The sequence below is a fragment of the Capnocytophaga sp. H2931 genome (genome assembly GCF_002302535.1).
GTDB lineage: Bacteria > Bacteroidota > Bacteroidia > Flavobacteriales > Flavobacteriaceae > Capnocytophaga > Capnocytophaga canis.
In genome coordinates this window covers 1,447,229-1,504,899 of the sequence record NZ_CP022381.1, presented here as the reverse complement: position 1 = coordinate 1,504,899, position 57,671 = coordinate 1,447,229, and the positions used below count along the sequence as shown (strand labels likewise).

General features: G+C 36.6%; 42 protein-coding genes (2 of these 42 running past the window's edge). 25 read left to right on the top strand and 17 right to left on the bottom strand.

Features of this window, described 5'->3' with window-relative positions; all coding sequences use genetic code 11:
• Together CGC52_RS06355 and CGC52_RS06350 are read left to right on the top strand one after the other, a co-directional pair.
• On the top strand, window positions 1-1,353 hold the 3' portion of the coding sequence (locus CGC52_RS06355) for a polysaccharide biosynthesis tyrosine autokinase (protein ID WP_095893788.1). 999 nt of this gene lie to the left of the window's left edge; only the last 1,353 of its 2,352 coding nucleotides appear in the window; its start codon lies beyond the left edge, outside the window; the stop codon is at window positions 1,351-1,353.
• Between the two features lie 205 nt (window positions 1,354-1,558).
• Window positions 1,559-2,241, top strand: a protein-coding gene (locus CGC52_RS06350) for an IS1 family transposase (protein ID WP_369800711.1) whose coding sequence is annotated in 2 segments (ribosomal slippage) — window positions 1,559-1,916 and window positions 1,916-2,241 — 684 coding nt in all. Because the reading frame shifts where the segments join, the coding sequence is not laid out codon by codon here.
• 9 nt (window positions 2,242-2,250) lie between these two features.
• On the opposite strand, the gene CGC52_RS06345 is transcribed toward CGC52_RS06350, so the two are convergent.
• From CGC52_RS06345 to CGC52_RS06325, 5 genes are all read right to left on the bottom strand, one after another.
• Window positions 2,251-2,847, bottom strand: a complete 597-nt coding sequence (locus CGC52_RS06345; RefSeq protein WP_095893786.1) for an NAD(P)H-dependent oxidoreductase — start codon at window positions 2,845-2,847, stop codon at window positions 2,251-2,253.
• Window positions 2,848-2,898: 51 nt separating this feature from the next.
• The gene (locus CGC52_RS06340) at window positions 2,899-4,203 is read right to left on the bottom strand and encodes a Na+/H+ antiporter NhaC family protein (RefSeq protein WP_095893785.1); all 1,305 of its coding nucleotides are present in this window, start codon (window positions 4,201-4,203) and stop codon (window positions 2,899-2,901) included.
• 266 nt (window positions 4,204-4,469) lie between these two features.
• Window positions 4,470-5,225, bottom strand: coding sequence for a TIGR03915 family putative DNA repair protein (locus tag CGC52_RS06335; RefSeq protein ID WP_095893784.1), 756 nt, complete (start codon window positions 5,223-5,225; stop codon window positions 4,470-4,472).
• Entirely contained in the window at window positions 5,225-6,484 is a 1,260-nt protein-coding gene (locus CGC52_RS06330) for a putative DNA modification/repair radical SAM protein (protein WP_095893783.1), read from the bottom strand. Before CGC52_RS06330 ends, CGC52_RS06335 begins: the two co-directional genes overlap by 1 nt.
• Window positions 6,485-6,933: 449 nt before the next feature.
• On the bottom strand, window positions 6,934-7,404 hold the full coding sequence (locus CGC52_RS06325) for a hypothetical protein (protein WP_198540555.1): 471 nt from the start codon (window positions 7,402-7,404) through the stop codon (window positions 6,934-6,936).
• Window positions 7,405-7,538: 134 nt separating this feature from the next.
• On the opposite strand from CGC52_RS06325, the gene CGC52_RS06320 reads away from it, so the two are divergent.
• The 12 genes from CGC52_RS06320 to CGC52_RS06260 all read left to right on the top strand — a co-directional run bounded on the left by CGC52_RS06320 (window position 7,539) and on the right by CGC52_RS06260 (window position 23,005).
• Window positions 7,539-7,859 (top strand): type II toxin-antitoxin system RelE/ParE family toxin, encoded by a 321-nt coding sequence (locus CGC52_RS06320; RefSeq protein ID WP_095893782.1) that lies wholly within the window; start codon window positions 7,539-7,541, stop codon window positions 7,857-7,859.
• Window positions 7,860-7,871: 12 nt separating this feature from the next.
• Window positions 7,872-8,984, top strand: coding sequence for a HigA family addiction module antitoxin (locus CGC52_RS06315; RefSeq protein ID WP_095893781.1), 1,113 nt, complete (start codon window positions 7,872-7,874; stop codon window positions 8,982-8,984).
• Between the two features lie 610 nt (window positions 8,985-9,594).
• Window positions 9,595-10,836 (top strand): ornithine--oxo-acid transaminase, encoded by a 1,242-nt coding sequence (rocD, locus tag CGC52_RS06305; protein WP_095894480.1) that lies wholly within the window; start codon window positions 9,595-9,597, stop codon window positions 10,834-10,836.
• Window positions 10,837-10,899: 63 nt separating this feature from the next.
• Entirely contained in the window at window positions 10,900-11,355 is a 456-nt protein-coding gene (locus tag CGC52_RS06300) for a hypothetical protein (RefSeq protein ID WP_042343802.1), read from the top strand.
• Between the two features lie 24 nt (window positions 11,356-11,379).
• Window positions 11,380-11,946, top strand: a complete 567-nt coding sequence (pth, locus tag CGC52_RS06295) for an aminoacyl-tRNA hydrolase (RefSeq protein WP_095893779.1) — start codon at window positions 11,380-11,382, stop codon at window positions 11,944-11,946.
• Window positions 11,947-11,969: 23 nt separating this feature from the next.
• Complete coding sequence (locus tag CGC52_RS06290; RefSeq protein WP_095893778.1) at window positions 11,970-13,463, top strand: YfcC family protein; 1,494 nt, start codon at window positions 11,970-11,972, stop codon at window positions 13,461-13,463.
• A 283-nt stretch (window positions 13,464-13,746) separates the two neighbouring features.
• Window positions 13,747-16,740, top strand: coding sequence for a tetratricopeptide repeat protein (locus CGC52_RS06285; RefSeq protein ID WP_095893777.1), 2,994 nt, complete (start codon window positions 13,747-13,749; stop codon window positions 16,738-16,740).
• Between the two features lie 79 nt (window positions 16,741-16,819).
• Window positions 16,820-18,553, top strand: a complete 1,734-nt coding sequence (locus CGC52_RS06280; RefSeq protein ID WP_095893776.1) for a TonB-dependent receptor — start codon at window positions 16,820-16,822, stop codon at window positions 18,551-18,553.
• A gap of 55 nt (window positions 18,554-18,608) precedes the next feature.
• The gene (locus CGC52_RS06275; RefSeq protein ID WP_042006344.1) at window positions 18,609-19,535 is read left to right on the top strand and encodes a PfkB family carbohydrate kinase; all 927 of its coding nucleotides are present in this window, start codon (window positions 18,609-18,611) and stop codon (window positions 19,533-19,535) included.
• Window positions 19,536-19,647: 112 nt separating this feature from the next.
• Entirely contained in the window at window positions 19,648-21,543 is a 1,896-nt protein-coding gene (locus CGC52_RS06270; protein ID WP_042006346.1) for an amidophosphoribosyltransferase, read from the top strand.
• An 11-nt stretch (window positions 21,544-21,554) separates the two neighbouring features.
• A complete protein-coding gene (locus CGC52_RS06265; RefSeq protein ID WP_041990812.1) occupies window positions 21,555-22,070 on the top strand; it encodes an AAA family ATPase in 516 nt (171 codons plus the stop codon).
• Window positions 22,071-22,195: 125 nt separating this feature from the next.
• Window positions 22,196-23,005 (top strand): SUMF1/EgtB/PvdO family nonheme iron enzyme, encoded by an 810-nt coding sequence (locus CGC52_RS06260; RefSeq protein ID WP_095893775.1) that lies wholly within the window; start codon window positions 22,196-22,198, stop codon window positions 23,003-23,005.
• A gap of 223 nt (window positions 23,006-23,228) precedes the next feature.
• On the opposite strand, the gene purD is transcribed toward CGC52_RS06260, so the two are convergent.
• The 3 genes from purD to nadE all read right to left on the bottom strand — a co-directional run bounded on the left by purD (window position 23,229) and on the right by nadE (window position 26,271).
• Window positions 23,229-24,500: a phosphoribosylamine--glycine ligase gene (purD, locus tag CGC52_RS06255; protein ID WP_095893774.1), complete on the bottom strand. Its 1,272-nt coding sequence runs from the start codon at window positions 24,498-24,500 to the stop codon at window positions 23,229-23,231.
• A gap of 43 nt (window positions 24,501-24,543) precedes the next feature.
• Window positions 24,544-25,398: a carboxypeptidase-like regulatory domain-containing protein gene (locus tag CGC52_RS06250; protein WP_198540554.1), complete on the bottom strand. Its 855-nt coding sequence runs from the start codon at window positions 25,396-25,398 to the stop codon at window positions 24,544-24,546.
• A gap of 81 nt (window positions 25,399-25,479) precedes the next feature.
• Entirely contained in the window at window positions 25,480-26,271 is a 792-nt protein-coding gene (nadE, locus tag CGC52_RS06245) for an NAD(+) synthase (protein WP_095893772.1), read from the bottom strand.
• 144 nt (window positions 26,272-26,415) lie between these two features.
• Between nadE and CGC52_RS06240 the strand changes: the two genes are divergently transcribed.
• The gene (locus CGC52_RS06240; RefSeq protein WP_095894479.1) at window positions 26,416-27,333 is read left to right on the top strand and encodes a GYDIA family GHMP kinase; all 918 of its coding nucleotides are present in this window, start codon (window positions 26,416-26,418) and stop codon (window positions 27,331-27,333) included.
• A gap of 208 nt (window positions 27,334-27,541) precedes the next feature.
• Window positions 27,542-30,613: a glycoside hydrolase family 2 TIM barrel-domain containing protein gene (locus tag CGC52_RS06235; protein WP_095894478.1), complete on the top strand. Its 3,072-nt coding sequence runs from the start codon at window positions 27,542-27,544 to the stop codon at window positions 30,611-30,613.
• A 117-nt stretch (window positions 30,614-30,730) separates the two neighbouring features.
• Here the strand turns inward: CGC52_RS06235 and CGC52_RS06230 are convergent, their stop codons facing one another.
• The 3 genes from CGC52_RS06230 to CGC52_RS06215 form a co-directional block, all read right to left on the bottom strand.
• Window positions 30,731-32,317: an NADP-dependent glyceraldehyde-3-phosphate dehydrogenase gene (locus CGC52_RS06230; RefSeq protein ID WP_042346839.1), complete on the bottom strand. Its 1,587-nt coding sequence runs from the start codon at window positions 32,315-32,317 to the stop codon at window positions 30,731-30,733.
• 31 nt (window positions 32,318-32,348) lie between these two features.
• A complete protein-coding gene (locus tag CGC52_RS06225; protein WP_182859263.1) occupies window positions 32,349-32,525 on the bottom strand; it encodes a CAL67264 family membrane protein in 177 nt (58 codons plus the stop codon).
• Window positions 32,526-33,240: 715 nt separating this feature from the next.
• Entirely contained in the window at window positions 33,241-33,840 is a 600-nt protein-coding gene (locus CGC52_RS06215) for a hypothetical protein (RefSeq protein WP_156129752.1), read from the bottom strand.
• A gap of 1,417 nt (window positions 33,841-35,257) precedes the next feature.
• On the opposite strand from CGC52_RS06215, the gene brnQ reads away from it, so the two are divergent.
• The gene (gene brnQ, locus CGC52_RS06205) at window positions 35,258-36,556 is read left to right on the top strand and encodes a branched-chain amino acid transport system II carrier protein (protein ID WP_042006367.1); all 1,299 of its coding nucleotides are present in this window, start codon (window positions 35,258-35,260) and stop codon (window positions 36,554-36,556) included.
• A 75-nt stretch (window positions 36,557-36,631) separates the two neighbouring features.
• On the opposite strand, the gene CGC52_RS06200 is transcribed toward brnQ, so the two are convergent.
• Complete coding sequence (locus CGC52_RS06200; protein ID WP_095893770.1) at window positions 36,632-38,131, bottom strand: GH3 auxin-responsive promoter family protein; 1,500 nt, start codon at window positions 38,129-38,131, stop codon at window positions 36,632-36,634.
• Between the two features lie 164 nt (window positions 38,132-38,295).
• Window positions 38,296-39,687 carry an aspartate ammonia-lyase gene (aspA, locus tag CGC52_RS06195; RefSeq protein ID WP_095893769.1) on the bottom strand — a complete coding sequence of 464 codons (1,392 nt, stop codon included), beginning with the start codon at window positions 39,685-39,687 and terminating at the stop codon, window positions 38,296-38,298.
• Window positions 39,688-40,033: 346 nt separating this feature from the next.
• Here aspA and CGC52_RS06190 point away from each other — a divergent pair, with 346 nt between their 5' ends.
• Window positions 40,034-41,200: a dicarboxylate/amino acid:cation symporter gene (locus CGC52_RS06190; protein ID WP_095893768.1), complete on the top strand. Its 1,167-nt coding sequence runs from the start codon at window positions 40,034-40,036 to the stop codon at window positions 41,198-41,200.
• A gap of 40 nt (window positions 41,201-41,240) precedes the next feature.
• On the opposite strand, the gene CGC52_RS06185 is transcribed toward CGC52_RS06190, so the two are convergent.
• Both CGC52_RS06185 and CGC52_RS06180 read right to left on the bottom strand, forming a co-directional pair.
• On the bottom strand, window positions 41,241-42,695 hold the full coding sequence (locus CGC52_RS06185; protein WP_042009626.1) for a sodium:alanine symporter family protein: 1,455 nt from the start codon (window positions 42,693-42,695) through the stop codon (window positions 41,241-41,243).
• An 88-nt stretch (window positions 42,696-42,783) separates the two neighbouring features.
• The gene (locus CGC52_RS06180) at window positions 42,784-43,347 is read right to left on the bottom strand and encodes a hypothetical protein (RefSeq protein WP_095893767.1); all 564 of its coding nucleotides are present in this window, start codon (window positions 43,345-43,347) and stop codon (window positions 42,784-42,786) included.
• Between the two features lie 182 nt (window positions 43,348-43,529).
• On the opposite strand from CGC52_RS06180, the gene CGC52_RS06175 reads away from it, so the two are divergent.
• The 6 genes from CGC52_RS06175 (at window position 43,530) to CGC52_RS06150 (ending at window position 53,206) form a co-directional block, all read left to right on the top strand.
• Window positions 43,530-43,997, top strand: a complete 468-nt coding sequence (locus CGC52_RS06175; protein WP_052458098.1) for a GbsR/MarR family transcriptional regulator — start codon at window positions 43,530-43,532, stop codon at window positions 43,995-43,997.
• Window positions 43,994-45,091 (top strand): efflux RND transporter periplasmic adaptor subunit, encoded by a 1,098-nt coding sequence (locus tag CGC52_RS06170; protein WP_095893766.1) that lies wholly within the window; start codon window positions 43,994-43,996, stop codon window positions 45,089-45,091. The genes CGC52_RS06175 and CGC52_RS06170 overlap by 4 nt, the downstream gene beginning before the upstream one ends.
• A 505-nt stretch (window positions 45,092-45,596) precedes the next feature.
• The gene (locus tag CGC52_RS06165; protein WP_095893765.1) at window positions 45,597-48,746 is read left to right on the top strand and encodes an efflux RND transporter permease subunit; all 3,150 of its coding nucleotides are present in this window, start codon (window positions 45,597-45,599) and stop codon (window positions 48,744-48,746) included.
• 330 nt (window positions 48,747-49,076) lie between these two features.
• Complete coding sequence (locus CGC52_RS06160) at window positions 49,077-49,823, top strand: DUF6261 family protein (protein WP_013997040.1); 747 nt, start codon at window positions 49,077-49,079, stop codon at window positions 49,821-49,823.
• 485 nt (window positions 49,824-50,308) lie between these two features.
• The gene (locus tag CGC52_RS06155; protein WP_095893764.1) at window positions 50,309-51,712 is read left to right on the top strand and encodes an efflux transporter outer membrane subunit; all 1,404 of its coding nucleotides are present in this window, start codon (window positions 50,309-50,311) and stop codon (window positions 51,710-51,712) included.
• A gap of 120 nt (window positions 51,713-51,832) precedes the next feature.
• Window positions 51,833-53,206, top strand: a complete 1,374-nt coding sequence (locus tag CGC52_RS06150; RefSeq protein ID WP_095893763.1) for a TlpA disulfide reductase family protein — start codon at window positions 51,833-51,835, stop codon at window positions 53,204-53,206.
• Window positions 53,207-53,389: 183 nt separating this feature from the next.
• On the opposite strand, the gene CGC52_RS06145 is transcribed toward CGC52_RS06150, so the two are convergent.
• Both CGC52_RS06145 and CGC52_RS06140 read right to left on the bottom strand, forming a co-directional pair.
• Complete coding sequence (locus CGC52_RS06145) at window positions 53,390-56,248, bottom strand: Ig-like domain-containing protein (RefSeq protein ID WP_095893762.1); 2,859 nt, start codon at window positions 56,246-56,248, stop codon at window positions 53,390-53,392.
• A gap of 439 nt (window positions 56,249-56,687) precedes the next feature.
• The gene (locus CGC52_RS06140; RefSeq protein WP_095893761.1) at window positions 56,688-57,143 is read right to left on the bottom strand and encodes a GAF domain-containing protein; all 456 of its coding nucleotides are present in this window, start codon (window positions 57,141-57,143) and stop codon (window positions 56,688-56,690) included.
• Window positions 57,144-57,371: 228 nt separating this feature from the next.
• Here CGC52_RS06140 and CGC52_RS06135 point away from each other — a divergent pair, with 228 nt between their 5' ends.
• Window positions 57,372-57,671, top strand: the 5' portion of a protein-coding gene (locus CGC52_RS06135) for a TIGR02117 family protein (protein WP_095893760.1). The gene runs 381 nt beyond the window's last position; 300 of the gene's 681 nt are visible here — the first part of the coding sequence; it begins with the start codon at window positions 57,372-57,374; its stop codon lies beyond the right edge, outside the window.

Genomic DNA, 57,671 nt, shown 5'->3' with positions numbered 1-57,671 from the left:
GTGAAAAGCACGGGAAAAACCTTTCCTCTTTTGGATGTTTTTACATCAAATCAAGTGCTATCTGCAGCTATTGAGGAACATAACAAAAAGACGATTCATCGAAATCAAATAGCTCTCAATGCAGGAGAAGGAAACATTATGCTTGAGCAAATAGAAGAAGAAATCGAAGCTCTTAAAATAACCATTAAAGAGAATCTATTGCTTATGAAATCGAATTTGTTGATTCAGAAAAATGAGATCAGCAAAAAACAAGCTTCTTTGAGTGGACGTGTACGCACCATTCCTACTTTAGAAAAAGAATTGCGAGAAATAACTCGGCAACAAAGCGTAAAAGAATCCTTATTTCTGTATCTATTAGAAAAACGAGAGGAAGCAGAGATTTCTATGGCGGCTTTAGCTCCCAAAGCTAAAGTTATAGATAGAGCTTTAGGAGGGGCTACCCCCATCTCGCCCCGCCCGATGATCATACTCTTGGGAGCAATTGTTCTAGGTTGTATAATTCCGTTTTTGGTTATCTACATAATGGAATTATTTAACATAAAAGTGCGAAGTAAATCAGATGTCGAAGAGCGATTGTCAGTACCTTTTGTTGGGCAAATTCCACATACGGATGATACTCAGCAAATAGTAACATTAGATACTCTTTCTCCTTTGGCAGAGGGGTTCCAAATGGTTTGTACTAATATGGATTTTGTTTTGAACGACACCCCTCAAGGACAAAGCAAAACGATTCTTGTTACCTCCTCATTTCCAGAAGAAGGTAAAACATTCGTATCAGTCAATTTGGCGGCTACATTTGCTGTTTCTGGAAAAAAAACACTACTTATAGGAATGGATATCCGAAATCCAAAAATAGGGGAGCAATTAAATTTACGCTCGGTTGGTCTTACTAACTATTTGGCTTCGGATATCGATCTGTCGTCGGTGATAGTGAAAATCCCTAATTTCAGGGAGTTTTATGTGTTGCCAACCAAGGTAGTACCTCCAAATCCAGCAGAATTGCTAACCAGTTCAAAAATAACAAAAATGTTTGAACAACTTAAGCAAGAATTTGATTACATTATCGTTGATACAGCTCCTGTTAATGTGGTTGCCGACACTCTATTGATAGCTAAACATGCGGACGCTTGTGTTTATGTAATTCGTGAGAATTTTTCTGATAAGCGAATGCTTGAGTCCGTTCAAAGATTGTACGATGACAAGAGGCTGCCTAATATGGCAGTGGTTCTCAACGATGTTTCTTTAGGAAATATGACACCCTATTATGGTTATAACTATGGTTATGGTTACGGGGCTAAGAATCAAAAGAATAAATCACCATTCAAGAAAATTTTACGTAAATTCAGGTGGTAGTCTGATAGCGTAGAACAACACTCCTCAGTCAAGGTGTATTGTTTTGCTAGATTAATCACCATCCATCACAAGAATACACCTCTCGAAATCAAGAGATAGGTGCTATTTGGACTCGAGGTTGCTTCAACTACAAGCGTAGATTTATACAACTGAAATATTTCTATATGGTATTGTTATTCTGATATATTTTATATAATTTAGCGTTATGAAATGTACCAGATGTGAATCGTTAAATAAGATTAAAGCAGGTTTTGTTGGAGGCAGACAGCGATATAAATGTAAAGATTGTGATTATTTTTTCAGTGTTGAGAAGAAATCGGATGTGAAAACGCCAGAACAAAAGCGTCTTGCTTTGCAAATGTATTTGGAAGGATTAGGATTTCGAGCTATTGGAAGGATATTGAATATTAGCTACGGAACGGTTTATCGGTGGGTGAAGAAATGGGGAGAATCTGTGGAATTTCCGCAGAATGAAGAGCCTATTGAAATAGTGGAATTGGACGAGATTCACAGTTATGTACAGTCAAAAAAAACTACTGTTGGAGTTGGATTGCTATTGATAGACTTGGGAAAAAGTTCATCGGTTTTGTTTGTGGCAAACGAGACACAGAAACTTTCTTGAAACTTTGGAAGAAATTGAAAAACAGAGATATCAATGGTTTTTGTAGTGATTATTGGAAGAGTTATTCAGAGGTAATTCCAAGTGAAAAGCATATGGAATCCAAAGCAGAAACCTTTACAGTGGAGGGATATAATAGTAGAATAAGACATTATTTGGCAAGATTTAAAAGAAAAGGAAAATGTTACTCGAAGTCAAAAACAATGTTAGAAAATTCCTTGAAACTTTTATTTCTGAAGCTGAATAATCAATTAAATATAATAATTTAACAATGCCTTCTATATCTCTTTTACAACCTGTTCTAAGGGTAACCGTAATTTTGGATTTCGGTCTGGCTGGTTTGCGTCATCTTCATGGCGATAACCGATAGCGACCGCAAATAAAGTTTGATAACCTTCTTCTTGTAAGATTTCATCGTATTTCTCATTTTGGATGCCCTCCATAGCTGTAGAATCAATGTTCATTGATGCACAAGCACTTAAAAAGAATCCTAATGAAATGTATACTTGTTTGTTTAGCCATATATGAACTTGTTCATCGCCTTTGGGTTTTAGTACTTGGTGATAGTAGTTCACCGCACCTTCTGGGAGAAAATCAGTGATTTGTTTTTCAAATTTACGAAGGTCTTTAAAACCTAAAAAAACTACTAAATGACTAGTTTCGTTGATTTTACTCTTGTTAAAATGAGAAACATCAGCTAAGGCCCGTTTTGTCTTTTCGTCTGAAACAATGATAAAGCGCCAAGGCTGTGAATTGATTGATGAAGGACTTAAACGCAAAATCTCTTTCAGTTCGCAAATGAGATTTTGGTCAATTTTCTTGTTATTATATGCTTTTGTTGTATATCGGTTTTGTGCTAATTCTATAAATCTCATAAGATTGTTTTTACATATGCGCACAAAATTACGATATTCAATACTAAAAAACTATTTTTCGAGCAAAGTTTTTTTACTTCGAAAAATAATGTATCCCAAAGTTAGCAATAGCAACAAGTGTAAATAAACAGCATATAGTACCAATTCGGGATAATTTATAGTGTTTTTACTCAAATAGATAAGTCCTAAAACCTGGGCTCCGTAGGGGATGATTCCTTGCACGTAGCATGAAAAAATGTCCAAAACTGAAGCTCCATTGCGAGGTGCGATATTGAATTTTGTGCTGATTTTTCGACTGATTTTCGATACAATTAGGATTGAAACTGTATTGTTTGCTACGCACAAATTCGCAGAACTCACCAAAGCTCCTATTCCTAAAAGTGCTGTTTTATAGGATTTTATGTATTTTTGAATACCATTCATAAGAAAACGAATACCTCCGAAATATTCAACTAAAGTTGCTAATCCTCCAGTGAAGAAAAACAGTAAAAATACTTCAGACATACTCATAAAACCTTCATAGACATTAGTTGTAAAACCAAGAAAATCAAACTTTCCGTAGATGACACCCAGAGTTCCAGCAAAAATAATTCCTGTAAATAACGAGGCGAATACGTTTACTCCCAACAAAGAAAGTACAACTACGGCAATATACGGTAAAATAAGTACCACATCAAAGTCAGCAGTAGCTTTACTTACAGCTGGTTGCACGTCCGAATTTCCTATGAAAATTAGAATAATCATTGTCAATATAGCGGCTGGTATAGCTATCTTACTATTTGCTTTCATCTTGTCGCTCATTTCGGCTCCCATCGTTTGTGTAGAAGTAATGGTAGTATCTGAAATCAAGGATAGGTTATCACCAAACATGGCTCCCGAAAGCAAACAGGCTCCCACCAATGATATGTTGGACTGTGATTGCGTAGCCAAATCAATAACTATAGTACCCAAAGTCATAATGGTTCCTACGGATGTCCCTGTGGCAAAGGACAAAAAGGATGACACGAGGAATACACCCAACGGCAGATACGCAGGAGAGATGTAGTACGTTCCTAAATTTACAATCGAATCGACACTTCCCGAGGCTTTCGTTACGAATGAAAACCCTCCAGCAAGTAAACTTATAACACACATTGCTAATACATTACTGTTTCCTGCTCCTGTAAAAAAAATCTGTATTTTTTCTTTTAAAGTCGATTTGTAAATCAATAGAGCCACTACCACACCTGCCAAAGCAATCAGTGGAGAAGGAATAGAGTAAAAATTATTGAAGTAAATACCACTCCATAGGAATATCCCTACGAAAATTAAAAGAGGTAAAATTGAAATAATGGAAGGTTGCTTATCAGTTGACATTGCGATCTTTTATAGATTAAGGCTGCAAAAGTATGCATAAAAAAACAATTAGTAAAATATATTTTTACAAAAAATTGTTTTTTCATTAAAATATACTTCTAATAAAAGTATTTATAAAATAACAATGCAATCAACTAAGTAGCCCTTATATTTACAGAAATGCTCAAAAATATAAAATCTTAAGTCTTGCTTTGTTGACTTATAAAATTTCGAGGATGCCCAAAAAAGTCATTCTTTCAAAGTTCATAAAAGGTATAAATTACTTTCTATTTCTCTACCAAATACTTCCAATAGCGTTTAGGAACGTATTGTCGGTGGAGTTTTGGGTTGTATCGCTCCTTGATATTCACACTTTGAAAGTAGCTTTTCCAAAGCGTTTCGTAGGGGCGCTCCTCCTCGTGGAAAAAAGCCTCAGGATTTCTAAGTTTTTGCTTGGTAGCAGCGTCAGGAACTACAGGAAGTACTTCTTCTAAGTCATAATAAATACCATAACCGCGTTTGAGGTCGTAAATCATCCACTTTTGGTCCGCATATCGGTCTTTAAAATGCTTGATGATTAAAGGTAGAACATCAAAATCGGGAGCTATTTGAGCGAAAAAACTCTCATCTTGCAGTTTTTGGAAACGCACGAAGGCTTTCATTCTGTGGGATTCCCTTTGAACGGACTTTACCAAACGAGCAATGCGCATCATTTGAGCATCGGCATAATTTTCGAAAATATTTTCCTTGGTACTTACTAAATAGCGTACGGCATACAGAATCAAAGACTCTCGCTGAGGGTCTTCCGATAGAAATACTTTCAGAAGTTGGTTTACTGCGGATTTATCGGCATACTTTTCAATGCCTTTCACTACGCGTTCTGCTTTTTCAAAATGGGTTACCACCTCTTGTTCTTCCAAAAAAAGTGCACCAAGGGTATGAGTACTACATACAATCTCAACATCCGCATAGTGGTATTCAAAAACTTCGAAAACAGCCGTAAGCAATCCCTCGAAACTGCCATCATAGACCAAACGTATCATCAAAATAAACTCAATTGCTGGGAAAAATGATTTTTATATTTAGATTTCATACTACTGATAACCAATTGCCTAAGTTCAAGTTGGTCTAAATATTTTAGAAACGGATTCTTTTCTGCCAAATCAATGAAGAATTTAGCTCGATTTACGGCAACCCCCATTTTTTTCAGATGGTCCATTGTAATGGTCTGAAATCTTCTGGAATTCACGATTTTGTAAGCCGAAGTTCGCCCAATACCTGGAACACGCAAAATCATTTCATAGGTTGCTGTTTGTAAATTCACGGGAAAAAGTTGGGGATTTCTAAGTGCCCAAGCTAGTTTTGGGTCTATCTCTAAATCCAAAAAAGGATTTTGAGGCGTTAAAATTTCGCGTGCTTCAAATCCGTAGAAGCGCATCAGCCAATCTGCCTGATAAAGCCGATTTTCCCGAATCGTGGGAACAGGCGTGGTAAGTGCGGGTAGTCTGCTATCGGCCGTAACAGGAACATAGCCCGAATAATATACCCTTTTGAGTTGAAATTGCTTGTAAAAATGGTCGGCACTGAGGATAATTTGTACGTCGTTTTCGCCCGCTGCACCGATGATAAACTGTGTACTTTGTCCGGCAGGAGCGTATTTGGGAGTTGATTTTATGATTTTTCGTTCCGATTGAGCTTGTACGATGCTGTTTTTTATGTGGTTCATTGGTTGAATCATCTGCTCGTGGCTTTTGTCAGGAGCCAATAGCTTTAAGCCCGAAACGGTAGGAATTTCCATATTGATGCTGAGTCGGTCAGCCCACAAACCGGCTTCTTGCAAAAGCTCTGGCGAGGCATTTGGAATGGTTTTCAGGTGAATATACCCATTGAAACGATGCTCGGTTCTTAATTTTTTGGCGATAAGAATCAGGCGTTCCATCGTGTAGTCGGCATTTTTGAAAATTCCCGAGCTGAGGAATAGCCCTTCGATGTAGTTACGACGGTAAAAGTTGATGGTCAAATCCACCACTTCATCTACAGTAAAAGCAGCTCGTTTAATGTCGTTGCTTTTTCGGGATACGCAGTAGATACAATCGTAAATACAGTGGTTGGTGAGTAATATTTTGAGCAGAGACACACAGCGTCCGTCTTCGGTGTAGGTGTGGCATATGCCCGAGGGTGCCGAATTTCCTAAGCCTTTATGGGTGTTTTTTCGGTTGCCTCCGCTTGAAGAGCAAGAAACATCGTACTTGGCGGCATCGGCAAGTATGGTTAGTTTTTCGTTAATGCGGTCGTAGTTCATCGTGTAAGGTTTTGAGGTTTTGATGAAAAAGAGAATATCGTCCTTTGCTGAAAACTTCTCTTTTTTCTCTTTTTTAAAAAAGAAAGTTCACTTTTTATTACTGATTTTTAATTGAATAAAAAGAATTTCAGCATTAAGAGTCCCTCGCAAATATAGAATAAACAAACTATTTATACAACAAAGCAAAGGAAGGATTCTTCTAAAAAAGACGTTAGCCTTTGTGAATTTCTGATGTAAAACAAGTGTAGGAACACTTCAAATCATTATTGAATTTACTGTAATCATCACTGATGTTTCGGTTCCACTTAGTAAAACAAACGGTATGCCAATTTGAGCGAAATAGCAGAATTTCACCTTAGTAGTTTTACATTTAAAAAGCTACGACTTTTCTTTTGTCACGAATTTGCGTTGGTTTTTTATGGGATACTGTTGTTACTAAACCCAATCCGTTAGTTCTTTTTTTGATTTTTGATGTCGGAATAAATTTGGATTGTCTGTAAAGTTTCGAAACTTTTCAGTTTGTTTGACAGAAATTCTGCGTGTGGACTATCAGAATTGTTAGGAGCAAGTTTCCGTTTTGTACTGTCTTTCCACGTAAAATATAATGGCTTTTGGTTTCCTTTGAAGAGTACTCCGAGAGAATCTGCAATGAAGTTATAATCATTTATACCAAAGCGATAATTTAAAGATTTTGAAAATAAATCATCTCCCGAATACATATATTTTTGATTGGAAAGGCTCAAATGAAATAACGTAGGGAAAATATCTTTGTGCGAAGCCATAACGTTTGCATCAAAGAACAGGGGTTTATAATCTTCTGGAACGTAGAAAAGTATCGGAACACTTCGCTGGAGAAAAGCATTCTCACTATCGTATTCAAAAACTTGTCGGATATTATGGTTGCCAGCTTCGGCATACATCATTGCAGGACTTATATTGCTTGTAGTGGCAGGCTTCTTGAAATTCAGACCGAAAATATTTTAAATAAAACCTCAAAAAAGTTCGCTAAATCACGAACTTTTTATATCTTTGTGCAAAAATAAATTTCACCGCAATGCAGATAGAATTTATAGATGAAGAGTTAGCAATAGCAAGATTTTATGAGGGAGGAAAGGTCAAAAATAAAGAATTAAAATCAAATGGTAATCTTCAAAAATTATTCATCAAAACAGTAGATAGATTAAAATCATTAGAAAAAATAGAAGATGCTTTTTTATTTAAATCATTAAATTATGAAAAGTTGCAAGGTAATTTAAGTGGAAAATCATCTGTGAGAGTAGATATAAAATACAGAATCATTTTTGAAGAAATAGAAGACGAAGAGGGTAAAGTAATTATTTTGTCCATTGAAGAATTAAGTAATCATTATCAGTAAATAAAGAGGAGAATGGCAACGATAAATATAAAAAAATTAGTACCAAAACAAGCAACATACCCCGGCGAACATCTTCTTGATGAAATACAAGCAAGGGAGATGAGTCAAAAAGATTTGGCTATGGAAATGGATTTACCAAAATCTGTTGTTAATGAAATTATTAAGGGTAAAAAAAATATAAATACAGACATCGCATTGAGATTAGAAAAAGTATTGGGAATTCCTGCTAAATTTTGGCTCAACGCACAGGCTGATTATGAAATAGACAAACGAAGAGTGGAGGAAAAACATCAAGAATTTGTGAAAAACAATGAAATATGGAGTGTAATAAAATCCTATATTCGTATGCCATTTTTCAAACGTGAGGGGGTTATCACTGATGACTTAAAGCAAAACATCAACATTATTTTTAAAGTGTTTGGAGTTAGCGATTTAGATGGATTTGTTGGGCGATTTGCAGAGTTAGAATATCAACGATTTAGAAAGTCCGAAAAATCAAATATTGAGAGAAACAGCCTTGTTTGTTGGGTAAATTATGTGAAATATAAGGCAAGTCAATTGTATGTTTCGGACTTTAACCAATCTGAAAAGGAACAGGTTTTTAAGGCAATAAGCGAGGTTTTATATAAAAATAAAGAAAATATATTAGATGAAGTAAAAGAAGTTTTAAGTTCTTACGGAATAAAATTTCTAATAGTTCCAAAACCAAAAGATTGTGCAGTAGATGGAGTTTCTTTTTGGAGTGAAAACCCTACTATATGTTTGAGTTTGAGAAACAAAAGTATAGATTCTTTTGCTTTTACGCTCTTTCACGAGCTTTCTCATATTTATTTGCATTTGGTGAATAATAACAGAAAGGAATACATCAATTTGGAAGAAAAGCACCAAAAAGAAGAACAAGAGGCTGATGAATTAGCATCTAAACTGCTTATTCCTGATGATGTGTGGAAAAAAATAAAATCGATAAATTTTCATAATGAAAGTTCTGTGATGAGTGTTTCTAAACATTACGGAATACACCCTGCTATTTTACAAGGAAGATATTCAAAAGAAAACAATAATTATAAAATAAAAAAGATAGATAAAGACATTAGACAAGTTAGTTTTACTGAAAAAAATCAATAACAAATAAACTTGTTGTTGTTAGTTGCCAAATTTTATGCAAAACGAACATCTGACAACAAAGATTATTCCGTTGCATCCGCATTAGTGCCTCGTCTATCTACGGGGTAAAATATAGCCCCAAAAGGGGCTTTTTTTGTTGAGTAATACATTTGATTGCTTTGTACGTACGTTTAAAAAATGTACATTTCGTTTTGAATTTTAGCACATTTGGTTTTGTGGAATATAGAGGACAGTTGCTCATAATTACCATATACGTATAAAAATAGGAAACGATTAGCGAGAAAAAATAAAAAGAAATAAGCGAAATATTTAAGTCCGCTGGATATAGTTTTTCCAAATAACGAAAGATTCATTTACAATATGTGTTGGTTATTAAATGGTATCAGTACAAATCAAGAAAATAAAAGGTGAAGTTTAATAGTTTTCAGCCTTGTATCAAAAGGAATTCATCGTACGGAAATGCAAAATAAAACATAATTTTAGAAAATTAAAAATGGTTAAGGTGTTTTTGTTGACGCTACATCCAACTTATAAAGGTAATTTTTCTTTGCAAAGAGAAATCTATTTCGTATATTGCCAAACTTTTTTAACGATTTATACTTTTTTAGATATGAAAACAGAAAAATTATCTTCACAACAAGCGATGGAGCTTGAAGACAAATATGGAGCCCATAATTATCATCCACTACCTGTAGTACTCAGCAAAGGCGAAGGTGTGTACGTGTGGGATTTGGAGGGGAAGAAATATTTTGACTTTCTTTCTGCATATTCAGCTGTGAATCAAGGGCATTGCCACCCTAGAATTATCGAAGCGATGACTAAACAGGCACAAACTTTAACGTTGACCTCACGCGCGTTTTACAACGATAAGTTAGGGGTATATGAGAAATATATTACCGAATATTTCGGATTTGAAAAGATGTTACCGATGAACACTGGTGCTGAGGCAGTAGAAACAGCTATCAAAATATGCCGAAAATGGGCGTACGAACGAAAAAATCTCCCTGAGAGCCAAGCGATTATCGTGGTTTGTGAGCAAAATTTCCACGGACGTACTACTACAGTCGTTTCTTTTTCTTCAGACAAAAACGCACGTAAGAACTTTGGACCTTACACACCGGGATTCGTAAGCATTCCGTACAATGATTTGGGAGCTTTGGAGTCTTTTTTGGCTGAAAATCCGAATGTTGCAGGATTTTTGGTAGAGCCTATTCAAGGGGAAGCAGGTGTATACGTTCCTTCGGATGGATTTTTGAGTGGAGCCAAAGCTATTTGTGAAAAATACAATGTACTGTTTATCGCCGATGAGGTACAGACAGGAGTTGCTCGTACAGGAAAACGTTTAGCTGTTGATCATGAAAACGTAAAGCCAGATATTTTGGTGTTAGGAAAGGCTTTGAGTGGAGGAACTTATCCAGTGAGTGCGGTTTTAGCAGATGATGAGGTAATGCACGTGATCAAGCCAGGGCAACATGGAAGTACCTTTGGCGGAAATCCTATAGCCGCAGCTGTAGCTATCGAAGCGCTACAAGTGGTAAAAGACGAAAAACTGGCCGAAAATGCACAAAAAATGGGTGAAATCTTCCGTAAGGAAATCGGTGCGTATATCGAAAACTCAAATATCGCTACAGCAGTGCGTGGAAAAGGATTACTTAATGCGGTAGTTATCAACGATACAGAAGAAAGCGACACCGCATGGAATATATGTTTACGTATGCGCGATAAAGGTCTGTTAGCAAAGCCTACTCACGGAAATATCATTCGTTTTGCTCCTCCATTGGTTATTAACCAAGAGCAATTGAAAGTGTGTATTGATATCATTATAAGCACTTTAAAAGAATTCGAACGCTAAATCTTTGCTAAGAAATTCGGCTTTTAAAATCATTGTTAATTAGAAAAAGTTATACGAAAAAAAATGGAGAATCAATATTTGAGTGCTGACAAATTAGAGTTTACACAAAGCATTCAGGAAAATCTAAAAGAAATTGCTAAATGGGCGAAATTTTTAGCTATTCTAGGGTTCGTAGGCATAGCGATTCTTGTGCTAGTATCTATTTTCACAATTATTTTCGGAGTGATTGCTTCCAGCATGGAGGATACTCCTTTTCCTCTTGCTTTTGTTGGAGTTCTATATTTAGGTATGGCGGCAGTCTATTACTTTCCCATAAAATATCTGTATGATTTTGCTACAAACATGAAAGATTCATTGAAAACGAGCAACAGAATTGTTTTTAGTAGAGCTTTTGAAAATTTGAAGTCTCATTACAAATTTATGGGAATCTTTACCATCGTGATGCTATCGTTGTACATTCTGATTCTTATAGGAGTGTTATTAATCGTAGGATTTCTCGGAGCGATAGGAGGGTATTAATATCTTTGTTTAAGCAGTCATAAAATGAAAAAATATCTGATCGTAGGACTGGGAAATATTGGCGAGGAATACAAAAACACACGTCATAATATTGGTTTTAAAGTGGTTGATTTTTTAGCATCTCAACATACTACAACTTTTTCTACACAAAGATTAGGGGATTTGGCTGAGGTAAAGCACAAAGGAAGAACCTTTATTCTATTGAAACCATCTACCTATATGAATCTGAGCGGAAAAGCCATTCGCTATTGGTTGGAAAAGGAAAATATTCCCATGGAAAATCTGTTAGTAATTACTGATGACTTAAACCTGCCTTTTGGAACAATTCGCATCAAATCCAAAGGGAGTGATGGAGGTCATAACGGACTGAAAGACACACAAGCCCAATTGAATAGTACCAATTACGCACGGCTCCGTTTTGGAATCAGTAATGATTTTGCTAAAGGAAAACAGGTGGACTACGTATTAGGGGAATGGAGCGACGAAGAAAACACGGCCTTACCCGAACGATTGGAAAAATGTGTTCAAGCGGTACTTTCTTTTGGTTTGTCCGGTATCAACATAACCATGAATACGTTTAACAATAAATAAAACATTTTCGATAAAACAAAAAAATGAAACGATTTTTAAAATTCCCAACCCCTTATACGGTTCTGATGATAGTGATTATGTTTGCCGCATTGCTAACTTATTTGTTGCCATCGGGTTCGTATGACACTCTAACCTATGACGCTACTCAAGATGTTTTTGTGTTAAAATCCAAGGAAATAACCCAAACTCTCCCAGCTACGCAACAGACTTTGGACGAAAAATCCATAGCTATCAATATTGCCAAATTTAAGGAAGGGAAAATTAAAAAGCCTGTATCAATTCCAAACACCTACACAGAAACATCTCCTCACCCTCAAGGAGTTAAAGAGGTTTTATTCGCTCCCATAAGAGGAATTTATGAAACTATAGACATCATCTTATTTGTACTGATTCTGGGGGGATTCATTGGAGTTTTTAACAATTCAGGAACGTTAAACGAAGGGGTAGGTTATTTGTCTCATAAACTCAAAGGACGTGAAGGTATATTGATTATCATCGTGTGTACACTCATTGCTTTGGGAGGAACTTCTTTTGGACTTGCCGAAGAAACTTTGGCTTTTTATCCGATTTTGATTCCTGTCTTTTTAGCCGCAGGTTATGACCTGATGGTTCCGTTAGCGGTTATTTATTTAGGTTCCTCTATAGGAACGATGGCGGCGACCATCAATCCGTTCTCAGTCATTATAGCTTCTGACGCAGCAGGTGTGGACTGGACTACAGGAACAACCATTCGTGTCATTATGCTTATTGCCTCTTTGACTATCACCATTGCGTATGTCATACGTTATGCGGAGAGAGTAAAAAGAAACCCACAACTGTCAATTGCATACCAAACACCACTACCTGATTCACTGACTTCGCAAAAGGTAGCTCCTGTTGAAAGATTGAAATTGTCAAGCAAATGGTTACTTCTTGTTTTCGCTTTGTCGTTTTTGATAATGATTATAGGGGTAGCTCGTTGGGGATGGTGGTTTGAGGAGATGACTGCCTTGTTTTTGGTAGCATCCGTATGTATTGCCTTGTTCTTACGAATGAGTGAAGAGCAATTCATCGCTGATTTTATCGCAGGAGCAAAAGATTTGCTTGGGGTAGCTTTCATCATTGGGATTGCTCGTGGAGTAACTTTTATCCTTAATGACGGACAAATTTCGGACACTATTTTACATTATTCAACAAACTTAGTGGAAGGTATGTCGCCCATTCTTTTCTTGCCTGTATTGATGTGTGTATTCGGATTATTAACATTGTTTATTTCTTCCTCATCGGGAATGGCTGTAGTAACGATGCCCATCATGGGGTCATTAGCAACGGTAGTAGGTATCGAAGGGCAACACGTTGTAAATGCTTATCTGTTTGGAATGGGTTTGATGAGTTTCATTACCCCCACAGGGCTTATCCTACCTTCTTTAGCGATGGTGAATTTGAATTATAAACAATGGTTAAAATTCGTGTCACCTTTGTTGCTAATGCTTTTGGTACTGTCCGTAGGAATGCTTCTATTGGGGTATTATTTGTAAGTTTTTGTTCATTTTACATAGCAAAAATTCAAAACAAACAAAATCAGATAACTTGTAATTTTACGTGAAAGTTTAAACACTAAAATTGACACCTTTAGTATTGATTCAGTAGGTTTTTGAGAGAGAAATGAGAATCTATAACTATTAATAAGGATATTATTTTGCGTTAAAAAGATTCAATCGAATTATTATACTTGAGATTGAATCTAAGCTCTCAACTAAAAAACACTTTTCTTTTTTAGTTCGGTAAAAATACGTAAGTTTGTCCATTAAAACTTTTTTTATGATAAGAGCATTTTTTGTTACTATTCTTTTAAGTGTTTTTTGCCCGTTTTTGATGGCTCAAAGCACTGAAACACATACCAATTCGTTGGTAAATTTTGAAAAAGCAATGTTTTTGTACAACCGAAATTTGTACAAACCTGCTCAGCATTTGTTTCTAAAAGAAATCGCTGAAACTACTGATAGTGATTTACGGACAAAATCAAAGTTTTACGTAGCTTCAATTGCTGTCATTTTAGGAGAGCCAGGAGCAGAATCCTTAATGCGAAATTTTATTGAAGAACATCCCGAATCACCATTGGCTTCAGGAGCCTTTTTACGTATGGCCGATCTTTATTTTCAACAAGGAAACTACAAAGAAGCTCTAAAATGGTATGATCAGGTCAAAGAAAGTGGCATCAGCAAAAGTGAACGCTCCAAATATTACTTCCAAAAAGGATATGCTTTGTTTGCTACGAACAAAAAGGCAGAATCGGAAAAATATTTCAACTTTGTAAAAAATCATCCCGACTACAGCACGGATGCTAACTACTATTTAGGATATATCGCTTACGACTCCGATGATTATGAAAAAGCATCTACTTACTTCAGTCAAGTACAAGACGACCCAAGTGTGTCATATTTTCAAGCAAATATGAACTTTAAGCAAGGGCTTTTCCAAGAGGCTATAGACGAAGGTTTAAAGCAAAAATCCAAAACTAAAAACGCACAAGACTTATCGGAAATCAACAAAATCATTGGGGAAAGTTATTTCAATTTAGGAAAATACGATGAAGCTATCCCGTATTTGAAGGAATACAAAGGAAAAAGAGGAAAGTTCTCAAATACTGATTATTATTATTTAGGATATGCTTACTACAAAAATAAAGACTATGCCAATGCCATCGACCAGTTCAACAAAATCATTGACGGACGCGATGCCGTAGCACAAAATGCTTACTATCATTTAGCGGAATGCTATCTGAAAACAGGACAGAAACCACAGGCTTTGAACGCTTTTCGCAATGCATATCAGATGAACTATGAGCCACAAATTCAAAAGGATGCTCATCTGAACTACGCTCGTTTGAGTTATGATATTGGAAACCCATACGAAAGTGTGCCTGGTGTGTTGTTGGACTATTCCAAAAATTATCCAAACGACAATCAGCAAGAAATCCAAGCTTTGTTGGTGGATTCGTACATTTCTTCGCGTAGCTACCAAGCTGCGATTAATCTTTTAGAAAAATCAAATGACCCAAAAGATCAACAGATTTACAAAAAAGTAGCCTTCTACCGAGGGTTAGAACTATTTAATGAATTGCAATACGCCGAAGCATTGATGTTTTTACAAAAGGCCGTTGGTGGCGACCCTAAACTATCGGCTCGTGCTCTGTTTTGGAGTGGTGAATCGGCTTATCAACTACATGATTTTGAAAGTTCTAAAAAATATTACACCGAATTTATCAACCATCCGAATGCAAAATCAACCTATGAATACAAAAATATTCATTACAGCTTGGCGTACAGTGATTTTAATTTAAAAAATTACGGAGGAGCTGTAGATAATTTTGAGGCATATTTGAAACAAAATCCGAAAGCAAATTCTTGGACAAACGATGCTTTATTGCGTTTAGCAGACTCTTATTTCGTACAGGGAAAATATTGGCCTGCCATGGAACGTTACAATAAATTAATTGACTTAAAATCAGCCGACGAGGATTATGCCGCCTATCAAAAAGCTATGAGCTACGGATTTGTGGACAGACCACAACGCAAAATTGAAGACTTAGAAAAGTTCGTGAAAACATATCGCAACTCAAATCTACGCCCAAACGCGTTATTCGAATTAGGAAACAGTTATGTGTCCGCAGGAAATTCCGAAAAAGGTACAAAACTCTACAAACAGGTACAAACCGAATACAAGAATAGTAATTTAGTTCCTCGTGCCATGCTTCGCGAAGGATTGGTTTACTACAACAAAAATGAAAATCAAAAAGCGTTGCAACTTTTTAAAGACATCGCAAAACAATATCCAAACTCAAACGAAGCAATTCAATCCATTGCATCTGCAAAACAAATTTATATGGACATGGGACAAGTGAACGAATACGCTTCTTGGGCAAAAAGTTTAGGCTATGTTGAAGTGTCAGATTTGGAGTTAGAAAATGCCACCTATGAAGCTGCCGAACGACAACACATTCAACAAAATGAAAAAGAAGCTATTGCAGGATTTGAAAAATACATCAAAGAATTCCCTAACGGAATGCGGATTACAAACGCTCAATTCCATTTAGCACAACTTTACAACGCTTCAAACCAAAAATCAAAAGCTGTAACTTTATACGAAAACGTAATCAACAGTGGTTCAGAAGAATATTCAGAACAGTCATTAGTGCGATTAACACAGATTTTGTTGGATGCGGGGAGCTATCTGAAAGCAAAACCTCATTTGGAGCAGTTGGAAAAAACAGCCACCATCGCACAGAATAAGGTCTATGCACAATCAAACTTAATGCGAGTTTGCTATACCGAAAAATTGTACAGCAACGCTATCCAGTATGCTCAAAAGGTATTAGCCGAAAAATCGGTCGACACACGCATTAAAAACGACGCTTACAGCGTTTTAGCACGCTCCTACATCAAAACAGAAAATGAGGCAGAGGCTCGCAAAGCATACCAAGAAGTAGCAAAAACTGCTACAGGAAGTTTGGCTGCCGAAGCTATGTACTATGACGCTTACTTCAAACATAAAGACGGCAAGTTCAAAGAATCGAACGACGTAGTACAACAGTTGGCAAAAGAATACGGAGGACATAAAGAATTCGCTTCCAAAGGGTTGGTAGTAATGGCAAAGAACTACTACGGACTGAAAGACTCCTATCAAGCCACTTATATCCTTGAGAACGTGATAAATAATTTCAAGGATTACCCCGAAGTGGTTGCAGAAGCTAAAAAAGAATTGGCTGTAGTGAAGGCAGAAGCGGCGAAGAGTAATTCTTCTGTGAAAATGTAATTGATTTGTTTGAAGACAATTCAAAGCCAAGTGAACAAAAACAAAATATATTAATGGTATATTTCTAAAAAAAAGAACAATGAATAAACATATATCCTACCGTAAATCCCTATTGATAATTGCGTTATCAACTTTTGGAATAGTTACGGGTCAAACTAAACGTGACAGTTTAAGCACCAAAGTAGTAGACGTAGTTCGTTCCTACACAGCCTCGATTGCCGATGCTTACAAAAAACGTGAAGATGCTAATCTCAAAGCCGATTCGTTGTCAATAGCTAAACGACAAATCAATTATTCTATTTACTCTGTACCTGTGGCATCAACTTTCGTACCTGAAAAGGGAAAGGCAAGTGCCATGAGAACCAACATAAAAAGAGAACGTTACTTGGATTCATACATAGGAGGAGCTTTTGGAAATGCAAACACGTTATATGGTGATGCGTCCATAACCTTACCCGTAAATAACGAAAGTAATTTGGCTTTCATAGCTGAACATCTGTCTTCCAATGGTGACATAAAAGGAGTGATTCCAGATAACAACTATGCGAAAACAACAGCTCAATTGCGATACGACTTTTTGAATAGTGATTACAACTTCGGTATAGCTGCCGATTTCGGGAGAAGATCGAACAATTGGTACGGAATCCAAAAAGGATTCTACGCTTCCGAAGAACTGCTGAAAGCCCTTACCGGATTAAAGCAAACCTATATCGATTATGGTGTAAATGCTTACATAAAACTCGCAAACCCATACTTTAAAGGACTTGATTTTGAGTTTAGTGGATTATCAGATGCGTTTGACACTAGCGAAATAAACGTGAAAACATCACCTTCTTTTGAGCTACCTATCAGCAGTGAAGAACAAAAAATCCATTTTGGAGTCTTATTGGATTACTACAATAGTAAATTCAATCGGGCTACCGCTCTTACTCCAAGTGCAATTGAAAATAAATGGTTAATTTTTGGTGCTAATCCATCGTATAATTTAACCATGGATAACCTGGATTTGAAAGTCGGACTTGCTATAGCTTATTTGGGAGGAAATCAAACCAATGAAAGTCGATTCAAGGCTTACCCCGACGTAGAAATTTCGTATAAACTTTTGGAAGGGAATACTATTTTTCACGGAGGTGTTCGTGGGATGATACAGCAAAATACCTTTCAGAAACTTTCTAAAAACAATCCTTTTTTAGCCCCAATACAGCGTATTACACCTACAAATATTGGCATTGATGCTTTCGGAGGAGTCAAGGGAGAGGTGGGTACAGGATTGTACTACAAAATTAAAGCCGGTTACAAGCAATGTGAGAACTTGCCAATGTTCATAACCCACAGAGAAACAGGAAACCTTGGATATCAACATAATAATGCTTTCAGTTTGGTCTATGACAAAGTCAATATGTTCAACCTAACAGCAGGTATGGAGGGTAGCATCGCAGAACGATTTTTCTTTGATTTTGAAGCTCAATACAACCGCTTCACACCCGACATCCAAACTCAGGTATGGAACTTACCAGAAACCAAAGCATCGTTGTTTACGGATGTTAAAATCATAGAAAACCTCTTTACAGGAGTAGATGCTTTTTATGTAGGGAATCGGTATGACTTAAACTACTCCACCCAAACTTTAACTGTTGATGGATATTTCGACCTCAACTTCCACGTTGATTATACGATCAACAAACAATTTATGCTTTTTGCTAAAGTAAACAATTTATTATCAAACAACTACAACCAATGGGCGTATTACCCTGTTCAAGGTATACAAGCCTATGCAGGACTACGTTATTTGTTTAGCTTAAAGAAAAAATAATACTTTCATTATAGGATAAAATATTTTATAGTTTTTTGTTCATATCTGATTTATAATGGGAAAACTTTTAATCGTTGGAACCGTAGCCTTTGATGCAATTGAAATGCCTTTCGGAAAAACAGACTGTATTATGGGAGGTGCTGCAAACTATATTGCTTTGGCAGCATCGCACTGTTGTGGAGAATCGGCGGTCGTTTCAATTGTAGGTGAAGATTATCCTTCCGAATATTTACAACTTCTTAGCGATAGAAACATCAAAACTTCAGGTATTGAAATTGTTAAAGGAGGCAAATCATTCTTTTGGAGAGGTAAATATCATCATGATATGAACAAACGTGATACACTCGAAACCCAACTGAACGTTCTTGCTGATTTTAAGCCTGTAGTTCCTGAAGAATATAAAAAAGCAGATGTGCTGATGTTAGGGAATTTGCACCCAAGGATTCAATTGGATGTGTTGGAACAGATGCAGCAGAAACCAAGTTTGGTGGTTCTTGACACAATGGACTATTGGATGATTCACACATGGGATTTACTGATGGAAGTTATCCAAAAGGTAGACCTGATTACCATCAACGACCAAGAAGCACGTCAGCTTACGGGAGAATACTCGTTGGTAAAAGCTGCACAACGGATTATGAAAATGGGAGTCAAATATGTAGTTATCAAAAAAGGAGAACACGGGGCATTATTGTTTCACCAAGACAAAGTGTTTTTTGCTCCTGCCCTACCTTTGGAAGAAGTCTTTGACCCCACAGGTGCAGGTGACACGTTTGCTGGTGGAATGGTTGGCTTTTTGACTAACGCTGAAGATTATTCTTTCGAAAGCATCAAAAACGCCATCGTCTACGGTGCTGTTTTGGCCTCGTTCTGCGTGGAAAAATTTGGTACTGAACGAGTTCTCAACCTAAGCAAAAATGAATTCTCACAACGTTTACTACAGTTTAAAGAACTGACAAAATTTGAGATAGATACACCATAAAAATAACATTACAAAAGAAAGCAGATGTGTGATTTGCTTTCTTTTTTGTATTTTTGCCCGACAATTTCAAAACAAAAAACTTTCTTATTTAGAGGGATAGGAGAAAAAGACAATGAGTGACAATTTAAAACACGAATGCGGTATCGCGATGGTGCGACTGCTAAAACCTTTAGAGTACTACAAAGAAAAGTACGGAACCCTTTTTTATGCTATCAACAAAATGTACCTGTTGATGGAAAAACAACACAATCGCGGACAGGATGGAGCGGGTTTGGCGAGTGTCAAATTTGACATGCAGGCAGGTGAACGCTACATCAGTCGAGTACGGTCAAACGAATCACAACCGATTCAAGACATCTTCAAGCAAATTAACACTCGGATTAGTAATTTGCTAAAAGAATATCCAGAACTAAAAAACGATGTACAGGAACAACGTCGCATGTTGCCTTATCTGGGTGAGATTTATTTAGGACACGTTCGGTACGGAACTTTCGGGAAGAACAGCATAGAGAGTGTACACCCATTTTTAAGACAAAACAACTGGCAATCGCGCAACTTGATTGTGGCAGGAAATTTCAACATGACCAACGCCAAAGAACTCTTTCAACGTTTGGTAGAACTCGGTCAACATCCGAAAGAAAACACTGATACCGTTACGGTTATGGAGCGTATCGGACATTTTTTGGACACCGAAGTAGAAAATCTTTACCGTAAATTTAAGGACGAAGGACTTTCAAAGATAGAAGCCTCCAAACGCATTGCTGAGGAACTGGACGTGGCGAAAATCTTGCGAAAATCAGCACGGCGATGGGATGGCGGATATGCAATGGCAGGAATTCTCGGACACGGTGATGCGTTTGTGGTTCGTGACCCGGCAGGTATCCGTCCAGCATACTATTATAAAGATGAAGAGGTTGTAGTTATAGCTTCGGAACGACCTGTAATTCAGACGGCCTTTAATTTGGAATTCGAACAAATCCACGAACTTGAACCAGGCTCAGGAATTATTATCAAAAAAAATGGAGACCTCAGTATTGAGCAAATCGTAGAACCGTTGGAACGAAAAGCATGTTCGTTTGAGCGGATTTATTTCTCACGAGGAAGCGACAAGGAAATTTATCGAGAACGTAAGAAATTAGGAGCTTTATTACTGCCTGATGTTTTAAAATCAATTGATAATGACTTGAAAAACACCGTATTTGCCTACATTCCCAATACGGCAGAAACCTCTTATTTAGGATTGGTGGAAGAAGCTAACACCTACCTCAACCAACTGAAACAACAACTCATTTTAGCAGAGAAAAACATAACTCCCGAGCGATTGAATGAAATCCTTTCTGAAAAAATCCGTAAGGAAAAAGTCGCTATCAAAGATGCTAAGCTGCGCACATTCATCACTGAGGATAGTTCGCGTGATGATTTAGTGGCTCACGTCTATGACATCACCTACGGTTCGGTAGAAAAAGGAGATAATCTAGTTATTGTTGATGATAGTATCGTACGTGGAACAACTCTAAAAAAGAGCATTTTGAGTATACTTGGTCGCCTACATCCAAAGAAAATCGTGGTAGTTTCCTCCGCTCCTCAAATTCGTTATCCCGATTGTTACGGAATTGACATGGCTCGTATGGAAGAATTGATTGCTTTTGAGGCTGCGTTAGCACTACATCGCGAACGAGGAACATACAACATTGTTGATGAGACGTATAAGAAATGTATTTCCCAAGTAAATTTGAGTGACGATAAGGTAATTAATCATGTAAAAGAAATTTATGCACCATTTACCGATGAAGAAATTACTCGAAAAATCACACAGATGCTATTACCTGATAACTTTATGCCAGAGGTAGAAATACTTTTCCAAAGCGTTGAAAATCTACACCAAGCTTGTCCGCAGAACTTGGGCGATTGGTATTTCACAGGCGATTATCCTACCAACGGCGGAAATAGGGTAGTGAACCGAGCTTTTATCAACTATTACGAAGGAAAGAAAGATAGAGCGTACTAATTTGGTGAGTTATGCGTCCTATTTTATTTGTCTTTTCAGGACTTCCTGCTTCTGGAAAATCAACACTCTCCAAATGGATAGTATCAAAATTTATTGCAGTGTATCTTCGTATAGATACCATTGAGCAAGGGCTTCGTGACTTGTGTAATGTTAATGTAGAAGGAGAAGGATATCGAATGGCATATCGAATCGCCAAAGACAATTTACTATTGGGAATGAATGTAGTTGCTGATTGTTGCAACCCAATCACCTTAACTCGTGATGAATGGAAAAATATAGCTCATAACACAAATTCTTTTCTAATTAACATTGAAATTGTGTGTTCAGATAAAGAGGAACACCATAGGCGAGTTTTTAATCGAATATCTGAAATAGAAAATTTGAAATTACCCAATTGGGAAGCTATATCAGAATATCATTACGAAAATTGGACTGAAAATAGAATACAGATTGATACTTCGCATAAAACCATAGAAGAATGTGTCAGGGAACTATTTTCAAAAATAGAACTAATTTTGGAAAAATAATTAAAGGGCAAGAACTAACTTGTCCTTTCTACTTTTTTATAAAGAAGTAATTATTTTCTGTAAAAAACCGATAATAATTTATGTATCACAAAGCATTTTTTATTTTTCTTGTTTCATTTGCGACAATGACAAAAGCACAAATAAAAGAAACTTACCCAGAAAAGGATAAGGTCTTAGTAGAAGGAGGTTTTTTCCTGATGGGAAGCCCAAAATCGGAAGGAGAAACCATTGAGCATCCGCAACATAAGGTATTTTTACAAACTTTTAAGATAAGCAAATACGAAATCACTAATGCACAATATGCCGAATTCCTAAATGCAAAAGGCAATCAGATGAATGGCGACATTCCTTACATAGAACTAAAAGAAGGTTGGAGCCAGATTGAAAAAGTAAACGGCAAGTACATCGCCAAAAAGGGATATGAACAGCATCCTGTGGTATTGGTATCGTGGTACGGAGCAAATGCGTACGCTCAATGGGTTGGAGGCAAATTACCTACGGAAGAACAATGGGAATATGCAGCTCGTGGAGGAAGTAAAACTCAAAAGTACACTTATGCGGGGAGTAATACGCTTGATGAAGTAGCTTGGCATCGGCAAAATACAGATTATCTTCAGCCAGTTGGTAAGAAAAAACCTAATGAACTCGGTATTTATGATATGAATGGCAATGTTTCAGAGTGGTGCGAAGATGATTTCACGTCGTATGACTATAAACTCGGGAATACAGAAGAGAAAAAAGAAAAACCTTCAGTTTTCAGTGCGTTTTTTATGGCAATAATGAGTAAGACACCAAGCAACCACTCGTATCCAGAGGATAAAGTTACACGTGGAGGGCATTACAATCAGCAAAAAATGAATATACGCATAGCAAGAAGAGATAATCGCAATGCATTGGGGCAAATCTTCGTTGGTTTTCGGGTGGTTTTTATGTAACTCAAGTATTTTTTGGCATATTCTGTTTGTAAAATATCACAAATTACTGAAAATCAATTTTTATCAACAATTTTAGTTCTGTTAAATCTAAATGAAAAAGGAAAGAAAAGAATAAGAGACCACCTGAAAAAGTTGGTTTTCAATGTAGTATTGCTAAAAACCAAACTCTTCGGATAGTCTCATTTCTCTTGTGTTACATTTAAAGTGATATACAATCGATTATTTACAAATCAAACCCTATATCTTTTCTGAAATACATCTTATCGAAATGAATTTTTTCGATATTCTCATATGATTTTTTTAAGGCTTCTTTAAAATCTTTTCCGAAAGATGTCACCGCCAGTACGCGACCTCCTGAAGTCACTAAATCATCACCCTTACGTGCTGTTCCTGCGTGAAAAACGATACTTCCTGAAACGTTTTCTACGCCTGTAATGATCTTTCCTTTTTCATAGTCTTCGGGATATCCTCCAGAGACCATCATCACTGTAGTAGCACTTTCTGGAGTGATTTGCAGGGTTACTTCATCCAATGTTTGACTTTTAAGGGACTGAAAAACAGCTACTAAATCACTTTCAATACGAGGTAGTACGACTTCTGTTTCAGGGTCGCCCATGCGTACGTTGTACTCAATCACATAAGGTTCTCCCTTAACTTTTATTAATCCTATAAACACAAATCCTTGATATTCAATGGAATCTTTTTTGAGCCCTGCGATTGTCGGTTGAACAATGCGTTCCTCAATCTTTTGCATAAAATCCGAATCTGCAAACGGCACAGGCGAAACAGCTCCCATACCTCCTGTGTTAAGTCCTTGGTCATTCTCCCCTATTCGTTTGTAATCCTTAGCTGTAGGTAAAATTTTGTAATTTTTACCGTCAGTCAGTACAAAACAACTCAATTCGATACCATCCAAAAACTCTTCCACAACCACCTTTTGACTTGCACTTCCAAACTTTTCGTTCAGTAACATATTTCTCAATTCAGATTGTGCCTGAGACAAATCATTGATAATCAACACCCCTTTTCCTGCTGCCAGTCCATCAGCTTTCAAAACATAGGGAGGTTGCATCGTGGATAGGAATTGGCAACCCCGTTCAACAGTTTCTTTTGTAAAACTTTCATATTTTGCCGTAGGTATGCCGTGACGTTGCATAAATTGTTTGGCAAACTCCTTGCTACCTTCGAGTTTTGCTCCTTCCTTTGAAGGCCCTACTACTTGGACATGCTGTAAATCAGAGTCATTTTTGAAGAAATCATACACTCCGTGTACCAAAGGATCTTCGGGGCCTACCACAAGCATAGTAATCTGATTGTCCAAAACAAATTTCTTAACCGATTGAAAATCAGTAGGAGAAATACTCACGTTGGTAGCCACTTGATGCGTTCCACCATTGCCCGGAGCTACGTACAAATTCTCACAAAGTTGACTTTGACTAATTTTCAAGGCAAAAGCGTGTTCACGTCCACCCGAACCTAATATTAATATGTTCATTTCTATATGTTTTTATTATTTTTGTTTCACACATAAATTTGTATCATTCACGATTTGGCAATAAAACTTCCATTTTCACTCTCGGAACGGCGTAATATTCCTTTTTAAAAGTCGATTTTTTACTATTTTTATACCATTCCTTACCTCGAAATCGTGTTATTACGATGTTTTTATCCGTATGCGTATGGACTAAACTCGGCTTTGTCACGTACAAACTCCCTTTTGGTTGTTTTTCTGTCGGATTAATCACTTCTACTCCAACAAAAATCCCTTTTTCCGGAAAAGGTAATCCATAATTTGATAAATCTACCCTAATTTTTTGCTGTTTTACGCCAGGTTTTATCAAAAACAACTCCTTTGAAAGCGTTTCTTTTGGAAAACCTCTGTCGTCCACGTTGTAAAAATTCAATCTGAAAAAGGCTTCAAGTTGTTCATAAAGCTCGTTCGTTTCTGACTTAAAATAGAGCATAACAGCGGTTATTTGTCCCGTTTTTCGTGTTTTATTCTCAATAAAAACCGCTTTTTCATATCCGAATGGAACAGAATTCAGAAAAACATCCTTTTTATGGAACGTCCCTACATCCGTTTTTTTTGCCTTTTGCAATTGTTTTTCTACCAAAACGACCTCTTCTAAAACTTCGGTTGTAGGCAATAAGTTTATTTTTTGCGTATATTTTCTGTTTTCAACATATTTTTCTAATGAAACAACCTTACTTTCATAACCTACAAACGATATTAATACACTTTCAGACTCTTTTTTTGATATATCCAACTTAAAAAATCCATTTTCATCTGCTGAAACTCCAATATTTCTATCCAAAAAAGAAATATTTGCATACGGAAGCGGTTCTTGGGTCAGAGAATCAATAACAAAGCCTTCCAATGTTTGGCTATACATCGAAAAACTTATGATAAATAACAATATAATTCTCATTTATTCTTCAGAAAAAACGACTGTATTCTTCAATATACTTCTAATCTAACCCTTTTTCACGCTATTCTCAACTTTACAAATAGGTATCGGATTCATTTTATGCTGATTAGCTCGGTTGAGCCGTTGATAAATCTCGAAAACCTCTTTTTGTCTGTCTGAAAAATCATTGGCAGTTTTGCCGTTTTCGTGTTGCAACATCGCCCATTCGAGTTCGTCATAATTCGCTTTGAGTTGGTCTTCATCGCTTCGGTCATCGCCAAAAAGCCCGTCGGAAGGTTTCGCCATTACAATGGATTCAGGAACACCTAAATAACGCGCCAACTGATAGACTTCACTCTTCATCAAATCGGCAATAGGACTAATATCTACTCCCCCATCGCCATATTTCGTAAAAAATCCTACTCCAAAATCTTCAATTTTATTACCTGTCCCAACAACCAAGCGTCCGTCCAAACCTGCAAAATAATACAACGTAGTCATCCGAAGTCGAGAACGTGTGTTTGCCAATGCCATTTCATAGGAATGTTGGTCGGTGGTGGGAATTTGTTTTACAAACTGCTCAAAAACAGGTGTCAAATCTACTTGCAAATCAGTGATGTTACTGTATTTTTCTTTCAAAAAAGCGATATGTTCTTTAGCTCTACTCACGTGATTTTCTGCCTGATGTATTGGCAATTCCAAGCAAAGTGTCGGCACGCCCGTCTCGGCACAAAGTGTGGAAACCACCGCTGAATCAATGCCCCCAGAAATTCCGATGACGAAGCCTTTTACTTTGGCATTTTCGACATAGGTCTTTAACCAGTGTACAATATGTTTAGTGACTTTTTCTGTATTCATTTTTTATGTTTTTAACCTCGAATGTTCGCAAATTTAAACGCATGTTTGACCTATCTTATCGAAAAAATAGACATTTGTGCGTAATATTTTTTACCTTTGCAACACAAGAAACAAATGTACGAAAAAAATATTCAGCGACAAGATATGACAAAATTTTTTCACAGTAGAGGCAAACTATTACTCACAGGAGAATATGCCGTTTTGGATGGAGCGTTGAGTTTAGCTTTCCCTACGCGTTTGGGACAATCCTTATGTATTTCGGAAACAAATCAAGGATTTTCGTGGAAAAGTTTTGACTTTCATAAAAAAGTATGGTTTGAACACCATGAATTGACTTTCGATGATTTTAAACAAAATACAACACTTTCAACAACCGCCAAAACTTTGCTAAATATCTTAAATACGGCCGTGGAGCTGAATCCTACATTCGCTACTCAACTAATTCACTGTCAAATAGAAACTCATTTAGAGTTTGAGCGAGAATGGGGCTTAGGTACTTCTTCCACCTTAATTAACAATATCGCTCAATGGGCAGGAGTAAACCCATTTGAGTTGTTATTCAAAAGTTTTGGAGGCAGTGGCTATGACATCGCTTGTGCCATGCATAAAACCCCCATACTGTACAAACTGACGGAAAATCGCCCCAGCGCCTATCCGTTACAATTTTTACTGCCACAGACCGACCAGTTGTTTTTCGTATATTTGAATAAGAAACAAAATAGTAAGGAAGGTATCGCCCTATATAAATCCATCAAACGAAGTAAGAAAAACTTGGTAAGTCGCATCACTGAAATTACAGAAGACATTGTCCGAGTGACTTCCCTATCCGATTTTTGCCAATTGATTGATAATCACGAGCAAATAATAGCCGATTTTCTCAAAATCCCCACGGTCAAAGAAACTCTTTTTCGAGATTTTTCAGGAAGTATCAAAAGTTTAGGAGCATGGGGAGGGGATTTTGTCTTGGCCGTGGGCGAACGAAACTACGTATTCGATTATTTCCACAAAAAAGGATTTTCAACAGTAGTTCCGTTTCAAGAAATGGTATATATAGAACCTTAAACAACAAATACATTTTCATGATTTGACATAGAAAACCTTAAAAATCAACAGAATAATATAACCAATACCATAAATACTTATGACCACAGTTGTAAAATTTTTTGCATCGACTTTGTTGTTATCCTGCTTTTCAGCAAACTTACATGCACAAGACCAACCCTTTTTAGACCCTATTTTTGAAAATCCAGCGGTTCAGGAAATTAACCGTATGCCCATGCGTAGTCACTACCTGCCTTTTGAATCCTCAGAAAAGGCTGAAAAGAAAAACTACAAAGCCTCTAATCGATACATTGACCTGAACGGGAAATGGAATTTCCTTTGGAAAGAAGATTACAAACAATTACCAACGGACTTCTTTAAAACCGATTACAACGACAGTTCTTGGGACAAAATACAAGTGCCTTCCGTTTGGGAATTGAACGGCTATGGAACAGCAATTTATGTAAATGAAAAGTTCGAATTTGCAATAAAAAACCCAAATCCACCAGATGTCCCAGATGGAATCAATCAACCTGCGGGACTTTATCGTAAAGAATTTTCAATACCTTCGGATTGGAAAAATGAAAAGGTTTATCTTCACCTAGGAGCTGTAAAATCAGCTTTCAAATTATATGTAAATGGGAAATTTGTAGGTGTAGGTAAAGACAGTAAATTAGCTTCAGAGTTCGACATAACTGACTACGTTTCAGCGGGGAAAAATCAAATTTCGATGGAAGTTCGCCGATGGACAGATGGAAGTTTTTTAGAAGCTCAGGACATGTGGCGACTTTCAGGTATCACTCGCGATTGCTATGTGTATGCACGTCCGAAAGTACATCTCTACGATATTGACGCTAAAACAGGACTTTCGAATGGATATACCGACGGAAAATTGGATTTGCTAGTACAAATTTGGAATGAAACTGATGAAAACAAAGGTAATTATCAGTTAGAAACTGCTATTTTCGACGATAAAAACCAAAAAATATGGCAAGAAACTAAAAACATTACCCAAATTCAACGAAAAAACAGCAAAACAGAGCTTTACTTTTCAGCTAACTTACCTCTGGTAAAGCAATGGAGTGCCGAAATACCAAACTTGTACCGCTTGGAAGTTCTACTTAGGGACGATAAAAATCAAATCAGCGAAGCAGTAAGTATGCACATCGGATTTAGAAGTATCGAAATCAAAGGTAGCGACTTACTGGTGAATGGAAAACGAATATTCATCAAAGGAGTAAATCGTCACGATACCGATCCTGTAACAGGACAGGTTATCAGTCGAGAAAGTATGGAAAAAGACATCCTACTGATGAAGCAATTGAATGTCAACAGTGTACGTACTTCACACTATCCTAACGACCCTTATTTCTATGAATTATGTGATAAATACGGGCTTTATGTGATGGACGAAGCCAACGTAGAAAGCCATGGTATGGGTTACAAACCAGAACGAACACTTGCCACTAACACCGCATGGGAAGAAGCTCATAAACAGCGAATTATGCGAATGTATCAACGAGACAAAAACCACCCAAGCATTATTATTTGGAGTTTAGGCAACGAGGCAGGGAACGGTTGGAATTTCTACCAAGCTTATAAAATGCTAAAAGCTCTTGATCCTCAAAGACCTATACACCACGAACTAGCTCACTATGATTGGAATACTGACATAGAATCACGAATGTATCGTCGTATCCCATTCCTGATTGACTACGGTTTGTCTCACCCAAAAAAACCATTTCTACTCTGCGAATACGCTCACGCAATGGGTAACAGTATTGGGAATTTTAAAGAATATTGGGATGTTTTTGAGAGCTATCCCGGTTTGCAAGGTGGCTATATCTGGGATTGGATGGATCAAGGTATTTACAAGAAAAATGCTTCAGGAAAAACCATCTTGGCATATGGCGGCGACTTTGGTGATAAAAACACACCCAGCGACAATAACTTCTTGATTAATGGAGTAATCGCATCGGACAGAACCTTTCATCCTCATAGTTATGAGGTCAGAAAGGTGTACCAGGAAATTGGATTTTCCTTTGAAAAAGATAAATTAATGGTTCAAAACAAATATTTTTTCCGTGATTTATCGAACTTCGAATTCAGCTGGACTCTTTTAAGAAATGGAACTCCTATAAACCAAGGCAAATTAGATAACATTAACGTACTACCACGACAAAAAGGAGTTTTCCCGTTGGTAATCAGAGAAAAATTGACAAAAAAAGGGAAAAACACACAGGAAATTAACAGATTAGCATCCGAAATCGTAAAAAATGACCCAGAGAATGAATACTACTTGCAGATCGAAGCTAAATTGAAATCTGATGAAGGTATTTTAACTGCCAACACCTCATTGGCTTTTGCCGAATTTCCATTAAACACCTACAAAAAACCTGTATATCAAGTAGATAATAACATCATCACTACCGAACAAACAGACAAAGAAATAACACTATCAAACAGAAATTTCAAAGCAACCATTTCTAAAGAAAAAGGAAGATTGGTATATCACCAAACTAATGGAAAAGAAAACATTTCAGGGGAAGGGCTTTACCTAAACCTCTGGCGACCAGCTACTGACAATGATTTTGGAGCTGGTTTACAAAAAAAGTTAAAAGACTTAAGATATGCTGATAAAGATGCAAAAATTGAAAAAATAACGCTTTCGGACGCTGAAAATGGACAAAAGCAAGTGAAAATACATAAATTTTTGATAGAAAACAGCATTAAATTCACTCAAACATTGACTTTTGACGGAAAAGGAAGCGTTTTAGTAGAAAATACATTTGTTCCTTTGAAGGAAAGCGACAGATTAACTTTCAAAATAGGAAACCACGTTACTCTTTCAAAAGATTTTACAAATCTCGAATGGTACGGACGAGGACCTTGGGAAAGCTATGAAGATCGTCAGACCTCGGCTTTTGTAGGACTTTACAAAGGAAGTATCGACGAACAATACCACCCGTATGTACGACCACAAGAATCGGGGAATAAAACCCAAGTGCGATATGCAAAATTACTGCGTAAAGATGGCAGTGGAATTCTTGTCCAAAGCGAAGAAAAATTCATGAATATCAATGCATTACCCTATAGTCCTGCATCACTTTACCCTGGAGAAGAAAAACAACAAACACATTCCGAAGAATTGGAAAAAGATCAACACATACATTTAGACGTTGATTATCAGCAGTTAGGTGTAGGAGGCGATAACAGCTGGGGTAATTTACCAATGGCACAGTATCTGCTTTATTTACACAGACCTTACAGTTATTCTTATCGTATTATACCTGTAAAATAAGAACTCTCAGTTTTTTATAGGATATAAACATCAAATTGGGGTAGCATGTTTTAAAAACACGCCGAGATGAGGCAAATGCCTCATCTCGGCGTGTTCTTCAATTGAACCCAATAAAATCTACAAAATATAATCCGTGTTCATAAAGTTTGAAACCCCTGTTCGTAGGAGATTTTCTACAATTTTATTGTTATAGTCATCATCCCGTGATGCTACAAAAGTACGTATTGAAAATGAACGCAATGCATCGTGAACACTCAAAGTTCCTACCGCAGAATCCTTACGACCCGTAAACGGAAAAACATCTGGACCTCGCTGACACAGACTATTGATATTCACACGACAAACCAAATTCACTAAATTGTCAATCAAAGGTGAAAGCTCATAAGCATCCTCCCCGAAAAGACTGATTTGCTGTCCGTATTTTGAATTAGCAATCTCATCTAAAATTTCGTTGATGTGCGAAAAAGATTTGATTGGCACTAATGGGCCGAATTGTTCCTCTGAAAACACACGCATATCGGTTGAAACGGGGTATAAAACTGCAGGGAAAATATAATTTTCAGAGCGTTCTCCTCCTCTTTGATTAACAATCTTAGCTCCTTTTGAAATAGCATCATCTATCAGTTCTTGGATGTAGGCAGGTTTTTCCTTCTCAGGCAATGGAGTAAGAGTTACATCTTTATCCCAAGGATTTCCATAGACCAACTCATCCACTTTTTTAGAAAATTCTTTGATGAATTTATCTTTAATTTTCTTGTGTACATATATGATTTTCAAAGCAGTACAACGTTGCCCATTGAAAGACAAAGCTCCCTTCACACATTCTTCAACGGCTAATTCTAAATTAGCATCAGGTAACACTACTCCTGGGTTTTTTGCTTCCAACCCAAACACTAATCGCAATCGGTTTTTATTAGGGTGTAAATCTTGTAGTGCGATAGCAGTTTTACTATTTCCAATAAGTGCTAACACATCCACACGACCACTTCGCATAATGGGCGGAGCTACAGTTCTACCGCGTCCGTACAAGATGTTTATAACTCCACGAGGAAAACTGTTTTTGAAAGCCTCTAACAACGGAGCAAATAACAAAACTCCATGTTTTGCTGGTTTGAAAATAACGGTGTTACCCATAATCACAGCAGGAATCAGCAACGCAAAAGTTTCGTTCAGCGGATAGTTGTAAGGCCCTAAACAAAACACCACTCCCAAAGGCCCACGACGAATATGAGCATAAATACCATCTCTTTTTTCAAAACGAGAGGAATCTCGATCGAGGTTTTTATATTCCTCTATAGTGTCGTAAATATACTGTATCGTCCTATCAAACTCTTTGCGAGAATCTTCCAAACTTTTCCCAATCTCCCACATCATTAGTTTCACGACCTCATCGCGTTTGGTTGCCATCTGCTTGACAAATTTTTCCATAAATTGAATTCGGTCTTTCACTTTCATGGTCGGCCACAAACCTTTCCCTTTGTTGTAAGCCTCGCATGATGAATACAATAGCTCTAAAGCCTCTTCTTCTCCCATATTGGGAACACTCCCCAAAAATGTGGGCTCATAGTTTTCAGTCGATGAAATGGTGGAGTAAACATCTGTCATGGCTCCTTCCCATTTGCGTAATTCCCCATTTGCCAAATAAATATCTTGATGCAAAGGCTCGACACGAAACTCTTTAGGAATTTCTCTAAATTTTTTCATTCTATATTAATCTGTTTAATAATTTAAAGCATTACACTCTGCCTTTTAGCGAGTTAAACACCCATGCGATGGCTAAAAAACCTATCCCTACAGTAGCAAAACCTATTCCTGCTACTTCGTTGTATTTAAAAATCCCCAAACCAATGAGAATCAACCCCATAACAACCATAATCAAAGTGGCATATCCTAAAATAGTATTTTTATTCATTGTCATAACTGCAAAATTAATGGATTGCAACTGCAAAAGTCGTTCTTTATTTTGAAAAAACAAACTTAATTTTAGGGTATTTTAATTAGGTTAAACTCCTGAAATATTTTTTAGAATTTATTATGATTAAAACCACATAGTAACATAGAGTTCTATCCTATATTTCTCTTTAATATTGATTATATTTTTTTTGTAACTTTAGAGACACATCAAACAATTAACTTTTTTATTTTCAGTGATTTATATTATTTCTAAAAACATTTTACAAAAATTATTTTCCTATTACAGCAAAAAACATTATCTTAGCGAAAATGATACGAAGATAAATGTCATTTAAAGTTTTTTTCTGACAGATTTCTAAGCTACGAGAAATTTCTTCATAGGAAAACAGTGCAAAATATAATATTCTAAAAATCAGTTCATTAAATTAAAATCATAGGATTGATTGTGTTCATGTTTAAGTGGTACGATAAAATTTTTAACTATGGAAACACTACCTATTTTATTTGGAATATCAATATTACTTTTGTTAGGCTTTATTGTGTTCGTAAAGTATAAAGTCCGCGTTCATTTGGTTTATAATAAGAATATTACAAACAAATCGTTTTATATTTGGGTACCTTTTGCCGATGTGTACTACTATTTTAGATATATTTTCGGAAAGAAAACGTTTTTTTGAATTTAAATTGCGAGATTTTACTATAATCTCGCAATTTTATTTCTCTTCTATATAATAAATTTCTATTGCTAAATTACCTCCTTCGAGTTTGTGCCAACCTTTATTTTCTGAATTTAGGTATATTTCCTTTCGTTTGTTCATGTGTCCTAAAATCCTGTAATTTGTTGACTTTTTGTTTGTATCTTCAGTTTTTTTCAGTGCAACAAAGAAATTTTCACAGAATTTAGGTGATAAATCTTCGATATTTATTTCCAATTTATTTTTCCTAACAGACTCAAATAATAGTGTTTGACTATGCAATTTTTTATCAGGAAATCCGTTTTCTCCTACTGAAAAAAATACTAATTCAAAGGTTGCTTTCGTGTCGTAATTTTTCTCTATTTTTTCTATAAAGAATACTATTTTCTTGATTATAAAACACTTATCTACTTTAATTTCATTAGCAAAAAACGTATTATAATAGCTTCCTATGCTGTAATTTTTTCTTCCCTTAGTAGCTATTTTATTTAATTTTTCTTTTTGAAATTGTGTTACCACGACTTCACTAAGAAAAATAGTGTCATTTTCTACGGTATTTTGTGCTGTTGAAAGGCAAAAACCGCATATAATAAGCAAATATGTAATTGATTTTTTCATATAGTACATGTTCAGAGAAGTAATTGAAGTAGATTCTCAAATTATTCCTATAATAAACTTAAATTGACTCACTATGTCCTTACCAGAGGAAAGATAAATGTCCATTTCTGTATGCTTATAAACTGTAAACAAAAAAAATATTTTTTGGGTAGTTCTTAGTATACGCTGACCAATATCAACACGGTTTTTGAGCAGTTTCTTTATGAAACCAAAATCTTTGCTTCTTGTTTTAAAAAGAGTAAAAGTAACAATACTTATGAACAATAATTTTAAAACTCGTTGCGAATATAAATATATTTTTAACACCGACAAACTGTACTCCATTTTTTGTAACGCATTCCTGTCAACATATAATTATCATATTTTCAAAACTTTATGATTTTTTAAAATTTCTAATAATCAATTACTTATTGTTTTGTAAAACATTTTACAAAATAATTTTCCTATTACAGCAAAAAACATTATCTTGGCGGAAATTATACGAAGATAAATGTCATTTAAAGGTTTTTCTGACAGATTTCTAAGCTACGAGAAGTTTCTTCATAGGAAAATAGTGCAAAAATATGATATACTAAAATCTCATTGTTGATATATCTCCATAAGTGAATAACAAATCTTCAAAAAATCAGTGAGATAACTAATTTATAGCATACTTTTATATGAAAACAAATTCTCAAAGATGGTTTTTGGCAGGAAGTATTTTCTGTTTTTGTTACTTTGTATTTTTACTGTTAATTAACTATCATTCACTAAATAATGAAATAATGGTTGGTTCTGTTAGCTTTTTCGGTGAACTACTGACTATTCCATTGATTTTATTTCTTTTATTTATGTTTACTTTTAGTTTAATAAAAGTAATAAAAAAAGATAATAGCTTTAGACTTATATTTATTATTAACCTGATAACCATAGTGTTATTAATTTCGTCTACTTTTTATAATTAATTCTATTCATGGAATTGCGAGATTTTACGATAATCTCGCAATTTTTACTTTTACGAAAAAGTTTTTCAGAATTATGAAGGTAACGAAAAATAAGCGTCTGTTATTAAAAGAATTTTTGTCATTTTAGTAACTGCCCTTTTTGCCATAAAAGGAATTGATGCTATTAAACGATTTGTTGAAGGTTGGAAATCTGTAAGTTGCAATTGTTCACAGACCAAATGAAATGGCTTTAGTAATTTTTCTGTGAATTCAATTTTGAGTTCCCTAAATAGAAAATCTTTTGTTTTGAAGGGAGAAAGTTTTTTTTACTTTCTCTCTTTTTCTTTGGGCTAGCCCAAAGAAAAAGAGAGAAAAACTATCCCAAAAAATTGCACTTACTAATGGAATTTAAGAAGTTTACATCACAAAAATTTCAAGTGACCCTTTTTATTTTTACTTTTGCAGAAACATAAGTACCTTTTATACCTTAAAGAATGAAAACACACAAAAATAAAACTCTTACTATAACCACTGTTGGATTTGCCTTATTTGCTATGTTTTTTGGAGCTGGAAACTTGATTTTACCTCCTTTCATAGGACTTCAATCAGGCGATGAATGGCTAATGGCATTGGTAGGATTTTTCCTAACAGCCATTTTAGCTCCTTTTCTTGGTGTACTTGTTATTTCAAAATCAGGACTTTCGTTTACGGATTTGGGATATAGAACTCATCCAAAGTTAATCAATGTGTTGGCAATACTAATCATCTTGTGTATCGGGCCGTTAGTAGCAATCCCACGCACAGGAGCCACTGTATTTGAAATTGGAGTGCAACCGTCTTTTCCTTCATTTAGCAATGTTGTTTTCGCTATTCTATTTTTTGGAACAGTATTTCTATTATCAATTTCAAAAACCAAAACAGTGGATATTATCGGTAAGTTTCTGACCCCTTTTTTATTGCTATCATTGGTACTGTTAGTAGTTCTGGGAGTCATAAACCCTCCTGATGTCATTACTGAAAGCACAATGACCGCAACCGAGGTTTTTTCTTTCGGATTTGTTGAAGGTTACCAAACATTAGATGTACTAGCATCCGTAATTTTTGCAGGAGTCATAATTGAAGCTGTTATTGACAAAGGGTTCTCTTCTGAGAATGAACGAAGTAGGATAACACTTGCCGCAGGACTGGTGTCTACTATTTCATTGCTTCTCATCTATGGAGGATTAATTTACTTGGGAGCTACAACCGATTTTCCAATGCAAGATAACAGTACCCGTACGCAATTGCTATTGCACATTTCCTCCTCCATCTTGGGAGAAAAAGGAACTTTCGTAGTAGCTATTGCTATTGCTTTCGCGTGTTTAACCACGGCAATTGCATTGACTACGGCCACTGGAAGCATTTTTGAAAAAATATCACACGGAAAAATACCTTATCGTTTGAGCGTTATTCTTTGCACACTGATTTCGGTAGTCTTATCCATTAACGGAGTAGATGCTATTATAAAATATGCTGTCAACATATTATTGTTCATCTACCCGATTGTCTTTGCATTAATACTATATTTATTACTTTTTGGTCGATACGTAAAAATACGACAACCCTACGTAGCAAGTATCATTACTACCGCTATCGTTTCTTTAATTTCCGTAGGAATCAATTTGGATATGCAAAAAGAGTTGTTAAGCACTCTAAAATCCTATTTACCATTACAGGAATATAGCTTAGAATGGTTATTACCATCCTTAATAGCTTTTGTCTTTGGAACTGCTTTGGATCGAAATCAAAATTAAAAAAGTAAATAGAAAAATGCTTTTTCGTACTTTATCGAAATTTTATGACAAACCGTAGAACTCCTGTCAAAGTTTTTATTTTAAATTTTCAAGTTCTAGTTGCTCAACAATCTTTCGGTCATTAGCCAAACGTTGTACTTTGTTTTGTCCTCCAAATTTACCACTTTGTTTCATATAACGTACGAATCCATCTTTGGCAACTTTAGTTATTTTCAAAGGTTGTAGTACCTTTCCTTGAATCAAATCGAAGTAATATGAATTCTTTTGCTGTAGGAAATTGTCTAATTTCGAGGCGAAATCTGCCATATTATCAGGTTCTTTTTCAAATTCGACAAACCATTCGTGATAAGGCAACTGATTTTCGGAAGGATTTACCTGTGGAGCTACCGTAAATTCGGACACCCGCACCTCCGTACCTTGAATAGATTGAATCATAGCTTCTTCAATTTCACTAGCGATGACATGTTCTCCAAAAGCCGAAATAAAATGTTTTATACGTCCCGAAACAATTACTCGGTACGGATTTAAACTTGTAAACTGCACAGTATCACCAATATTATATGCCCAAAGCCCAGCATTGGTCGAAATAATCATCACATAATTTACATTCAGTTCTACCTCAGCTAAGGTCAGACGTTTTGGGTTTTCTGAAAAAAAATCGTCAGACTTGATAAATTCATAAAATATACCTGAATTGAGCAACAAAAGCATTCCTCTCTCAGTTTGCGTATCTTGAAAAGCAAAAAAGCCTTCGCTGGCAGGAAAAAGCTCAATACTATCGACTTTTCTTCCGATAAGATGTTCAAACTTTTGGCGATATGGCTCGTAATTGACCCCTCCATATACAAAAAGTGAAAAATTCTTAAACAAATCACCTATATTTTTACCTGATTTTGCTTTAAGTCGCTCGAAATACATCTGTACCCAAGGAGGAATACCGCTAATGAGGGTCATATTTTCGCTAATAGTTTCCTCAACAATAGCATCTACTTTGGTTTCCCAATCTTCGATACAGTTGGTTTCCCATGATGGAACACGGTTCTTTTGTAGATATTGAGGCACATAATGTGCCGAAATCCCTGATAGCCTACCTATTTTGATACCATTTTTTTCCTCTAAAACAGGACTTCCTTGTAAGAAAATCATTTTACCGTTAACGAAATTAGCTTTTTTGGTTTCGTGAATATAACACAAAAAAGCATCTCGTGCAGCTTGTACTTGATAGGGCATAGATTCTTTTGTGATTGGAATATACTTAGTTCCGCTGGTTGTACCCGAAGTTTTAGCAAAATAAAGTGGTTTTCCTCTCCAAAGCACATCTCTCTCGCCCGATATCAAACGCTGAATATAAGGTTTTAAGTCTTCATAATCTCGAACAGGCACCTTTTTAACGAAATCGGCATGGTCTTTTATATTTTCAAAATCATGATCTTTGCCAAAAGCAGTATGTTTTGCCCTACGAATAAGTTCCTCAAAGACGTTTTGCTGCGTTTCAATAGGCCTTTTTGCCCATTTGTCTATTTTTCTCTTAACAATAGACGCAAATAGTTTGGCTCCAAACGATTTTAGTGACATCCTACGTATTTATTTTATATTGGCAAAGATACATATTTTTTTTTACCTATTAACACCTCACAGAAACAATTGATAGACAAGCAAATAGAAAAGATCTACCGTAAAAGTTAAAATGAATATTTTAACTTTTACGGTAGATCCAAAATATCATTGCTTAGAAAAGTTTATATTCCCAACATATTTTTAGGGTCTAAGATTGTATCCAACTGCTCTTGCGAAAGCAGTCCTTTTTCTAAAACCAAATCATAGACTGATTTACCTGTTTCTAAGGCTTCTTTGGCAATTTTCGTGCTGTTTTTGTAACCTATATGTGGATTCAACGCAGTAACGATACCGATACTATTTTTTACCATATTTAAACATACTTCACGATTAGCTGTAATGCCATCAATGCACTTGGTTCTGAGGGTCTCTATAGCTCGTTGCACAAAAACAATAGATTCTATAATCGACTGACATATAACAGGTTCCATTACATTCAATTGCAATTGACCAGCTTCAGCGGCAAAAGTAACCGTAAGGTCATTTCCGATAATCTTGTAACACACTTGGTTAACCACCTCGGGGATAACAGGATTTACTTTCCCCGGCATAATAGATGAACCAGGTTGCATCGGGGGTAAGTTAATTTCGTTTAATCCAGCACGTGGACCAGAAGAAAGTAAACGCAAATCGTTACATATTTTAGATAATTTAACTGCCATACGCTTCAATGCAGATGAGTAGATTACGTACGATCCAGTATCGGGAGTGGCTTCAACTAAATTCGACGCAGCTACGAATGCTTCTCCTGTCAAATCTGCTAATTTTTTAGCACATACAGCAGGAAATTCTTTGGGTGCATTGATACCCGTACCGATGGCAGTTCCTCCCATATTAATTTCTAAAAACAAATTAGCATTGTATTGCAAACGAGTAATTTCCTCTTCCAACGTTGCGGCAAAAGCTTCAAACTCTTGTCCTAAAGTCATCGGCACAGCATCTTGCAACTGGGTTCGTCCCATTTTGATCACATCGGCAAATTCTACTCCCTTTTTACGGAATGAAGCTATCAATAATCTCAAATGCTCAATCAAGGTTTGATTCATTCGGATAATTGCCAATTTTATGGTAGTTGGGTAGGCATCGTTGGTTGATTGTGATAAATTTATATGGTCATTAGGAGAGCAATGCTGATAGTCTCCCAACCCATGTCCCATAATCTGTAAAGCTCGGTTTGCTATTACTTCATTCGCATTCATATTCACAGATGTACCAGCCCCTCCTTGAATCATATCCACAGGGAACTGATCGTGCATCTTGCCTTCGATTAATTCATTACACGCTTGAGAAATGACGTTCAACAACGAGTCACTTAACAATCCTAACTCGTGATTGGTTTGTGCAGCTGCCAGTTTCACATAAGCAATGGCACGGACAAACTCCGGAAAATCACTCATTTTACTTCCTGAAATATGGAAATTGTCAATAGCTCGTTGAGTTTGTACCCCATAATAGGCATCAAAAGGCACTTGTAAATCACCTAACAAATCAGATTCAGTTCTAAATTTTGACATATTTTCTTATTTTTTTATTAATCTATTTTTTTGAAATTCCATGTATCTATAACTTCGAGTGCTTCACTTTTATTTTATGCAATCATCTATTCTACCAATGGTTGCAAATAATCTTAAATATTTTGTTGTTAAAAAATCTTTTCCTAAAAAGATTGATTATCAAAAAGAAATAAGCGTACCGATTTGCTTTTGTACCTAAGAAAAACGATTAACATTAGAAGTCATTAAACCTTATTTCGTGTAAAGATACTAAATATATTTGAATTAAATTGAAAATTATTTTGTCTTTTTTGAAAGGATCTACTATTTTTGTAGCAGATGTATTTCTCACATAAACCGAAATCAAATGAAACTATTTAATAATCTTCTATTTAGAGTATTTATTGCCATTATCATTGGTATTCTTGTAGGATCATATGCCCCTGAATGGTATAATCGTTTGTTTGTGACATTCAACAAACTATTCGGAAGTTTCTTAGGATTTTCTATTCCTCTTATTATCATGGGATTGGTAATGCCTGCTATTGCTGAATTGGGTAAAAATGCAGGACGACTGCTATTTATGACAGTAATCATAGCCTACTCATTTACTTTATTTTCAGGATTTTCTACTTTTTTTGTAGGGAAAATAGTCTTTCCAAAACTATCAGGAGAAAGTCCAACCGTAAATACAGAAGTTGTTGAGCGTACATTAACTCCTTTTTTCACGCTCGACATTCCGCCAATTCTGGATGTGATGAGTGCTTTGGTACTGGCTTTTATGATCGGAATTGGGTTATCACTAAAAAGTAACTCAACGTTAGGGGGTGTACTTAAAGATTTTAAAGACATCATTGTACTGGTAATTGAAAAAGTGATTATTCCATTATTACCGATCTATATCATGAGTATATTTTCTGAAATAGCCTACAGCGAGAAGGTTGCTTCTGTAATGGGGCTATTTTTTAAAATCATCGGAATCATTTTTGTGATGCACATTGCTTTGTTGCTACTTCAATTTTTACTAGCGGGAATTATCTCTAAAAAAAATCCATTGAAGGCTTTATTGACCATGATGCCTGCATATGCCACAGCATTGGGAACACAATCATCAGCAGCAACCATTCCTGTAACTTTACAACAAGTAATCAAATTGGGGGTTTCGGAACGAATAGCTGGTTTTGTTGTGCCTTTATGTGCCGCTATTCACCTTTCGGGAAGCACCATGAAAATCACAGCCTGTGCCATGGCATTAATGTTGATGAATGGACAAACGGTTAGTATTGATCTATTCGCGGGATTCATTATGATGTTGGGAGTTATTATGGTTGCCGCCCCTGGCGTTCCAGGTGGTGCTATTATGGCTGCTTTAGCTATACTACAATCAATACTTGGTTTCGATGCTCAGCAACAAGCACTGATGATCGCCCTGTACATTGCTATGGATAGTTTCGGGACTGCTTGTAACGTTACCGGTGATGGGGCAGTATCCTTAATAGTCAATAAATTAAGTAGCAGACAAGTCGGTGAATAACCAACATTTACCAACTCACACCATTCTAAATATTTCTAATCTACGGATTCCAGAAATCACTGTTCTTTATATTAGATTTTTTAGGATCAAAAATTGGATTTTTTATGCCTTTTTTCCTTTGAGAAACATAATCTTTCCAAACGCGGATAACCACACCGCTGAGTAGCAAAATAGCAACTACATTGACCCATGCCATGAGCCCTACACCAATATCCCCAACAGTCCATGCCAATTTAGCTTCTTTAATTGCTCCCATATACACTCCATAGAGGAAACCGATACGCAAAATCCAAATATAAAGTTGAGCATTTCGTTTCCCTTTGAAAATGTAAGCGATATTAGTTTCAGCATAGTAGTAGTATGCCAAAATAGTAGTAAAAGCAAAAAAGAAGAGTGCAAGTGCCACAAAATGACTTCCGATAACTGGAAAATGAATATTCAACGCCTCTTGTGTAAAAAAACTATATTCCACAGAAGGAATCTTTTCGACGATGGCTATTTCTGTTTTTTCATTAATTACGTTGTACTTTCCTGTGAAAAGTATCATAAAAGCAGTTGCAGTACAAATGAAAAGCGTATCAACGTAAACGGAAAATGCCTGTACCAATCCTTGTTCCACAGGGTGTTTTACTTCGGATGCAGCTGCGGCGTGTGGTGCTGTTCCCTGTCCCGCTTCGTTAGAATAAATACCACGCTTTACACCCCATGCGATTGCCGAACCTGTTATACCTGCGTAAATAGACTCGCTACTGAATGCAGCATCAATTATTAACATAAAAACATCGGGAATTTGTGAAAAATGCATACCTATAATGATCAAAACCATCACAATGTAACTAACCGCCATAAAAGGCACTATGATTTGCGTTACTTTACCCAAACGTTTCACACCTCCAAAGATAATAATCGAAACCAGAATAATGATTGCCACGCCTACTGTATGAACTTCATATCCAGCTATGTTTACATTTGGAATCTGTACAGATTGATTCAGCGAGGTTACAATACTATTACTTTGAATACCTGGTAACAAAAAACCACAACTGAGAATTGCCACCAAAGCAAAAAACACAGCATACCACTTGATTCCCAATCCTTTTTCGATATAGTAAGCAGGGCCTCCACGGTATTGTCCTTTGATTTCTTGTTTGTAAACCTGACCAAGCGTAGCCTCTGCAAATGCCGAAGTAGCACCCAAAAGAGCAATCACCCACATCCAAAAAACTGCCCCTGGCCCACCAAAAGAGATTGCCGATGCAACTCCGATAATATTCCCCGTACCTACACGTCCTGAAATTGCCAACGAAAACGCTTGAAATGGTGATATACCTTGTGCCGAATTACCTCCGCTAAAAAGCAAACGAACCATACTTTTTAGATAACGAAACTGCAAAAAACCTGTGCGAATCGTGAAATACACTCCCGAAAAGATACATAAACCAATTAAGGCATACGACCAAACATATCCACTGATAATTTCAAAATATTTTTCCATAGACTTTTCTTTAAGTTCGGAGCCTTTAAACTCGACATTTGTTGTTAAGGAAATTCAACTCTATCGGATACGCTTTTTACAACGAAAACTAACGTTTAAAGAAATCGTAACCAATTTTAAAACTAATCCAAAAAGTACCTCCTTTGCTATTAGGTGTTCTTCCAAGTGTGGTCGAATAACCGTAACCAACATTAAATTCGTAATTAAAATTTCGGCTAAAGCTACGGCGAATCCCAAAAACAGGTATAACACTAATCGCATTATAGTCGTTGCTTACATTACTATCATTAGAGATTACAAACCAATTAGGAGAAAATTCTGTCCTAAGTGAAAAATAATTTCCTGAATTATTGCTAATATTTTTTCCTTTTTTTACACGGCGGTTCAATCCATAGTACCACTTTGGCTCTATGGAAATAGCAGGAGCAAGTAAAAAGCCCGTTTTGTCATAAATAGCTCCTGTCCAAAAACCTCCATGTAAACTTGCATCAGAACGCAAAGTTATAGCATCGGAAAGCCGGTGTTCATTGTAAATATTTACCCCCAATAATCCTGCTTGAAAGCCTACAAGATCTTTCTCTACACTTACATGTTGTGCATAAACTGCATTCAGTCCTAATACCATAAACATGGTAGCAATGATTTTTTTCATGAAAATAAGTTTTAATTAAAGCGAAGCAAACATATAAAAAAAAATTAAAATACAAACCCATGAACATCTTTAATCGTCTTTTTCACACCTCTAACAGTTAAAAACATCCAAAAAGTTCAATACTTATTGAACTAATTAAACTTTTTTTTCTACTTTTGCCCCGAAATGATTTTTTCGCAAAAATGATAAAAAACACAGACCATACTTTACTACAAGATTTGATTACCTTGTACACCAACCATTTTGGGCTAAGCCCTATTATGGCAAAAATTTGTGCTTATCTGAAATTGGACTTCGAAGGAAATGGTGCTACCTTCGACCAACTTCAACAAGCCTTGGGTGTAAGTAAGGGTTCCATCTCGATGAACCTACGTAAACTCATCGATAAAGGGATTATTTTAGAAATTAACAAGTTCAACGAGAGAAAAACCTACTTCGTTTACAATCAAGACTATATTATACTATGGCTAAAACAATCCATCGAGCGGATGGAATACACCCTTAGCGTAGTACAACGTGTTAATAACCTATCGAAAAAGCACCCCAATACTCCTAAGACCTTACTAAAACGCAAACAAATCCATCAAGAATTTTTACAACAAGGTATAGAAGCATTTAAAGAAACCCTTTTTAAAATAGAAAACGTATGAGAATAATCTTCATTTTGGCAGGTTTGAGCCTAATGACAGCCTGTAACAACACCCCAAAACAAGTTCAACAAGGTGTAAAAACGCTTCCGGTAATCACGGTGGGGGAACAAAGCAGTACGTATCACCTTTCTTATCCGGTGAACATTGAAGGAAAAGTGAATAGCCCTGTACAAGCGCGGATATCGGGATATATTACACAAGTGTTGGTTGATGAAGGTCAGCAAGTAACCAAAGGGCAACCTCTTTTTAGATTGGAAACTCAAGCGCTTAACCAAAGCTCTCAAGCCGCCAAATCGGCAGTAGATGCAGCGCAGGTGGAAGTCAACCGCCTTGAACCTCTTGTCGCCAAAAATATTATCAGTTCCGTACAGTTAGAAACTGCCAAAGCCAACTTGGCTCGGATGAAGGCAAGTTACGCCGAAGTGAATGCCAACATTGATTATGCCATAGTCAGAGCCCCTGTAACAGGTGTAGTGGGTAGCATTCCCTTACGTGAAGGTGCTTTGGTTAGTGCCAATAACACGGTTTTGACTACCGTTTCAGATGTGAAAGAGGTATATGCTTACTTTTCTATGAATGAGAAAGACTATATTACCTTCTTAGAGGTTGCCAAAGGCAAGTCATTGAATGAAAAAATCAGTAATTTGCCCAAGATTACATTAGTTTTAGCCAATGGCGAACGCTATCCGCACCAAGGAACCATCAGTACCGTAACGGGTCAAGTTGATAAAAACACCGGAAGCATTCGGTTTCGAGCTACATTCCCCAATACGGAAGGACTGCTTACTAATGGTAACAGCGGTACCATACTTATTCCGGAGGTACACGCAAATAGTTTAGTAATTCCGGAGGTAGCCACCTTTGAGCAACAAGGCTTGGTGTTTGCCTATAAAGTAGAGCAAGACACTGTAAAACAAGTCATCATTACCCTTAAAAACCGAAATAATAACTTAGCCGTAGTGTCTGACGGACTGCAAAAAGGCGATATTTTAGTCGTGCAAGGACTTAATGGTATCCGAACAGGTATGAAAATCCAAACGAAACCCGTTTCTATGGATAGTTTAGTACAAGCCATCAAACCTGCTTTCAGATAATTTTTATATAAAAAGGATAAAAGCAATCTATTTTTTAAGTTTATCAATAATTAAAAATGCTATATCCGAAAATTATATCGGTTTTTTACAAGTGAAAAACGCCATATCTGAAAAATATAGTCGTTTTCAAAAGTGAAAAAGCGATTTCTTCGAAAATTATAGTAGTTCTTTACAATTGAGAAACGTCATATCTGAAAAATATAATCATTTTCAGAAGTGAAAAAGCTATTTCTTGGAAAATTATAGAAGTTTTTTACAAGTGAAAAACGACATATCTGAAAAATATAGTCGTTTTCAAAAGTAAAAAATCCATTTCTCGGAAAATTATAACAGTTTTTAAAAGTATAAAACTAAGTAAGTCCGTTATAAAGATAGGTTACAACAAATAACAAACAATAATCATTTATAGAAAAATAAGTTTTATAAATCAGATAAACTCATTCAATTCATCGTATTTATATGTTTATCCGTATATAAAACCATAAAAAATCAAAATAAAACAAATATGGTAAAACTATTTATCGACAGACCTGTAATGTCAACAGTGATTTCCATACTCATTGTAATACTCGGTATATTGGGTATTGTAGGCTTACCCATTTCGCAATACCCTGATATTGCTCCGGTGACGGTTCAAGTATCGGCAAATTATACCGGTGCTAATGCGGAAACCGTTTTGAAATCGGTAGTAATTCCGTTAGAGGAGCAAATCAATGGAGTAGAAAATATGGATTATATCACCTCTACTGCTACGAACAATGGTTCGGCATCGATAAACGTTTATTTTAAGCAAGGAACTAATCCTGATATTGCTGTAGTTAACGTACAGAATCGTGTGGCTCGTGCCAACTCCATTTTACCTGCCGAAGTTACTCGCGCAGGGGTGGTTACTCAAAAGCAAAACACAGGGGCTTTGATGTTTATGACGTTTTACTCCACTAATGATAAGATTAACGACATCTTTATACAGAATTACTTAAACATCAATATCATTCCTGCCATAAAGCGTATCAATGGTGTGGGTGATGCCAATGTGTTCGGTGGGAAGGATTACGCTATGCGGATTTGGTTACACCCCGAAAAGTTAGCCGCTTATGGTTTAAACCCTGCTGAAATTACCGCCGCTATTACCGACCAAAGTCGTGAAGCCGCAGCAGGTACACTCGGTCAGAACAGCGGTAGCTCTTACGAATACGTAATCAAGTATAAAGGAAAATATAATGAGGTTCAAGAATATGAGAACATTGTGATAAAGGCAATGAACAACGGTCAGATACTCCGATTGAAAGACGTAGCTGATATTGAATTGGGGGCTTTGTCTTACACAGGATTTGCACGTAATAACGGAAACCCTGCCGTTTCAATGGGAGTCTATCAAACGCCGGGCTCTAACGCACGTGACATTATCAACGATGTAAAAAAATACCTCAAAGAAGCCGAGTTAGCCCTTCCTGAAGGTATCGGATACACCATAAATATGGACTCTAACGAGTTCTTAGACGCTTCCATTTCCAAAGTTTTAACCACTTTACTCGAAGCCTTTCTACTTGTTTTCTTAGTAGTTTACTTATTCCTACAAGATTTCCGCTCCACACTGATTCCTGCCATAGCAGTTCCGGTATCAATAGTAGGTACATTCTTCTTCTTGAACCTATTCGGATACTCTATAAATATGCTTACGCTATTCGCTTTGGTACTTGCCATTGGTATTGTAGTGGACGATGCTATTATTGTAGTAGAAGCCGTACACGCCAAAATGGAGCAAACTCGCGACAAAGCCAAGGCTTCTACCCTATCGGCTATGCACGAGATAACAGGTGCGATTATTTCGGTAACCTTAGTAATGGCTGCGGTATTCATTCCGGTAACGTTCATTGGCGGAACTACAGGCGTATTTTACAAACAATTCGGGATTACACTTATCATTGCTATTGCTATTTCGGCAGTGAATGCCCTTACGCTTAGCCCCGTACTATGTGCTTTACTACTGAAACCTCATCCGGATAAAGCCTATGAAGAAAAATCTTTCATTGGCAAGTTTTTCCACAAGTTTAACCTTGCTTTCGAGGCAGCCACCAAGCGGTACGGAAAAACATTTACCTTCTTTTTACGCCACAAATGGGTAACGCTTATCCTCTTTGTAGTGGCAGGAGGTGTGCTTTATTACAGTAACGAAAAAATGAAATCGGGGTTTGTTCCTACGGAAGATAATGGTATGCTGATGATGAACGTAGAGCTTATCCCCGGTGCTTCGATGGAACGTACGGCAAACGTACTGCAAGAGGTACAGGAGCGAGTTCGTAAAATACCCGGAGTGCATTCGGTAACGGGAATTTCAGGTAGAAGTTTTATCTCAGGTGCCGGAAGCAACTACGGAATGGGTTTTTTACGATTGAAACCCTTCGCCGAGCGACAAGCTGACCCAAGGCAAAGCATACAAGCTATCGTAGGTCAGGCTTTTGGGGCAGTTTCAGGTATTGCCGATGCCAAAGTCATTTTCTTTCAGCCACCTGCTGTACCCGGTTTCGGTATGAGTTCAGGGTTTTCAATGGTTTTGTTGGACAAAACAGGGGGCGAAATCAGCGAACTTAACAGCACCACACAGCAGTTCCTTCAAGCCCTTAACCAACGCCCTGAAATTCAGTACGTGCAAACCTCTTTCAACGTAAACTATCCGCAGTATCAGTTGGAAATAAACGTAGAACGTGCTGCACAATCGGGCATTAGCGTTACGCATATCCTTTCGGTGCTACAAAATTACATCGGTGGACTCTATGCAACAGACTTTACCAAGTACGGAAAACAATTCCGAGTGATGGTACAAGCACTTCCTGATGACCGAAAAAGCATTCAAAGCCTTGACGGACTTACCGTACGTACCTCCAACGGACAGATGGCACCTATTTCGCAATTCGTTACGCTCAAACGTACCTTTGGTCCGCAGAGTGTGAACCGCTATAATCTGTTTACTTCGGTAGCCTTAACCGGAGCTAATGCCGAAGGATACAGTACCGGTGATGCCTTAAATGCAGTAAAAGAGGTGGCATCGGAAACTTTAAATAGTAATTATGGCATTGACTATACGGGGCTTACTCGCGAAGAGCAACGTGCAGGTACGCAAACCCTTGTTATTTTTGCACTTTCGCTAATTTTCACCTATTTCATTCTATCGGCTCAATATGAAAGTTATCTGTTACCCTTGGCGGTAATCTGCTCACTTCCGTTCGGAATTATGGGGGCTTATTTGGGGCAATGGGCAATGGGATTGGAAAACAATATTTACTTTCAGATATCGCTCATTATGTTGGTCGGTTTGTTGGCTAAAAACGCCATCTTAATCGTGGAATTTGCCGTACAACGTAGGCATCACGGCGAGAGCCTATCCAAATCGGCAATCAATGCCGCTATGGCAAGGCTCAGACCCATTTTGATGACCTCATTTGCCTTTATCGTGGGCTTACTACCTTTGGTATTTGCCGGTGGCGTGGGGGCAGCAGGTAACCGCTCGGTAGCCACAGGTGCGGTAACAGGGCTTTTGTTAGGTACATTCATCGGGCTGATTGTCATTCCGGTACTTTTCGTGGTTTTCCAACACCTACAAGAAAAAATAGTAGGGATTAAATCCGTAGAAAAACAACACGAAAGCCAAGCGTAAAACAGATTTATATCGGTACGAACTACCATACAGACACAAAACAACACCTCACACGTTCTTTAAAATACTGTTTATTGGGCTTATTGGGCAGATTTAAAAACATAAAAACAGCCTTAGTTAGCACTTATAAAAGAATAGTTCAAGCAAAAACCATAGTTACTTAAACAGAAGCTAAATCATTTTATAACAAAACGTTAAAAATGAGTAGCTACTCAAAATTTAACTTTTCGTTAATGCTAAGCAATCGTTTTTTTAGCTAAATTTGTAACACCTTCCAACTCAAATACACGGAAGGCAAAGTATATTTAACTATTTTAAAAACGCATAACTATGGAAATGATTTTAAAAATTAAGGAGGTAAACCTTGGAAAATTCAACAACGCAGAGTACACTCAGTTTTTAAGTTTTACTAAGGAATTGATTGAAAAGGCAGGTTTGGAACAGCTTGGCATAGCCGACACCGCTTTTGAGCAATTTAAAAGCAACATCGAACTGCTTACCGATGCCGCTCATCAGAGTCGCATCAGTAGTGAAACCAAAGAGCTTTCAGAGATTGATAAGCAACGTAATGAAATTCTCGCATTTTTGCTGATGAATTTCCGTTCGGAACTGAAAAACCCCATTGAAAAACGGCGTAAAGCAGGTACCGAACTCTACAATGCTACCAAACCTTACAGCAAAATTAAGAGTTTGCCTATCCGACAGAAGACACAAAACATTGAGGGCTTAATTACGGACCTTACCAAAGAGGCAAACTTACCTCACTTGAATACTTTAGGGATTAAAGAAGCCGTTGAAAAACTAAACGCTCTGAATGTCAAGTACAAAAAGCTACTTGCCAATCGGGCTGATAGTCAAATTTCAGTTCCTCAAATCCGTATTGGGCAATTGCGTAAGGAAACCAATCAGATTTATGATTACCTCATCACCAAGGCTTTTGTCAGTTCGGTAGCTTCGCCATCGGAAGAAAACAAAACGTTTGTGCATTCCATAAACAAACTCATTACCGATACCACCATCGCCTACAAGCTACGGCAAGGACAAAAGGTGCGTAAAGACGGAATGAATACCAATTAAAAGCCACTGAAAATTCAGAAAAATGACAAAGTGATGCTTTTTTCAATACGTTTGCTTTTACTTATGTAGCGAATTTTATGCTTCATCTTCCAATATGCTGTAATGGACTTACAGCATATTTTGTTTTTGTGATTTTAAACCCCAAATGCGGTTAAAAATAATTTCTATTATTTACCCCACTACCCTACCTTAAGCCCTAAAAAACAATATTTTGGAAATGTTAGAAACCATTTGCTTTTATAAAAGTTTCGATTTTACTCAACTTAACAACACCTTTGTCACGCTGAGCGAAGTCAAAGCCTTATAAAAGCCATTGAATAATTTTGAATTACAAGGGTTAAAAACATCTTCCGTCCTACGGACACCTCCTTCAAAGAAGGATTTAAGAAAGTGAGAAATCACAAAATTCCTACTTTCAAGAGAGTTAGGAAGATGTAAAACCCATAAATATTAAAAAAACATCGTATTTAATACTATTTAGCCTTATGAAACAACAGATAAAAAAGGGGATAATTGCCTTAGGAGGGCTTCTCATTTTGGCTTCGTGTGCCGGTAGAAAACCCTACATACGTACCGAATTGCCTACAGAAAACCTTTATCGTACCGACCAACTACCCACCGATAGCATCAGTACCGGTAGCGTATCGTGGCGAACTATCTTCACCGATGACAAACTGCAAGGCTACATTAAGCAAGCCCTTGAAAATAATTTGGACATACGCATAGCGTGGCAAAATATGGAGAAATCAAAAGCACAATTGCTACAAAGTAAATATGCTTTTCTGCCTACTTTAAGTCTGAACCCAAGTTACACCTATACAAGTCCTTCTTTAAACACCCTCTCAGGAAACTTTTCAGGCGAAAGAACCCACCTGCGTCAATGGGATTTGACAGCTACCACAGCGTGGGAAGCCGATGTTTGGGGAAAAATCAATGCCCAAAAGAAAGCCAATTACGCAGGAGCGTTATCAAGCATTGCTTCGCACCAAGCCATACAATCGGAAGTGGTAGCTACATTGGCTACGGCTTACTATCAGCTGCTGATGTTGGACAAACAACAACAGATTTTGGAAGCCACCATCAGCCTTCGCCTTAAAAGTTTGGAAACTACACAAGCCCTAAAACAAGCCGGAAGCACCACCGAAGTGGCTGTACAACAAACCCAAGCCCTTTACTACAATGCACAAGCACAGCTTGTTGGTATTAAAAACAACATTCACGCTTTAGAAAATAGCATTTGTATCCTTTTAGGTATTCCCTCGCAACCCATAGCACGTAATTCATTAGAAGGACAATCCTTCCCCACAGATTTTAATCAAGGATACGCAGTGAGTTTATTAGAAAATCGCCCCGATGTACGCAGAGCAGAACTCGATTTAATCCAAGCCTTTGAACTGACTAACGTAGCTCAGGCAGCTTTCTACCCTACATTTACCATTACAACACGTGGAGGATTCAGCAGTCAAACCTTTGAAAATTGGTTGGATACTAAATCCATATTTGCTAATTTCATAGGCGGATTGGTACAACCTCTGCTCAACAAACGGCAAATCCGTTCGCAGTACGAAATTAGCCAAGCTAACCGAGAAACAGCACTGCTCAAATTCAAAAAAACAATGCTTACTGCAGGTAAAGAAGTATCAGACGCTTTGCAAAATTATCATTCGCAACACGAGTATATCCTGCTAAAAACCAAAGAAATGGAGGCTTACCAAAAAGCTACCGAATATTCGCAAGAACTTTTCAATAGTGGTATGGCAAGTTATTTGGAGGTGATTTCAGCAGAGGTAAATCGACTTAATGCCGAACTAAGCGTAGCCAATGCCGAGTTTAATAAGATGCAGTACGGAATTATGCTCTACAAAGCCCTCGGAGGAGGTTGGAAATAACTCAACTTTTCAATGGACTGAAAGAAGAGAACTTTCCCCTTTATTGAATTTTATGCTCTAAAAATTAGGACATTTCAATTTTTATTTTACTTTTGCAACACTAACAAATTTTATTATTTTATGAAAAGATTTATTATCCCCGTTTTAGGATGTGCAGTATTGGCGTCCTGTACAGACAAAGCCCCCGAGTACACCGTGCTATCGGGTAAGGTAAGTAACTATGATTTTGAGAAAATCATATTAGTTGGAGATGGTTTTGAAAAAGAAATTATGCTCAACGCCGACAAATCATTTATCGATACGTTGATGTTAGCCCACGACGGAGGCTATACCCTTGCTCGTACTGATATCTACTTGCAAAAAGGCAAAGATTTGAACGTTGATATGGATTTTAAAAATCCGCAGGAAAACAAATTTTCGGGCAGTTTAGCTCCTGAAAACAACTATCTTTTGAGTAAAGTAAAACTCTCACAAGAGGTATTAGGTAAAGATAAAACAGACTTTTATAAATTAGAAGAGGCTGATTTTATTGCAAAAGTAAATGAATTTAGTACAAAACAAAAAGAATTACTCAATAAAACCAATTTCAACGTGAAAGGATTTAAAGCTTTGGAAGAAAAAACCATCGCTTATGAAGCTGATTTCCTATTAAATCGATACGAAAATTATCATTCTTACTTTGCACAAAAGGAAGGGTTTAAAGTTTCTGAAAATTTCCCTAAACTAAATACTACTGACCTTGATAACGCTGAAGATTTTCGCTTTTCAAGAACCTACCGAAGTTTGGTAAATGAATTATTCCAAAAAAATAACGATAATGCATACAATGAACAATTCGGACAGGAATATGATAAAGAAAAATACTTAGGTGTTATTTTGACTAATTTCAAAAAGATAAAAAGTGACAACGTTCGTAATGCCATCGCAAAAAGATTCTTAGAACACTACATTTCACCGGAAAGTCCTCTAACAGAAAAGGTTTATCAAGAGCTTATGGCTAACGTAACTGATGAAACTCTGAAAGGGAAATTCACCGAAAGCTATAACAAAGTTAAGGCTTTGGCAAAAGGAAACCCCTCACCTACCTTCAATTTTGAGAATCATAAAGGTGGAAAAACCGCTTTGGCTGACCTAAAAGGCAAATTGGTATATATTGATGTTTGGGCAACTTGGTGCGGACCTTGTTTGCAAGAAATTCCACATCTAAAAGAGGTGGAGAAAAAATACCACGGAAAGAATATTGAATTCGTGAGCATTTCAGTAGATGATAAAAGAGATTACGATAAATGGAAAAACTTCGTAACAGAAAGAGAATTGGTAGGCACACAACTCTTTGCTGACAATGCGTGGGAGACTCCATTCGTTAAAGATTATGTAATCACCGGAATTCCGCATTTTATATTGCTTGATACACAAGGAAACATCATCAGTGCAGATGCTCCTCGTCCATCAGACCCTAAACTCATTGAGCTACTCACCGAAAACGGTATTTAATAAACTACAAAGGACTGTCGCTAATGACAGTCCTTTTTTTATTAGAGCTATTATCAGTTTGAGTATTTTGTAGGTTTGCTTTGTTTCAACCTTAAAAAAACTCCGACTTCACTTAGTTTAATAGCTATTTAATCTAACACAAGTGAAGCCGAAGCTGGGTTTTAAATGAAGCATAGTATTGCTTTAATTCACTACCATACCTACTCTTACATCTATTGATGCTGTCTTTTTCGTTTTTTTATCTCTAATAGTTATAACACCCTCTTTAGTTTCATTTCTTGTAGATTCTATTCGGATACTATTCTGCACAATTTTAACGGTAATCAGATCTCCTAATTCATTTTTAATTATTTCGTAATCACCACTTCCTGAAGTAATTGAAATCCACGCAACAGTATCTTTATTGACATAGTTCGAACCTACTGTACCCCATATAAACAGTTGATTGTGGGACAGCTCAAAAGGAACATCAACCACAGGTTCTGTTACGTTTACTCGTACCACTTTGGTTTGTTTTGTCACTGTGTCCTCAACAGTTACAAAAGATTCTCCCGCAGCATATGTTTTGAGATTCAATGTACTACCTATAAGGGCTGCTGAAACAATCCTTCCATTTGATTCAGTAACTCGATATGAACCAGAACCACTAATTATCAAAACATTAGCCGATTTAGGATATTCAATAGAAATAATTCCTGTTGACAAAACCAAATCAGGTGCTCCATCAACAATAACATTCAAAACATCCGTTTTTCCAGTTTGGGCATCGGTAACTGTAATAGTTGCTCTTCCTGAATTGGCAGCATAGATGTAAAGAACTCCTCGGGAGCGGAAACTATAAGCCACTTTTGAATCACTGGTTCCAAAACTGTAGGCACCACTACCAGAGTGTACGGAAACCGAAGAATTTGTTTCACCCTTTTTCAATCGAAGCTCTCTGGCTGAGAATTTAACATCCCCTATTTGATTGAGTACTGTTACTTTTATTTCTGCTTTTATGTGAGTTCGACGATCTGTAACAGTAATTATGGTATTTCCTCTCTGACTTCCTTTGATAGTGAGTAGATTACCATTAATTTCTGCACTGGCATATGCGTGTTGAATGCTAAATGAATAATCTCCACTTCCTGAGGTAATGACTACCGCTACTTCCTGTCCTTTTAGCACTGTAACTTCTGTTTTATCCAATGCCAATCGCTCTCCATCGGAAACAATCACACGTAGCGTATCTGTTTTTCCTGTTCGCGTGTCGGTAACTGTTAGGACTGCTTCCCCTTCTCTGTAAGACGAATGGATGTAAAGCACTCCTCTTGATTGTGAAGCACGAGCAATGTCAGGATTACTTGAAGCTATACTGTAGAATCCACTTCCTGAAACAATTTGAACGGTAGATTCTGTTTTCCCTTTTTTAATATTAAATTCTCTGACTGAGAATTTAACATCGGGAATCACTTCAATAACGCTGACAGCAATTGCAAACTCGTGCTTAGTTTCATTATCCACAACTTTGATGGTTGTATTTCCTTTAGCATTTCCAGTAACGACAACCTTCTGTCCTGAAATATTCGCTGTTGCTACTGATGGATTTACGGATGAAACACTATAGGAATCATTCCCTGACAAGATGATCGCTTCTTCAGTTTTTCCTTTATGAACACTTATGCTTGAAGGCTCAAGAATCAGAGGTTTTAATGCCTTTATTACATCAATTTCCAATGTTTTTTTCTCGTTTGTTTTGAGGTCTGTGACGGTAAGTGTTGCTTTTCCGACAGCATTGGTTTCAATTTGAATAAAATCTTCCTCAACAGAAGCCGAAACAATAGAAGGGTTGGTTGATTCTACAGCATAGTTTCCATTCCCTGATATTATGCGAATGAATGAAAGATATCCTTCCTGAATTTGAATTTTATCTGTTTCTAACTGCAATTTTTTATCCATATTAACAACCTCTATTCCGATTTCAATTTTCAAACACGGATTGGCTTTATCAATCATTACGATATTTACCTGTCCCAAATCTTTTGTTGTAAACTTCATTCCATTATTGTCATTTGAAACCTCAGCAACGGTAGAGTTCGATGTAGAAATTTCATAATTTCCACTTCCTTTAAGGACTTTAATCGGATAATCATATCCTTTTGCTACTTTGTATGTAACCTTACTCCACGTTTTTATTTCTGTCTTATCCGTTCCTATATTGACAACAAAATCTTCTAACGATTTTATTTTGATGGATTTTTCAAAATTAGTTTCTAAGTCTCGAACCGTAAGTTTACCTTCAGTTTTGCCTTTTGCATTAAAGATTATTTTTGTACCTATTTCGTCAACAGCAAGTGAAGCATCAATATTAGGGTTGTCCATCATGAGTTCATATTCTCCCGAACCAAAGATTTGGAATGACGATTCAGAACAATTCGGAGCGAACTCAAACACTTCTTCTTTAATACTAAATTCCAATTTAAGAAGTTGAACAACTACTTTAACCTCTACCACCTCTTGTGATGTTTTATCTTTTATTTTTACAGTTGTAGATCCTTCCTCTTTTCCCTTGAAAACAATTGCTGTAGTTGTGGATGTGGTTGAAGAAAAGGTTGTTGCAACAATCTTCTCATCGCCACCGACCACCTCGTAAGAACCGTTTCCGGATGTGATAGCTATTGATTTGGAAGCTCCTACATGCAAGGTAGTTTCCGTAGTAGCTACAGAAAATGGAAGATTGACTACCACTTTAATTTTTAACTCTTCCCCACTAACTTTATCTTTTATTGAAATACGGGTTTCTCCCGATGAGTTAAATCTGATGGAAATGACATTCTTAACAACACGTGCTGTGGCAATTTTTTCATTTTCTGAAGTAATTTCATATTGACCATTCCCTGTGGCAATCTCAATAGTCTCGTTGAAGTCCTTAGAAGCATCCCCCGTGAAAGTAGCTACAAGCTCTTGCTTATTGAGGGTTAGTTTTTCTATTTTCTCTTCTGGAATACATGCCGTAGCCATTACAAAAAGTAACGTAACTACATAAATACCAATTTTTTTCATAACATTTTCCTTTTTATTTTCAGGACAAAGGTAAAATGTTACGTTCTAAAAACACTTGTAGAAACGTAAGAAAGAATTGTAAAAACTCTGCATTAACATTCCTTTGATTTGCAAAAATCAAGCATAAGATTTCGCTATGTTTTTCACTGAGTGCAATTTACGAATACAAATAACAAACGAGTAACAAATATTTTTCTTAAAATTATTAATAACCCGACACTATTACAAGAAGCATATGAGATAAGAAACTGAAAATCAAGCAAAAATATACTCTTGGCAGAGACTTAAAGATAATTCGGAACAGACGTTCGGCTCACTCTCCGACAATGCTCAGCTGAACAATTAACGTGTCAGCTGAGCTATCGAAGATTTATTACAATGTTTTTTTCAAATACAAATAGTTCGTATTCGTGAAATACTAATTTAAAAGAAACTTATTTTATTCAAATAGCTTAGCTACCTGCGTATTTACGAATTCTAAAAAACGAACATCCTCTTGCGAAAAAGGATTCAATTGATGAGAATCTATATCAATTTGTCCGATATTTACGCCATTGACAAACAGAGGAATAACGATTTCAGACTTCACAGTAAGACTACAAGCTATATAGTTGTCCTGTGCTTTGACATCGGGAACTACAAAGTTTTGATTGGAGACTGCTACTTGTCCACAAATTCCTTTCCCGAACGGAATTTCAGTGTGATCGGTAGGTTCTCCTGCAAAAGCTCCTAAATGCAAAGTTCTCGTTTGGTGATTGGCAAAGTAAAATCCTACCCAATCGTAATGCTCTACTCTGGATTGCAACAAGTCACAAATGGTTTGCATTTTCTCATCACGAGATGCATCTTCTTGATTACAAATAGCTGTAATACTTAAACTTAACTCTTCAAACATATTTTTATTCTATTTTTTATTCTATTCAAAGGTAGAAAAATCAGCAGTGTTGTAGCTATAAGCCTAACTCAGACCATGCAAAAATATAAACTATTTTCCTACGCTCAAAATAGGTAACAATCCATTTTTTATTGTATTTTTGCTGAAATTTTATTGATTATTAAATGGTTGTGTACAAACAAAAACATTAACTTTATTGATAATTTAAAGATTTAATATCATAATCAGATGAAAAAAATTTTTATTTTACTTTTAAAAACTATTGGGACTATTATAGGATTTATCGTTTTATACATTCTTTTAGGTGTTCTACTCCCCTTTGTTCAAATTGCAGAAAAGGAAGTTTCTGAACCAAAAAACATGCCTATATACATCTATACCAACGGAATGCACACTGATTTGGTAGTTCCTATCAAAACAGAAATCATAGATTGGAGTCAAAAAATTCTATTCGAGAACACTCTATCGAAAAAAACTGATTATCAATACGTTGGAATCGGTTGGGGAGACAAAGGATTTTATCTAGAA

What these genes read in the sequence shown, in the direction of transcription:
- CGC52_RS06345 (WP_095893786.1), bottom strand. Translation starts at nt 2,847, where the DNA reads ATGAGATTTATAGAATTAGCACAAAACCGATATACAACAAAAGCATAT.
- CGC52_RS06340 (WP_095893785.1), bottom strand. Translation starts at nt 4,203, where the DNA reads ATGTCAACTGATAAGCAACCTTCCATTATTTCAATTTTACCTCTTTTA.
- CGC52_RS06335 (WP_095893784.1), bottom strand. Translation starts at nt 5,225, where the DNA reads ATGATACGTTTGGTCTATGATGGCAGTTTCGAGGGATTGCTTACGGCT.
- CGC52_RS06330 (WP_095893783.1), bottom strand. Translation starts at nt 6,484, where the DNA reads ATGAACTACGACCGCATTAACGAAAAACTAACCATACTTGCCGATGCC.
- CGC52_RS06325 (WP_198540555.1), bottom strand. Translation starts at nt 7,404, where the DNA reads ATGTATGCCGAAGCTGGCAACCATAATATCCGACAAGTTTTTGAATAC.
- CGC52_RS06320 (WP_095893782.1), top strand. Translation starts at nt 7,539, where the DNA reads ATGCAGATAGAATTTATAGATGAAGAGTTAGCAATAGCAAGATTTTAT.
- CGC52_RS06315 (WP_095893781.1), top strand. Translation starts at nt 7,872, where the DNA reads ATGGCAACGATAAATATAAAAAAATTAGTACCAAAACAAGCAACATAC.
- rocD (WP_095894480.1), top strand. Translation starts at nt 9,595, where the DNA reads ATGAAAACAGAAAAATTATCTTCACAACAAGCGATGGAGCTTGAAGAC.
- CGC52_RS06300 (WP_042343802.1), top strand. Translation starts at nt 10,900, where the DNA reads ATGGAGAATCAATATTTGAGTGCTGACAAATTAGAGTTTACACAAAGC.
- pth (WP_095893779.1), top strand. Translation starts at nt 11,380, where the DNA reads ATGAAAAAATATCTGATCGTAGGACTGGGAAATATTGGCGAGGAATAC.
- CGC52_RS06290 (WP_095893778.1), top strand. Translation starts at nt 11,970, where the DNA reads ATGAAACGATTTTTAAAATTCCCAACCCCTTATACGGTTCTGATGATA.
- CGC52_RS06285 (WP_095893777.1), top strand. Translation starts at nt 13,747, where the DNA reads ATGATAAGAGCATTTTTTGTTACTATTCTTTTAAGTGTTTTTTGCCCG.
- CGC52_RS06280 (WP_095893776.1), top strand. Translation starts at nt 16,820, where the DNA reads ATGAATAAACATATATCCTACCGTAAATCCCTATTGATAATTGCGTTA.
- CGC52_RS06275 (WP_042006344.1), top strand. Translation starts at nt 18,609, where the DNA reads ATGGGAAAACTTTTAATCGTTGGAACCGTAGCCTTTGATGCAATTGAA.
- CGC52_RS06270 (WP_042006346.1), top strand. Translation starts at nt 19,648, where the DNA reads ATGAGTGACAATTTAAAACACGAATGCGGTATCGCGATGGTGCGACTG.
- CGC52_RS06265 (WP_041990812.1), top strand. Translation starts at nt 21,555, where the DNA reads ATGCGTCCTATTTTATTTGTCTTTTCAGGACTTCCTGCTTCTGGAAAA.
- CGC52_RS06260 (WP_095893775.1), top strand. Translation starts at nt 22,196, where the DNA reads ATGACAAAAGCACAAATAAAAGAAACTTACCCAGAAAAGGATAAGGTC.
- purD (WP_095893774.1), bottom strand. Translation starts at nt 24,500, where the DNA reads ATGAACATATTAATATTAGGTTCGGGTGGACGTGAACACGCTTTTGCC.
- CGC52_RS06250 (WP_198540554.1), bottom strand. Translation starts at nt 25,398, where the DNA reads ATGTATAGCCAAACATTGGAAGGCTTTGTTATTGATTCTCTGACCCAA.
- nadE (WP_095893772.1), bottom strand. Translation starts at nt 26,271, where the DNA reads ATGAATACAGAAAAAGTCACTAAACATATTGTACACTGGTTAAAGACC.
- CGC52_RS06240 (WP_095894479.1), top strand. Translation starts at nt 26,416, where the DNA reads ATGACAAAATTTTTTCACAGTAGAGGCAAACTATTACTCACAGGAGAA.
- CGC52_RS06235 (WP_095894478.1), top strand. Translation starts at nt 27,542, where the DNA reads ATGCCCATGCGTAGTCACTACCTGCCTTTTGAATCCTCAGAAAAGGCT.
- CGC52_RS06230 (WP_042346839.1), bottom strand. Translation starts at nt 32,317, where the DNA reads ATGAAAAAATTTAGAGAAATTCCTAAAGAGTTTCGTGTCGAGCCTTTG.
- CGC52_RS06225 (WP_182859263.1), bottom strand. Translation starts at nt 32,525, where the DNA reads ATGAATAAAAATACTATTTTAGGATATGCCACTTTGATTATGGTTGTT.
- CGC52_RS06215 (WP_156129752.1), bottom strand. Translation starts at nt 33,840, where the DNA reads ATGAAAAAATCAATTACATATTTGCTTATTATATGCGGTTTTTGCCTT.
- brnQ (WP_042006367.1), top strand. Translation starts at nt 35,258, where the DNA reads ATGAAAACACACAAAAATAAAACTCTTACTATAACCACTGTTGGATTT.
- CGC52_RS06200 (WP_095893770.1), bottom strand. Translation starts at nt 38,131, where the DNA reads ATGTCACTAAAATCGTTTGGAGCCAAACTATTTGCGTCTATTGTTAAG.
- aspA (WP_095893769.1), bottom strand. Translation starts at nt 39,687, where the DNA reads ATGTCAAAATTTAGAACTGAATCTGATTTGTTAGGTGATTTACAAGTG.
- CGC52_RS06190 (WP_095893768.1), top strand. Translation starts at nt 40,034, where the DNA reads ATGAAACTATTTAATAATCTTCTATTTAGAGTATTTATTGCCATTATC.
- CGC52_RS06185 (WP_042009626.1), bottom strand. Translation starts at nt 42,695, where the DNA reads ATGGAAAAATATTTTGAAATTATCAGTGGATATGTTTGGTCGTATGCC.
- CGC52_RS06180 (WP_095893767.1), bottom strand. Translation starts at nt 43,347, where the DNA reads ATGAAAAAAATCATTGCTACCATGTTTATGGTATTAGGACTGAATGCA.
- CGC52_RS06175 (WP_052458098.1), top strand. Translation starts at nt 43,530, where the DNA reads ATGATAAAAAACACAGACCATACTTTACTACAAGATTTGATTACCTTG.
- CGC52_RS06170 (WP_095893766.1), top strand. Translation starts at nt 43,994, where the DNA reads ATGAGAATAATCTTCATTTTGGCAGGTTTGAGCCTAATGACAGCCTGT.
- CGC52_RS06165 (WP_095893765.1), top strand. Translation starts at nt 45,597, where the DNA reads ATGGTAAAACTATTTATCGACAGACCTGTAATGTCAACAGTGATTTCC.
- CGC52_RS06160 (WP_013997040.1), top strand. Translation starts at nt 49,077, where the DNA reads ATGGAAATGATTTTAAAAATTAAGGAGGTAAACCTTGGAAAATTCAAC.
- CGC52_RS06155 (WP_095893764.1), top strand. Translation starts at nt 50,309, where the DNA reads ATGAAACAACAGATAAAAAAGGGGATAATTGCCTTAGGAGGGCTTCTC.
- CGC52_RS06150 (WP_095893763.1), top strand. Translation starts at nt 51,833, where the DNA reads ATGAAAAGATTTATTATCCCCGTTTTAGGATGTGCAGTATTGGCGTCC.
- CGC52_RS06145 (WP_095893762.1), bottom strand. Translation starts at nt 56,248, where the DNA reads ATGAAAAAAATTGGTATTTATGTAGTTACGTTACTTTTTGTAATGGCT.
- CGC52_RS06140 (WP_095893761.1), bottom strand. Translation starts at nt 57,143, where the DNA reads ATGTTTGAAGAGTTAAGTTTAAGTATTACAGCTATTTGTAATCAAGAA.